This window comes from Paraflavitalea sp., from assembly GCF_059502485.1.
In genome coordinates this window covers 634,388-692,058 of the sequence record NZ_JCACET010000008.1, presented here as the reverse complement: position 1 = coordinate 692,058, position 57,671 = coordinate 634,388, and the positions used below count along the sequence as shown (strand labels likewise).

General features: G+C 47.6%; 48 protein-coding genes, 2 tRNA genes and 1 pseudogene (2 of these 51 running past the window's edge). 19 read left to right on the top strand and 32 right to left on the bottom strand.

What is annotated here, in order from left to right:
• The 10 genes and pseudogenes from AC5JBY_RS05605 to paaA all read right to left on the bottom strand — a co-directional run.
• Positions 1-1,961 carry the 5' portion of a hypothetical protein gene (locus tag AC5JBY_RS05605; protein ID WP_495903577.1) on the bottom strand. The gene continues 436 nt to the left of window position 1, outside the view, so 1,961 of the gene's 2,397 nt are visible here — the first part of the coding sequence; it begins with the start codon at positions 1,959-1,961; its stop codon lies beyond the left edge, outside the window.
• Between the two features lie 209 nt (positions 1,962-2,170).
• Positions 2,171-3,178, bottom strand: a complete 1,008-nt coding sequence (gene obgE / locus AC5JBY_RS05600) for a GTPase ObgE (protein WP_495903576.1) — start codon at positions 3,176-3,178, stop codon at positions 2,171-2,173.
• Positions 3,179-3,286: 108 nt separating this feature from the next.
• Complete coding sequence (locus tag AC5JBY_RS05595) at positions 3,287-3,889, bottom strand: acyltransferase (protein ID WP_495903575.1); 603 nt, start codon at positions 3,887-3,889, stop codon at positions 3,287-3,289.
• A 6-nt stretch (positions 3,890-3,895) separates the two neighbouring features.
• Entirely contained in the window at positions 3,896-4,333 is a 438-nt protein-coding gene (paaI, locus tag AC5JBY_RS05590; protein WP_495903574.1) for a hydroxyphenylacetyl-CoA thioesterase PaaI, read from the bottom strand.
• Between the two features lie 25 nt (positions 4,334-4,358).
• Positions 4,359-5,135, bottom strand: coding sequence for an enoyl-CoA hydratase-related protein (locus AC5JBY_RS05585; RefSeq protein WP_495903573.1), 777 nt, complete (start codon positions 5,133-5,135; stop codon positions 4,359-4,361).
• Between the two features lie 33 nt (positions 5,136-5,168).
• Positions 5,169-5,876 (bottom strand): 1,2-phenylacetyl-CoA epoxidase subunit PaaD, encoded by a 708-nt coding sequence (paaD, locus tag AC5JBY_RS05580; protein ID WP_495903572.1) that lies wholly within the window; start codon positions 5,874-5,876, stop codon positions 5,169-5,171.
• A gap of 93 nt (positions 5,877-5,969) precedes the next feature.
• Positions 5,970-6,725: a 1,2-phenylacetyl-CoA epoxidase subunit PaaC gene (gene paaC / locus AC5JBY_RS05575; RefSeq protein ID WP_495903571.1), complete on the bottom strand. Its 756-nt coding sequence runs from the start codon at positions 6,723-6,725 to the stop codon at positions 5,970-5,972.
• A 143-nt stretch (positions 6,726-6,868) separates the two neighbouring features.
• Entirely contained in the window at positions 6,869-7,231 is a 363-nt protein-coding gene (gene paaB / locus AC5JBY_RS05570) for a 1,2-phenylacetyl-CoA epoxidase subunit PaaB (protein ID WP_495903570.1), read from the bottom strand.
• An 11-nt stretch (positions 7,232-7,242) separates the two neighbouring features.
• A pseudogene (locus AC5JBY_RS05565) lies at positions 7,243-7,752 on the bottom strand (ORF6N domain-containing protein).
• A 160-nt stretch (positions 7,753-7,912) separates the two neighbouring features.
• Positions 7,913-8,860, bottom strand: coding sequence for a 1,2-phenylacetyl-CoA epoxidase subunit PaaA (gene paaA / locus AC5JBY_RS05560; RefSeq protein ID WP_495903569.1), 948 nt, complete (start codon positions 8,858-8,860; stop codon positions 7,913-7,915).
• Positions 8,861-9,135: 275 nt separating this feature from the next.
• Between paaA and AC5JBY_RS05555 the strand changes: the two genes are divergently transcribed.
• The 6 genes from AC5JBY_RS05555 (at position 9,136) to AC5JBY_RS05530 (ending at position 18,838) form a co-directional block, all read left to right on the top strand.
• On the top strand, positions 9,136-9,747 hold the full coding sequence (locus tag AC5JBY_RS05555) for an RNA polymerase sigma-70 factor (protein ID WP_495903568.1): 612 nt from the start codon (positions 9,136-9,138) through the stop codon (positions 9,745-9,747).
• A gap of 406 nt (positions 9,748-10,153) precedes the next feature.
• Complete coding sequence (locus AC5JBY_RS05550) at positions 10,154-11,272, top strand: FecR family protein (protein WP_495903567.1); 1,119 nt, start codon at positions 10,154-10,156, stop codon at positions 11,270-11,272.
• A 434-nt stretch (positions 11,273-11,706) separates the two neighbouring features.
• Positions 11,707-14,883 (top strand): TonB-dependent receptor, encoded by a 3,177-nt coding sequence (locus AC5JBY_RS05545; RefSeq protein ID WP_495903566.1) that lies wholly within the window; start codon positions 11,707-11,709, stop codon positions 14,881-14,883.
• Positions 14,884-14,905: 22 nt separating this feature from the next.
• A complete protein-coding gene (locus tag AC5JBY_RS05540) occupies positions 14,906-16,303 on the top strand; it encodes a RagB/SusD family nutrient uptake outer membrane protein (protein WP_495903565.1) in 1,398 nt (465 codons plus the stop codon).
• 128 nt (positions 16,304-16,431) lie between these two features.
• A complete protein-coding gene (locus AC5JBY_RS05535; RefSeq protein WP_495903564.1) occupies positions 16,432-17,871 on the top strand; it encodes a glycoside hydrolase family 30 protein in 1,440 nt (479 codons plus the stop codon).
• Between the two features lie 133 nt (positions 17,872-18,004).
• Positions 18,005-18,838, top strand: coding sequence for a hypothetical protein (locus AC5JBY_RS05530; protein WP_495903563.1), 834 nt, complete (start codon positions 18,005-18,007; stop codon positions 18,836-18,838).
• 48 nt (positions 18,839-18,886) lie between these two features.
• Here the strand turns inward: AC5JBY_RS05530 and AC5JBY_RS05525 are convergent, their stop codons facing one another.
• From AC5JBY_RS05525 to AC5JBY_RS05460, 14 genes are all read right to left on the bottom strand, one after another.
• Positions 18,887-19,102, bottom strand: coding sequence for a hypothetical protein (locus AC5JBY_RS05525; RefSeq protein ID WP_495903562.1), 216 nt, complete (start codon positions 19,100-19,102; stop codon positions 18,887-18,889).
• A gap of 107 nt (positions 19,103-19,209) precedes the next feature.
• Complete coding sequence (locus AC5JBY_RS05520; protein ID WP_495903561.1) at positions 19,210-20,112, bottom strand: EamA family transporter; 903 nt, start codon at positions 20,110-20,112, stop codon at positions 19,210-19,212.
• Between the two features lie 118 nt (positions 20,113-20,230).
• A complete protein-coding gene (locus tag AC5JBY_RS05515; protein WP_495903560.1) occupies positions 20,231-21,730 on the bottom strand; it encodes a sulfatase family protein in 1,500 nt (499 codons plus the stop codon).
• Between the two features lie 214 nt (positions 21,731-21,944).
• Positions 21,945-24,212: a beta-glucosidase BglX gene (gene bglX, locus AC5JBY_RS05510; RefSeq protein WP_495903559.1), complete on the bottom strand. Its 2,268-nt coding sequence runs from the start codon at positions 24,210-24,212 to the stop codon at positions 21,945-21,947.
• Positions 24,213-24,222: 10 nt separating this feature from the next.
• A complete protein-coding gene (locus AC5JBY_RS05505; protein WP_495903558.1) occupies positions 24,223-24,879 on the bottom strand; it encodes a GDSL-type esterase/lipase family protein in 657 nt (218 codons plus the stop codon).
• A 5-nt stretch (positions 24,880-24,884) separates the two neighbouring features.
• Complete coding sequence (locus tag AC5JBY_RS05500) at positions 24,885-26,672, bottom strand: family 43 glycosylhydrolase (protein WP_495903557.1); 1,788 nt, start codon at positions 26,670-26,672, stop codon at positions 24,885-24,887.
• A 4-nt stretch (positions 26,673-26,676) separates the two neighbouring features.
• Positions 26,677-27,504 carry a phytanoyl-CoA dioxygenase family protein gene (locus AC5JBY_RS05495; protein ID WP_495903556.1) on the bottom strand — a complete coding sequence of 276 codons (828 nt, stop codon included), beginning with the start codon at positions 27,502-27,504 and terminating at the stop codon, positions 26,677-26,679.
• 98 nt (positions 27,505-27,602) lie between these two features.
• Positions 27,603-29,012 (bottom strand): glucoamylase family protein, encoded by a 1,410-nt coding sequence (locus AC5JBY_RS05490; RefSeq protein ID WP_495903555.1) that lies wholly within the window; start codon positions 29,010-29,012, stop codon positions 27,603-27,605.
• 13 nt (positions 29,013-29,025) lie between these two features.
• Positions 29,026-30,699, bottom strand: coding sequence for a glucoamylase family protein (locus tag AC5JBY_RS05485; RefSeq protein ID WP_495903554.1), 1,674 nt, complete (start codon positions 30,697-30,699; stop codon positions 29,026-29,028).
• A 69-nt stretch (positions 30,700-30,768) separates the two neighbouring features.
• The gene (locus tag AC5JBY_RS05480) at positions 30,769-31,605 is read right to left on the bottom strand and encodes a LamG domain-containing protein (protein ID WP_495903553.1); all 837 of its coding nucleotides are present in this window, start codon (positions 31,603-31,605) and stop codon (positions 30,769-30,771) included.
• Positions 31,606-31,627: 22 nt separating this feature from the next.
• The gene (locus AC5JBY_RS05475; RefSeq protein WP_495903552.1) at positions 31,628-33,121 is read right to left on the bottom strand and encodes a RagB/SusD family nutrient uptake outer membrane protein; all 1,494 of its coding nucleotides are present in this window, start codon (positions 33,119-33,121) and stop codon (positions 31,628-31,630) included.
• Between the two features lie 17 nt (positions 33,122-33,138).
• Complete coding sequence (locus AC5JBY_RS05470; protein ID WP_495903551.1) at positions 33,139-36,387, bottom strand: TonB-dependent receptor; 3,249 nt, start codon at positions 36,385-36,387, stop codon at positions 33,139-33,141.
• 251 nt (positions 36,388-36,638) lie between these two features.
• Entirely contained in the window at positions 36,639-37,748 is a 1,110-nt protein-coding gene (locus tag AC5JBY_RS05465) for a FecR family protein (protein ID WP_495903550.1), read from the bottom strand.
• Positions 37,749-37,986: 238 nt separating this feature from the next.
• The gene (locus AC5JBY_RS05460; protein WP_495903549.1) at positions 37,987-38,559 is read right to left on the bottom strand and encodes an RNA polymerase sigma factor; all 573 of its coding nucleotides are present in this window, start codon (positions 38,557-38,559) and stop codon (positions 37,987-37,989) included.
• Between the two features lie 308 nt (positions 38,560-38,867).
• On the opposite strand from AC5JBY_RS05460, the gene AC5JBY_RS05455 reads away from it, so the two are divergent.
• The 7 genes from AC5JBY_RS05455 to AC5JBY_RS05425 all read left to right on the top strand — a co-directional run bounded on the left by AC5JBY_RS05455 (position 38,868) and on the right by AC5JBY_RS05425 (position 44,310).
• Positions 38,868-38,941, top strand: a tRNA-Ile gene (locus AC5JBY_RS05455).
• An 18-nt stretch (positions 38,942-38,959) separates the two neighbouring features.
• Positions 38,960-39,226, top strand: coding sequence for a GIY-YIG nuclease family protein (locus tag AC5JBY_RS05450; RefSeq protein WP_495903548.1), 267 nt, complete (start codon positions 38,960-38,962; stop codon positions 39,224-39,226).
• Between the two features lie 91 nt (positions 39,227-39,317).
• Positions 39,318-40,070 (top strand): porin family protein, encoded by a 753-nt coding sequence (locus AC5JBY_RS05445; RefSeq protein ID WP_495903547.1) that lies wholly within the window; start codon positions 39,318-39,320, stop codon positions 40,068-40,070.
• 167 nt (positions 40,071-40,237) lie between these two features.
• Complete coding sequence (gene hflX / locus AC5JBY_RS05440) at positions 40,238-41,425, top strand: GTPase HflX (RefSeq protein WP_495903546.1); 1,188 nt, start codon at positions 40,238-40,240, stop codon at positions 41,423-41,425.
• Entirely contained in the window at positions 41,425-41,790 is a 366-nt protein-coding gene (locus AC5JBY_RS05435) for a Rieske (2Fe-2S) protein (protein WP_495903545.1), read from the top strand. Before hflX ends, AC5JBY_RS05435 begins: the two co-directional genes overlap by 1 nt.
• 159 nt (positions 41,791-41,949) lie before the next feature.
• Positions 41,950-42,561, top strand: a complete 612-nt coding sequence (locus AC5JBY_RS05430; protein WP_495903544.1) for a phosphatase PAP2 family protein — start codon at positions 41,950-41,952, stop codon at positions 42,559-42,561.
• Between the two features lie 66 nt (positions 42,562-42,627).
• Positions 42,628-44,310, top strand: a complete 1,683-nt coding sequence (locus tag AC5JBY_RS05425; RefSeq protein ID WP_495903543.1) for an ArnT family glycosyltransferase — start codon at positions 42,628-42,630, stop codon at positions 44,308-44,310.
• On the opposite strand, the gene AC5JBY_RS05420 is transcribed toward AC5JBY_RS05425, so the two are convergent.
• Positions 44,304-45,527 carry a glycosyltransferase family 9 protein gene (locus tag AC5JBY_RS05420; protein WP_495903542.1) on the bottom strand — a complete coding sequence of 408 codons (1,224 nt, stop codon included), beginning with the start codon at positions 45,525-45,527 and terminating at the stop codon, positions 44,304-44,306. The genes AC5JBY_RS05425 and AC5JBY_RS05420 overlap by 7 nt on opposite strands.
• A 152-nt stretch (positions 45,528-45,679) precedes the next feature.
• Positions 45,680-48,664, bottom strand: a complete 2,985-nt coding sequence (locus tag AC5JBY_RS05415; RefSeq protein WP_495903541.1) for a PAS domain S-box protein — start codon at positions 48,662-48,664, stop codon at positions 45,680-45,682.
• A 279-nt stretch (positions 48,665-48,943) separates the two neighbouring features.
• Between AC5JBY_RS05415 and AC5JBY_RS05410 the strand changes: the two genes are divergently transcribed.
• Both AC5JBY_RS05410 and AC5JBY_RS05405 read left to right on the top strand, forming a co-directional pair.
• Positions 48,944-49,017: transfer RNA gene (locus AC5JBY_RS05410), tRNA-Asn, on the top strand.
• A 234-nt stretch (positions 49,018-49,251) separates the two neighbouring features.
• Positions 49,252-49,884, top strand: coding sequence for a DinB family protein (locus AC5JBY_RS05405; RefSeq protein WP_495903540.1), 633 nt, complete (start codon positions 49,252-49,254; stop codon positions 49,882-49,884).
• On the opposite strand, the gene AC5JBY_RS05400 is transcribed toward AC5JBY_RS05405, so the two are convergent.
• A complete protein-coding gene (locus AC5JBY_RS05400; RefSeq protein ID WP_495903539.1) occupies positions 49,840-50,778 on the bottom strand; it encodes an alpha/beta fold hydrolase in 939 nt (312 codons plus the stop codon). The genes AC5JBY_RS05405 and AC5JBY_RS05400 overlap by 45 nt on opposite strands.
• Positions 50,779-50,979: 201 nt before the next feature.
• On the opposite strand from AC5JBY_RS05400, the gene AC5JBY_RS05395 reads away from it, so the two are divergent.
• The 3 genes from AC5JBY_RS05395 to AC5JBY_RS05385 all read left to right on the top strand — a co-directional run bounded on the left by AC5JBY_RS05395 (position 50,980) and on the right by AC5JBY_RS05385 (position 52,288).
• A complete protein-coding gene (locus tag AC5JBY_RS05395) occupies positions 50,980-51,300 on the top strand; it encodes an ArsR/SmtB family transcription factor (protein WP_495903538.1) in 321 nt (106 codons plus the stop codon).
• The gene (locus AC5JBY_RS05390; protein ID WP_495903537.1) at positions 51,297-51,791 is read left to right on the top strand and encodes an SRPBCC family protein; all 495 of its coding nucleotides are present in this window, start codon (positions 51,297-51,299) and stop codon (positions 51,789-51,791) included. Before AC5JBY_RS05395 ends, AC5JBY_RS05390 begins: the two co-directional genes overlap by 4 nt.
• Positions 51,792-51,862: 71 nt before the next feature.
• Complete coding sequence (locus AC5JBY_RS05385; protein WP_495903536.1) at positions 51,863-52,288, top strand: VOC family protein; 426 nt, start codon at positions 51,863-51,865, stop codon at positions 52,286-52,288.
• Positions 52,289-52,344: 56 nt separating this feature from the next.
• Here the strand turns inward: AC5JBY_RS05385 and AC5JBY_RS05380 are convergent, their stop codons facing one another.
• The 3 genes from AC5JBY_RS05380 to AC5JBY_RS05370 all read right to left on the bottom strand — a co-directional run bounded on the left by AC5JBY_RS05380 (position 52,345) and on the right by AC5JBY_RS05370 (position 53,959).
• Positions 52,345-52,548, bottom strand: a complete 204-nt coding sequence (locus tag AC5JBY_RS05380) for a hypothetical protein (protein WP_495903535.1) — start codon at positions 52,546-52,548, stop codon at positions 52,345-52,347.
• A 2-nt stretch (positions 52,549-52,550) separates the two neighbouring features.
• Positions 52,551-53,219, bottom strand: coding sequence for a peroxiredoxin (locus AC5JBY_RS05375; RefSeq protein ID WP_495903534.1), 669 nt, complete (start codon positions 53,217-53,219; stop codon positions 52,551-52,553).
• A 95-nt stretch (positions 53,220-53,314) separates the two neighbouring features.
• Positions 53,315-53,959: a Crp/Fnr family transcriptional regulator gene (locus tag AC5JBY_RS05370; RefSeq protein WP_495903533.1), complete on the bottom strand. Its 645-nt coding sequence runs from the start codon at positions 53,957-53,959 to the stop codon at positions 53,315-53,317.
• Between the two features lie 192 nt (positions 53,960-54,151).
• On the opposite strand from AC5JBY_RS05370, the gene AC5JBY_RS05365 reads away from it, so the two are divergent.
• Complete coding sequence (locus tag AC5JBY_RS05365; RefSeq protein WP_495903532.1) at positions 54,152-55,267, top strand: class 1 isoprenoid biosynthesis enzyme; 1,116 nt, start codon at positions 54,152-54,154, stop codon at positions 55,265-55,267.
• Between the two features lie 11 nt (positions 55,268-55,278).
• On the opposite strand, the gene AC5JBY_RS05360 is transcribed toward AC5JBY_RS05365, so the two are convergent.
• A complete protein-coding gene (locus AC5JBY_RS05360) occupies positions 55,279-55,917 on the bottom strand; it encodes an NAD(P)H-dependent oxidoreductase (RefSeq protein WP_495903531.1) in 639 nt (212 codons plus the stop codon).
• Positions 55,918-55,962: 45 nt separating this feature from the next.
• Positions 55,963-57,671 carry the 3' portion of a family 78 glycoside hydrolase catalytic domain gene (locus AC5JBY_RS05355; protein WP_495903530.1) on the bottom strand. Its footprint extends 1,021 nt past the window's final position, so the window shows 1,709 of its 2,730 coding nt (coding positions 1,022-2,730); its start codon lies beyond the right edge, outside the window; it ends in the stop codon at positions 55,963-55,965.

Here is a 57,671-nt window from a genome sequence, read left to right as displayed (position 1 = left end):
CGCATCATTTCCTGTACTACGCCTGCGCCGGAGTTGTCGAAGTACCCGCCGTCGACGAAGTAGTGTATGAGCATGCTGTCGTTTTTCTGGTTGCGCATTCTCTCGGGCAGCCACTGGTCTACACGACCTGCGGGACTGATGTAGGGGAAGCGGGCGCCCAGTATGGAAACGGTGCTGAGGCGCATGTCCAACGTATCGTTGAGCACATCCATTACATCTACGCGGTTGTTGAATATCTCTTTGCTCAACCGGATGTTGGTGACAACGCCCGGGTTGCCATCCTGCATGCGGGTGGTATTGACGCAGAGGATAGGCAGGTTGTAAGGCTGGTTTTTCAGGGCCAGCATGTTTGAGAAGGGCTCATCCATCGCTACTTTCAGGGTATCTGTAACATTTCGGGCTCCGGCTTCTATCGTCTCTTCCAATGCGCCTGCTCTATCGGAGAGGTCGTCGTTGTTGATGTGGAAGATGTATTTAAAGTAATCGGGCCCGAGCATGTGGGCAAGTGTATAGGTGAGGAAATCTTTCCGGAGGAATGAACGGGCTGAATTGAGGTAAGACACATTAACGTCTTTCGACATCTTATTGCGTCCATGGAGCAGGGAAAAGAAGGTGGCCACTCCTACTCCGCCACCTGATGTGCCGGACAGGCAAAATATGTGGCGGGAGAATGGATCGGTGCTGGCGGCTGTAGCATCTTCCAACTGGCCCAATACTGAAGCGGTCCAGTATCCTGAACGGGAGGCGCCTCCATTGGCCAGTACATAGTATACCGGGTATCCACTTTTTGCACTGTCTATTTCTGCTCCTCTGTCGGTAACCCAATTTCTGCTATAGGTCTGTATATCCTGTCGCTGGTTGTAGATGCCATGTTGTGCGGTTGTATCGAATCGTTTGGTGCGCACGTAGTGTGTTTCTTTTGAACCGAGCAGGAAGGCTATGATAAAGATGATGAAGTGGAGGTTGATGTTGATCTTTACTGAGAGTGCAGTGAGGATATTGCCAAATCCCAGCAATACTGCAAACGCCAGTAGTACAAAGGGGAATGGCCCCAACTGCCAGGATATATTGATGGAGTTGATGGTGAGCAGGTATACTATTAAACCTCCCAGGGATACGATATTGAACCAGCGGAAGTATCCTGTTTCTATTCGTGGGATGCACAGGAAATCCATGAGGGCATATACCCACCTGAGCAGGATAAATGGTTTTGCGTTTGTGGTGGCAGGCATTGCTTTCTTGCGCAGGTTGATGTATAGCAGGAATACTGCATGGAGCAATAGCAATACCCACAGTAATGACATGATCGATCCTTTGGGGTTGCTGATGACCAGGGCGGCGGTTATCAGGAATATGCCCAGCACTACATAGAAGATAATGCGTGAGAGCTTCATATTCTTGCCTGCAAAGTTGCGTACAATGTCATCGAGCCCCCAGGAGATCACCATGCCTAAGATGAAGTAGGTGAAAGCTTTTCCTGCAGTGATGGCGTCGGCACCGAGCACCGGCGATTGCAATACTGCCAGCTCTATGACCAATAAGCAGGCGTATCCAAGTATATGTGGGAATATGCTCAACCAGGCCAGTGGCAGGTCGAAGTATTGTGTGTTGTTTAGTTTTTGCGCGGCCTCGTCGGGCGTGCAGGTGCCCATGATCTTTTTGATGCGATCCTGCTGTCTGCTTTTCTTAATGTAGGCTACAATGCGGGCTGAATACCAGGTTACGTATATCCAGAAGGCGATGGCGATGAAGAAGAAGGCTTTGGCTTTGTGGTTTTCTGTGAAGGCGACAATGATGTCTTTCCCCTGGTTCAATGTCCAGAAGCACCACATGGCGAGTACCAGGAACAGGATGCCCGGAAAGAACAACCATATAGATTTCAGGAGACGGGAAACGAATAGTAATATCAACGAACACAGGTAATAGATCGTGCGTACGATCTTTGAGTCAAAGATTAACATAAGACAGGCATTGGTTAGTAAGTTACCAAAGCTAAGGAAAAGTTCAGAGTCTGGAGTGTTGAGTTGAGAGTACTGAGTCGAGCGTTCAGAGTAGTGCGTGGATATAAGGGATTATTGAGTAGATAGCCGAAGAGGGTCAGTGGTTGTGTTGCTAAAGGGTAATAATCATGTAAGAGCAACACAACGTTGTTGTGTTGCTCTTACTGTATTTATATCTTGTTATTCTCTTCGTTGAGGACTTTCCAGAGGAGGTCTTTCAACTGCTGTATGCCTTGTTGTGCTACTGATGCAATGAAGAGGTGAGGGATGCCTTGTGGCAACTCTTTCTTAATGGCATCTTTGAGTTCATCATCCAGCATATCGCTTTTGCTAATAGCAATGATGAATTGTTTGTGTAACAGTTCGGGGTTGTATTGTTCCAGCTCGTTGACGAGTATCTCAAATTCTTTTTTATGGTCTGCACTGTCTGCCGGAATGAGGAACAGGAGTACGGGATTGCGTTCGATATGTCTCAGGAAGCGATGGCCAAGGCCTTTGCCTTCTGCGGCGCCTTCAATGATCCCGGGCAGGTCAGCTATACAAAAGCTTCTTCCCTCCCGGTATTCTACCATGCCCAGCTGGGGCGTGATCGTGGTGAAGGCATAGTCGGCAATCTTGGGCTTGGCGGCCGTCATGACCGACAGCAGGGTGGACTTGCCCGCATTGGGGAAGCCTACGAGTCCCACATCGGCCAGCACCTTCAGTTCCAACACTTTCCAGCCTTCTTCGCCGGGCTCTCCGGGCTGTGCGTGTTCGGGAGCCTGATTGGTAGCGGTCGCAAATTCGGCATTGCCTAATCCGCCCCGGCCTCCTTTGATCCAGACAATCTCTTGTCCGTCTTCGAGTATTTCAGCTTCTGTTTCTTCTGTCTCTTCATCGCGGGCTACCGTGCCGAGGGGTACTTCTATGATCACGTCTTTTCCAAAGCGGCCGGTGCAGTTGTTTCCACTGCCGCCTTCGCCGTTCTCGGCGAGTACGTTCTTATAGTATCGAAGGTGTAATAATGTCCAAAGGTTCTTATTTCCACGCAGGATAATGTGGCCGCCGCGACCGCCATTGCCGCCGTCGGGGCCGGCCTGGGCGTTGTACTTGGTGCGCATAAAGTGCTTACTACCAGCACCTCCGTGTCCGCTGCGGCAAAATATCCTTATCTGGTCGACAAAATTTGATCTTTCCATTGAGGCTGCAAAGATATGGCAATTTGTTCCGGGTTCCGGGTTTGGTGTTTCGCGCTGCTGCCGCGATCAACACAGTCTAAGGAATTCAACTGTGCGCTTTGCTCATGCTTATTTGTTTTCGCTTTTAATGTGGTTCCAGGTTTTGTAGAGGGCTTCCTGGGCGGGGCGGTTGGCGGGGATCTCGCGGAGGGGTTCGCAGGGTTGCCAGTGTTCGTGCATTTCGGCGGGGAGGGCCTGGTAGAGGCGGGTGCCGGCAGTTTTCCAGGATACCATTTCGTCGCTTACCTGTTTTACTACCCGGGCCGGGTTACCCATCAGCAGGCTGCGGGTGGCAATCTTTTCGTTGGCTTTGATGAAGGTGAGGGCTCCTACCACGCATTCATCGCCCAATTCTACGTTGTCCATGATCACGCTGTTCATACCGATGAGGCAATTCTTTCCGATCACCGCGCCGTGTACTACAGCGCCGTGTCCGATGTGCGCTCCTTCTTTCAGGATTACCGTAACACCGGGGAACATGTGAATGGTGCAGTTCTCCTGAATGTTGCAGCCATCTTCTATGATGATGCCTCCCCAGTCGCCACGAATGGCGGCACCGGGGCCGACGTATACATTTTTTCCAATGATCACGTTGCCTGTCACTGCTGCCTGTGGGTGTACAAAGGAGGTTTCGTGGACTACAGGAATGAATCCTTTGAATGCGTAGATCATGGATGTTTATTTATTAGATGGCGGAGTTATGAGTTCTTTACCTGTACGGAAGCAGGTGCCTTTGAAGGTGGCTACGGGTTGGTTGTGTTGATTGGTGACCTCAATGAGGTATAATCCTGTGCTGCGGCCATTGTGTATCTCCCGCGCTTCGGCAGTGAAGACATCTCCGGGCTTACCCGTTTTGGTGAAGGTGATCGACACGTCTAATGCTACTGAAAGATTGTTGCGGTTGTTGCAAGCAAAGGCGAGGGCGCTATCGGCCAATGAAAAGGTGACGCCACCGTGGATGACGCCAAAGCCGTTGAGCATCTCATCGCGCAAGGTCATTTGGAGTTTGCTGTAGCCTTCGCGTATTTCTATTACCTGTATGCCCAGCCACTGGCTGAAGGCATCGTGTTGCATCATTTTGTCAACTACCTGTTGTGCCAATTGATCTGCCTGCATATTTTGTCGTGCTTGTGTGTTTGGTTTATTTTCCTGTGAATTGCGGTGCTCTTTTTTCGAGGAAGGCATTTACACCTTCTTTGTAATCGTCTGTAAGGGCTGCCTGTTGTTGCAGCTGGTCTTCGAGGGCCAGTTGTTGCTGGTAGTTGTTGGCGAAGGATTGGTTGAGGGCCTGCTTGGTAAAAGCCAATCCCTGTGTGGGCATTTGGGCTACCTGCTTTGCCAGTTGTAATGTGGCTGCAGCAAAGTCATCGCCTGCCATTACTTTATAGATCATGCCCATGCGCTCGGCTTCTTCGGCGGAGATCTTATCGCCCAGCATGGCAAGGGCTGAAGCTTTTTGCCAACCAATGAGGCGGGGCAGGAAGTAGGTGCCGCCGCTATCGGGTATCAATCCCAGTTTGGAGAATGCCTGAATAAAGGATGCTGTTTGTGCAGCTACCACAATATCGCAACTCAGGGCAATGTTGGCGCCAGCACCGGCCGCTACTCCATTGACGGCAGCGATCACCGGCTTGGGCAATTTGCGTATGCGTTCTATGATCGGGTTATAGTGCTCGCTCAATATCTGTGTCATCGTAGGTCCATCGGTAGCTACAATCTCGGCAAGATCTTGTCCAGCGCTGAAGCCTTTTCCAGCGCCCGTGATGTACACGCAACGGACTTCCTGCAAGCTGGCGCATTCATCTAACTGCTGTTGTAAGAGCAATGCCATCTCCCGGTTGAAGGCGTTGAGCTTATCGGGACGGTTGAGTGTGATGATTGCGACGTTGCTGTCAATTTGAAAGAGTACTGTTGACATGGATATAGTTTGTAGAATAAATGTAGGTATGTTTTAATGGCATTTAAAATAATCGAATGGCTCGTGGCAGTCGTTGCACTGGTAGAGTGCTTTGCAGGCCGTTGAACCAAATTCGCTGATGCGGCGGGTATGGAAGGAGCCGCATTGGGGACAGGCTACTGCTTCGTCTTCTGCAAACAGCTGGGTGTTACAAACCTGCTGTACCGGATTGGGTGGTGCAATGCCATAGGCTGCCAGCTTTTGTTTGCCTGCTTCGCTCATCCAGTCGGTGGTCCAGGCTGGTGATAGTGTTTGCCGGATGGATATTTTCTTGTAGCCATTTTCCAGTAGCAGCATGCGGATATTCATGCTGATGACATCCATTGCCGGACAGCCGGTATAGGTGGGTGTGATCACGACTTCTACTTCCTCATTATTGACTTTTATGTCGCGTACGATGCCCAGGTCGATGATCGACAGGACGGGCACTTCCGGGTCGGCGACTTGCTCGAGGAGTGTCCAGAGGGATATGTCTTTTGTAGTGGTCAATATTAATTGGGCTAAAGCCCCCTCTAAGTTTTTTTCTTTTTCCCCGGCCCTAAAGGACCGGGCAATTGCGTTTGCTTCGACAGCCCTGTTCTTCGCATCTTTTGCTTCGATAGCCTTTACTTCGCATTCTTTACTTCGATGGCCTTTGCTTCGACACTCCTTTGCTTTGGCAGCCTTTGCTTCGATAGCAGATTTCTCACTTCGCCGTAACAACTCACTTCTTTATAGCCTCTAATGGCTCCGTTCGAAATGACAGCGTGGGTGGCGTGAGTTCCTTTGTTTGAATGACAACGCAACTCAGATCAATCACCACTCCACACCAGGATAGGCGCGTTGGAGGTGTTGCATTTCGGCCAGGATGTATCCGAGGTGTTCGGTATGAACGCCTGTCTTGCCGCCCGTTTGCATGTATACTTTTGCTTCGGGCATGGGAAGGGTGGCTTCCTGTAATATTTCCTGTACTTTATTGAGCCAGGGTTGTTGTAGTGCTGCGACCTCTACTCCTATTCCTTCACTCGCTGTCGCTGTTTCGTAATCGGCCGGTATAAAGAATTCACCGGTATAGCTCCATAATTCCTGTAATGCTTTTGCTATGCGTTGATGGCTTTCTTCTGTACCATCGCCTAAACGGATGACCCACTCGCTGCTCCAACGAACATGGTAGGTTACTTCTTTCAGTGACTTTTCTGCAATGGCTGCGAGGGTTTCATCTTTAGAGTGTAACAGTTGTTCATACAGCAAGTGTTGATATGTGCTGAAGAAGAATTGTCGCAGGATCGTTTGTCCCCAGTCGCCGTTGGGTAGTTCTGTGAGCAGGCAGTTTTTAAAGGCTCGCTCGTCGCGCAGGTAGGCGAGGGAGTCTTCGGTGGTGTTGCCACCTTGTAAGGTTGCAGCATATTGATAAAGGCTACGCGCCTGGCCGATGAGGTCCAAAGAGATATTGGTGATGGCGATGTCCTGTTCCAACACAGGGCCGTGGCCGCACCATTCGCTGTTGCGTTGGGAGAGGATCAGCGTGTTGTCGGCTAAATGTAATATGTAGTTAATTAATGTCTGGTTCAAATCAATGTCGTTTTTAAGAGTAGTGCATCCCGCTGAGTGGGACAAGCTCTACGGCGCACAAAACCTTTTGGATACATATTTCTACAAAGCTGTAGCCCCTAAAGGGGCTTAAGGCGACCCACCCTTCAACTGATGACGTTATATTACATATGCTTCAGTTCATCGGGCAGGTCATAGAATGTAGGGTGGCGATACACTTTGTCGTTGGCGGGTTCGTAGAAGGCGCCGGCATCGTCGGGGTTGGAAGCATGGATGTATTTGCTTTCCACTACCCAAATGCTGATGCCTTCTGAACGGCGGGTGTATACGTCTCTTGCATTTTCAATGGCCATCTTTGCGTCAGCGGCTTGCAGGCTGCCGACGTGTTTGTGGTCGAGACCTTGTTTGCTACGGATGAATACTTCCCAGAGTGGCCAATCGGCCGCAGTATCTGCTGATGCGCCGGCTCCGCCTCCTTTTTCTTCGGGGATATCTCCGTAGTAGTATTTTGTTAGTCGTATGTTCATGGTTAACTTATTTATTGGCTTTGTTTAAACCCAACTCTTCTCCTGTTTTTAAATTCTGCTTCATTCCGTTTGCCTTTTAATAATAACTCCAAAGCAGCAAAAACTTGTTGAAAATTCTTATCATACTTCTTTTCCAATTCTTTGATCTTACTTTCCAGGTCTTTATAGTCCAGTGCGTATTGTCGCAATAAGACAAAAGTTCTTATGATCGCAATATTTACGTCAATAGCTCTTTCGCTGTTAAGCACACTGGAGAGCATTGCAACGCCTTGTTCAGTAAAAGCATAGGGTGCATATCTTGAGCCTCCCCAACTTGAGGTCACAAATTGTGACCTCAAGTTCTTAAGTTCGTCCTACGTCAATTCAAACATAAAATCAGCAGGGAAACGTCCTATATTTCTTTTCACCTGCTGCTTGAGTTGCTTTGTTGTTACTTCGTACAGCTCAGCTAAGTGAAAGTCAATCATTACTTTATGGCCTCTTATTTCAAAGATTCTATTCTGAATCAAGGTGATTTTCATACAACAATCATATAGTTTTAGTTAAGGATATTGAATCAGTGATCTTAATCTTGAGGTCACAATTTGTGACCTCAAGTTGGGAGGTCTTGTTTTCTAAGGTCGCAAATTGCGTCCTTAGACATGGTTTATGATTTTTGAGGCTTCAGATGAAACCTCAAGTTTAGGCGGCTTTGTCTTGCTGGCGTGCTTTGCGTTTTTCGGCGTGGGCGGCGGCGGCATCGCGGACCCAGGCGCCATCGTTCCAGGCTTTGCGGCGGGCTTCGAGGCGTTGTTTGTTGCAGGGGCCGTTTCCTTTCACCACATTCCAAAATTCTACCCAATCTATTTCCCCGAAATCATAATGCCCTCTTTCGGCATTCCATTTCAGTTCGGGATCAGGGAGGGTGACGTTGAGTATTTTGGCCTGCTCCACAATCATATCTACAAACTGCTGCCGCAGTTCATCGTTGCTTTTGCGTTTGATCTTCCAGGTCATGCTTTGGTCGCTGTGGGTGGATTCGCCGTCTTTGGGGCCAAACATCATGAGGGAGGGCCACCACCAACGGTTGATGGCGTCCTGGCACATGGCGCGTTGTTCGGGTGATCCTTTTGAAAGGACGAGTAGTATTTCAAATCCCTGGCGCTGGTGAAAGCTTTCTTCTTTGCAAATGCGCACCATTGCCCGGGCGTATGGCCCGTAGGACGTGCGGCATAGCATTACCTGGTTGAGGATGGCGGCGCCATCTACCAACCAGCCAACGGCGCCTATATCAGCCCACGTGAGGGTGGGGTAATTAAAGATGGAGGAGTATTTGGCTTTTCCGCTGTGCAGGTCTTCGATGGTCTGGTTGCGGGTAGTGCCCAACGTTTCGACTGCTGAATATAAGTAAAGTCCATGGCCGGCCTCATCTTGTACTTTGGCCAGCAGGATGGCTTTTCGTTTGAGGCTGGGAGCACGGGAGATCCAGTTGCCCTCGGGCAGCATGCCTACGATCTCGCTGTGTGCGTGCTGGCTGATCTGGCGGACCAGCGTTTTACGATAGGCATCGGGCATCCAATCCTTTGGCTCTATCTTGGTTTCCTGGTCTACTTTGTGTTGAAATATCTTTTCGAGTTCCTGCACAGACATGGCTCGCTTTTTAGTTTATTCCCAAAGATAATTATTATTTGCAGTTGCGCTAACGGTTGTTAGCTTATAGTTTTGTTGTATTTTGCAGCTCTGAAGCAGCAGATTGCATCGCGGAATACTCTGATTTGATGAAGGGTTGCACTGCCCGATGGCCCGAAGTGCACAGATCAGGAGTGTTTCCGAATTGAACGGATTGGTACATTGCACTGATTAAATGGTTAGGACCAGCTATTAGTCAACGATTGAACTGTTCTGTTTGTTAACGATTGCCGACCATGGAGCATCTACAGGATCACGATTTTGCGTATAGGGAGCCTCTGCTACAACAAGTGGCATTGGGTGACCAGCTTGCGTTCCGCGAGTTGTATCACTTATTCCATAAAAGACTCCACTATTTTGCTTTTGCACTGGTAAAGACGAAAGAGGCTGCTGAAGAAATTGTAGAAGATGTTTTTATCCGCCTCTGGAACCAGCGTTCTTCCATCACAGAGATCAATAATCTAAGGATCTACCTGTACATTGCCACCAAGAATACTGCGCTGAATTATTTATCTAAGAAGGCACGTGAGAGTATCATAGAGCCTTTCGATAATATAGATATTGCTTTACAGGAAACGGGGGTGTCGCCAGAGCAGATCATGATCACTGCCGAGACTTACCAAAAAATAAAGCAGGCTGTCGAGGCGCTGCCTCCCCGCTGCAAGATGATCTTCAAGCTCATCCGGGAAGATGGTCTTCGTTATAAAGAGGTATCTGAAATCCTGAATATCTCCATCAATACGATCGATGCGCAAATGGCTATTGCGGTGCAGCGAATAGCTGATGCCGTGCGCCGGGATTTTGAAAAACTCCCCCGACAGAAGTCTTCCGCCCCCAAAAAAGGCTAATCATTTCTAGGAAAGCTGCCATTGTTGCAGTATATTTATTACATGTATAAAGGCCCGTTTTGCACACTTTCTTTTTCGCTTTTCTCTTTTTCCGGGGCTCCCGGACCTACCTCCAAATACGGCCTGAAAAAGTGGTCCGCTTAGCTTTGGTTTAGCTTAAGTCTGGCTTTGGTTTAGTTTTGGTTTAGTTTAAATCCACAGCATCCTGACAGCATCTATACTGTATCCCGCCATGATCTCCTCTGATCTTTTGGTCATTTTTGCTTTTCCCCATCTATTCGCACGGCTTTAATTATGCCATTCTGGCGCCTTCCTTCTTTTTATACCAACTGTTAAAAAAAGTTTAAGGGTGGCTTAGTAGATGGTTTCAAAATGCTTGTCTTATTTATACAAAGCTTGCCATTTAATGCCGCACCAGCGTATTTATGAATTGATTGCCCGTAAACTATCCGGCGAAGCCTCCGAGGCTGAATTGGAGGAGCTTCAGGCCTACCTGCAGGACAACGGCGGCGAGCAATACGTGTATGAAATTCTTTCTTCGTACTGGCAACAGCACCCTGATCAATTCCAGGAGGGCATCAATGACGAAGAGGAAAGTTTCCAGCGCATTCTTCATGCAACTTCTCCTTCCGACTCAATTTCTCCTTTACCGACTGACATTGAACCGCCCCGCAAAGTAGTGTCTTTGCGCCGCTGGCTTTCCATTGCCGCTATCTCTATCGGCGTGGCTGGCAGTGCTTTGGTCATTTACCAGTTTGCCAAGGGGAAGACCAACGATCATCCTGATATGATCGCAGAAAGTAAGCCGCTGAGCGAGGTAGTTGCCAAGGCTGGCAGCCGGTCGAAGCTGATGTTGCCTGACAGCTCTGTTGTTTGGCTGAATGCGGACAGCCGTATTTCTTACCACGACAACTTCAATACTAATAAGCGGGAAGTGAATCTTGAAGGGGAAGCTTTTTTTGATGTGCGGCACGACGCGCAGCGGCCTTTTATCGTACATACTTCGGGTATCGATATAAAAGTGTTGGGTACGGCTTTTAATGTGAAGTCGTATGCCTCTGATGAAACTATTGAAGCTACTTTATTAAGAGGTTCTATTGAAGTGGTGCGCAAAAATGACCCCAATGCGCCCAAGGTTATTCTCCGCCCCCATGAGAAGCTGGTCTTTACTAAGAAGGAATTGTCCAGCAGTGATATTGCTCCCAGCCGGCCAACTGGTTCGACAAGATTACAGGAGCCGACCATTTCTGTGACCATGCTCCCTAAAAACAAGCCAGACAGTATTATCAAGGAGACTTCCTGGCTTTATAACAAGCTGAATTTTTATGGCGACAGTTTTGAAGAGCTCGCCGCCAAGATGGAGCGCTGGTATGATGTGAAGATCACTATCAACAATGAGAAGCTGAAGCGTTATCGCCTCAAGGGGAGTTTCGAAACTGAAACGCTTCGTGAAGCGTTGGAGGCGCTGCGCATCATTACTCCTTTTGAGTATACGATGGAAGGGAGGGAGATTGTGATTAGGTAAGTTCAGAGTCGTGAGTCCAGCGTTCAGAGTGGCGTTTGATTCGGCAATCGGCAGTCGACAATCGGCAATGCGTTTGATTCGATAGCAGATTTCTCACCCTGCGAATTTTACTGACTGCATAGCAGCGTATGGCAGGGTTCGAAATGACAAAGAAACGTGAGCTACGTTTGAAATGAAAAAGTAAGAAATGATTGTATAGCTAAATCTCAAATGCCCTGTTGGAGCGGGGTTGTTTGGGATGGCTTTATAAGATATAAAAATGGGATCCCGTTGGAGCGGAATCCCGTTAAGGCAGTAACAGAATTCCGGAATAGATCTGGTAAATCGGCCGGGGTTCTGATTTGATCACCTTAAAGCGTAAATATATGAAAAAAAGTACGCCTCCCAGGAGGAGGTATGCACTCGCCCCATCGCTCTTTAAACTGCTACTGATTATGAAGTTAACCTTCTTCCTGGTTGTGCTAAGTGTTTGCCAGGTACACGCAAATGTGTACGGTCAAGGCAACATCACGCTGAATCTGCAACAGACTTCTATCGACAAGGTTTTGAATAAGATTGAGAAGACAGGCGGATTCCGGTTTCTGTATAATTATGACCTGAAAGCGCTGAAGCAGAAGGTGAGTGTGGATGTAAAGAATTCGGGTATCAAGGAAACGCTGGATAAGATCCTTTCCAACACGGACCTTACTTACAGGATGTTGGGTAACAACCTGATAGCTATTATTTCTGAAACGCAGGAGAAGCAGGCGATCCGTGTTACCGGTAAGGTGACCGGGCCTAACAATGAACCGCTTTTCGGCGTGTCGGTCACGGTGAAAGGGGCTTCTACCGGTACCTCTACCGACAATTCCGGAGAGTTCAGTATTACGGCTGAAGAAAACGCCACGCTGAAGTTCTCGTATATCGGCTACCTCGATAAGGAGGTACCAGTAAACGGTCAGAACGTGGTAAACGTGGAGCTGGCTCCTTCTGATAAGCAGCTGGACCAGGTGGTTGTGGTGGGTTATGGTAGTCAGCGTAAAAAAGATATCACCGGCGCTGTATCTGTTGTAAAGGCCAGTGATTTTGAAAGCAGGCCTATCGTGAGTGCCGCCGCCGGCTTACAGGGGCAAGCTGCCGGTGTGAATGTGTTTGCTTCTTCGGGCAAACCGGGCTGGGGACTGACGGTAAGTGTGCGGGGTAATACTTCGCTCACTGCCACCAATGACCCGCTCTATGTAGTAGATGGCGTGATCGTTGGCAGTATCGACTTTTTGAACCCGCAGGATATTGAAACTTTCTCGGTTTTGAAGGACGCTTCTTCTGCCGCTATCTATGGCGCCAGCGGCGCCAATGGTGTGGTGCTGATCACTACGAAGAAGGGCACTTCGGGTAAAGCGAAGATCACCGTGAATGCTTATACTGGTTTCTCCAATTTTGCCAATAAAGTGGATGTACTCGACAGGGATCAATACCTCGACCTGATCAAATCCATGGGTTATACTGATCCTAATAACAATAATACTGATTGGCAGGATGTAGCTTTTGGCACTGGTAAGGAACAAAATGTGCAGGTGGCTGTTTCCGGTGGCAATGCCGGTAACCGTTATTATGTATCGGCTGGTTATCAAAAGCAACAGGGTGTTGTTGCTCCAGCTGATTATGATCGTTATTCTGTTCGCGCCAATCTCGAAAACAAGGTGAAGGACTGGCTGACTGTTACTACCAATCTTTCTTACCTGCGTTCTACGTTTGTTGACATCACTGATAATGCCGGTGGCGCGCGTGGTGGTACTATTCTCTCTACGCTCAGCTCACCTCCTACTTTGGGTATTTATAAACCTGATGGCACTTATACTTCGAACGTGAACCAGGGTAGCTGGGAAAACCCCATCGCCATGGCGTTTGGCGCCGATCAGAAGAGTATCGACAACCGTGTGCTGGGTAATATCGCCGCTGACATCAGGCTGATGCCAGGTTTGAATTTCCGTTCGAACTTCGGTATCGAATCGCAAGGCAGCCGCTGGGATAAATTCCAGGACCCTTATATGACGGACTATGGCCGTAGTGTAAAGGGTGTGGCTTATACTTCTTCTACGCAACGTTTTGTGTGGTTGTTTGAAAATACGCTGAACTATACGAAGCAGTTTGGTGATCATAATTTCAGTGCTCTGGTGGGTCATACCATGCAGGAGTCTGATTACAAGTACAGCTATGCTGAGGGTCGTAACTTCCCCGATGCATCGGTTCGTACTTTGAATGCTGCTCAGCTGAGGATCAGCATGCCAACTACTGAATCACAATGGAGCAAACGTTCTTATCTCGCCCGGGTGAACTACTCGTATAAGGATAAGTACTTGCTGACTACCAACGTACGTTATGATGGTTCTTCACGCTTCCCAAGTTCTGAACGCTGGGGTGTGTTCCCATCTGTGGCTGTGGCCTGGCGTATCAGCAATGAGGAGTTCATGGAGAACAATAATCTTTTCTCTGACCTGAAGCTGCGTGTTGGCTGGGGTAAGACTGGTAATGATGCAATTGCTGATTACGCTTCCCGCGCGTTGTTTGTTCCTGATGGCGCTGGTGGTTATACTTTCGACAACCTGCCCAAGGATAAGCTGACATGGGAAAAGACCACGCAAACAAACGTAGGTGTTGATGCGAGCTTCCTGAATAATCGTTTGAATGTAACGATCGATGCTTACCTCAAGAAGACCAATGACCTGCTCGTAGCTGTTCAACCTCCTCCTTCTTCTGGTTTTGGCAGCCAAACTTATAATGTTGGCTCTATCGAGAACAAGGGTCTGGAGTTTACCTTGAATGCTGTTGCTGTAAACAGCCGTGCAGTGAAATGGAATATCAATGGTAATATTTCTTTCAACCGTAATAAGGTAACCAGCCTCGGTGATTTTACGCAGAGTATTCCTTATGGTGGTGTGTATGAGCGTGGCAATGCTATCCGTGTTGAAGCTGGCAAACCGCTGGGTTCTTTCTATGGTTATGTATCTGAAGGTGTAGAGCCTGCGAATGGTATGATCAGATATGCTGATCTCGATAAGAGTGGTGGTCTTTCTGATAGCGATCGAACTTTTATTGGTTATGCCCAGCCTGATTTCATTTATGGTCTTACGAATACTGTGAGCTATAAGAATTTTGAGCTGAATGTATTCATTCAGGGGATTCAGGGTAATGATATCTTCAACGCTTCCCGCATAGAGACTGAGGGTATGTATGATTCCAAAAATCAAAGTACCAGGGTGTTGAATCGTTGGAAAACTGCCGGCCAGGTTACTGATATTCCCCGTGCTACGGGTGGTACTGCAGGCGCTCCTGCCGGTTACTCTAATGATTATAACACGTTTGTTTCTTCACGCTTTGTGGAGGATGGTTCTTACATGCGGTTGAAAGCGGTGACGCTCAGTTACAAGTTTGGCGCTAACCTGTTGCAGAAGTTCGGCATCACGCGTATGAGTGTTTATGCTACTGCGCAGAACCTGTTTACCATCACCAATTACAAGGGCTTCGACCCTGAGGTGAGCCAGAATAGTCCCAACGGACCTGCCATGGGTATCGATTATGGTACTTATCCGCAATCGCGCTCTTTCATTTTTGGTGTAACTGCAGATTTTTAATTAACCTATTAATGTAAGTGTTATGAAACGCTTTTCAATTTATATAGCTGCGGGATTGTTTGGTGTTGCTTCTTTGCAATCCTGTACTAAAGATTTCCTCGAGAAGGAACCTATTTCGAATGCTTTGCCGTCTGAGATCACTGCTGAACCTTTGTTGTCGGGTGCTTATGCCGGTATTTATGATGAGTATTTCACGCTCGACTTCCTCGTAAACGGGGATGTGATGGCGGATAATGCTTATGCCGGTGGTGATAATGCTGCCAACTTCAGTATCGACCGGTATACGGTGAACTCTAATAATGGTAACGTAAAGCGTGACTGGAATTACCTGTTCACGAATATCAAGAATTGTAATATCGTATTGGCTTATGTGCCTGAGATGCAGGACCGCACTTTAACAGAGACGAGGCGGCAAGAAATTTTGGGTGAAGCTGCTTTTTTAAGGGCCTGGTATTATTTCAATGCGATACGGAGCTGGAAGGAACTGCCTATCATTCTCGATGTGCCGGGTACTGTGGATGAAATGTTCCCTTCTAAAAAGTCGACTCAGGAAGTGTATGACCAGATCATTAAGGACCTGGAGTATGCGCTGCCTAAAGTGCGTCAAACTGTTCCCAACAAAACTTTGATCGGTAAAGGCGCTGTTAATGCACTGCTGGCTAAGGTGTATGCTCAGAAACCAAGTCCCGACTGGGCCAAGGTGAATCAATATTGTGATGCAGTGACCGGGCTGGGTTATAACCTGCTTCCGAATTATGCAGACCTGTTCCTCACTGCCACTATCAATAGTGTGGAATCTATCTGGGAAACGCAGTATGATGGCAGTGTTCGTCAGAACTGGCTTACCGGTATGAATACGCCTTTCATGTGGGGTGACTGGAAGAAGTTCAACATTCCTTCTCACACTGTGGTGAAGGCCTGGGATGCCGAGGGTGACCTGGTGAGAAAGAATGCCAGTATTACTTATGTAACGCCTTCCTGGAATGATGATTACTGGCCCAAGCCTACTCCCGTGATCTACAAGTATCGTGACCCAGATGCCAAGAGTCATACTTTCCGTCTGCGTTATGCCGATATCGTGTTGCTGAAGGCTGAAGCGCTGACTGAATTGAATCAACTTGATAATGCTACCGGTGCCCAGTTTTTTGTGAATAAGATACGGGGGCGTGTAGGTTTAGGCAATACTCCTGCCACTACACAGCCGGCTTTGAGACTGGCTGTTGAAAAGGAGCGCCAACTGGAGCTGGCTTTCGAAGGTCATCGTATGTTTGACCTCATCCGTACCGGCCGCGCTGTAGCGGTGATGAATGCGCAGGTTGATGGCAATGGTACTCCGCTGAATTATAATGTAACGGATGCCAAGTTGTATTTCCCGATCTCGCAGGATGAGGTTGATAGGAATCCCAATATTAATAAGTAGAGCGTCGAGCTTTGGGGTTAATAGTCTGGCCGCTTTGAGCGGCCTGACTGGAGTGGATGCCTGATTGTTATTTTATTCATGAAAGGTGGGTTGTGGAAAGGCCCACCTTTCTTTTTAAACCTTGAAGTATGCAATTGCGTGTGTTTCCTTTTTTGGTTTTTCTGTGGCTGACGGGTTGTTCGGGTAAGGATGATGATTCCGGTGGTGGTAATCCTCCTCCCAATCCTCCGTCTGTAGGTAATCCGGATGTTGCTGCCTGGATGACTACCGGGGATCAATCGTCTTTGCTGCAAAAGCAAACGGTGGTGCTTTCCTTTGACACTACAGCCAATGCTTTCCAGAGTATCGACGTTGATAGTACGCAACAGTTCCAAAGTATGGATGGGTTTGGCTATACGCTTACCGGCGGCAGTGCTTATGTGATCAACCGCATGAGCGCTACCGACAAATCCAACCTGCTGAAGGAGTTTTTCAGCAATCAAGAGAATGCTATCGGCGTCAATTATCTGCGCCTGAGTATCGGAGCCTCTGATCTTAGTGCTTCTGTTTTTACTTATGATGATATGCCTGCCGGGCAAACTGATGTGAACCTCGATCAATTTAGTCTCAATCCTGATAAGGCTGATCTCATTCCTTTGCTAAAGGAAATTGTTGCTATCAATCCTGCTATTAAATTTCTTGCTACTCCCTGGAGTCCGCCCGTGTGGATGAAGGATAATGGCAGCTCTATCGGCGGCAGCCTGAAGCCTGAGTATTATAGTGTGTATGCCAAATATTTTGTGAAGTACATACAGCAAATGAAAGCGGAGGGTATTACCATCGATGCGATCACTCCTCAAAATGAGCCGCTGCATCCGGGTAATAATCCCAGCTTATCCATGTCTGCCGCGCAGCAGGCTGACTTCATCAAGAACCACCTGGGGCCCGCTTTTCAGGCTGCCAGCATCGCCACCAAGATCATCGTTTATGATCATAATTGCGACCGGCCTGACTATCCGCTGGCCATCCTTGATGATGCGGCCGCCAAACCGTTTGTCAATGGTTCTGCTTTTCATTTGTATGCAGGTAATATCACTGCTTTAACGCAGGTGCACAATGCGCATCCTGATAAGCATGTTTATTTTACCGAGCAGTATACTGCTTCGAATGGCAGTTTTGATGGTGACCTGAAATGGCATCTAAAGAATGTAATTGTCGGCGCTACGCGCAACTGGAGTAAGAATGCGTTGGAATGGAACCTGGCTAATGATGCTTCTTTTGGTCCGCATACGCAAGGGGGCTGCACCACCTGCAAGGGTGCGCTGACCATCAGTGGTTCTGTTGTGACGCGTAATGTGGCTTATTATATTATTGCTCATGCTTCGAAATTTGTTCCTGCTGGTTCTGTACGCATAGCCAGCGGTATCGCCGGCAATTTGCAGAATGTGGCTTTCCTAACGCCTGCCGGCAAGAAGGTGCTGATCGTGTCAAATGATGGTAATACTGCGGAAACTTTTAATATAAGGTTTAAAGGGAAGTGGGTGACGCATGGGTTGAATGGGGGTGCGGTGGCGACGTATGTGTGGTGAGGTTGATAGGTTAATATGTTGACAGGTTGAAAGGGTGTTTGCCTGGTTGGTTGAGATGTTGATGAGTTGAAATGTTAAAAAGGGGAAAAGACATTTAAGGCATATGGAGTTTGGGAGGGGTTGCATCTAAGGGATGATGCGATTCTTTTTACTTCTTTTGCTGTTAGTGGCCTGCGGAAACCGGCATGATCCGGCTGCTGCAGGCCATTCGGCTTTAGCCGTACAGGCTTCTTCCTCTTCTGCCGACACGCTTATTCACAATACTGCGCGGGTAATTCATGTGTTTGTGGCGCTTTGTGATAATAAGAATCAGGGTATCGTTCCTGTGCCTGCTGCCATCGGGAATGGTCAGGACCCAGCCAATAATTTATATTGGGGTTGTGCGGGTGGCGTGAAGGGATATTTTAAGAAGCATGCCAGCTGGCAATTGATCAGTACTACCAAAAATGTTTCTAACATCATACTGGAGCGATGTGTGTTCAAGCACAAGTCCAGCAATGCTTATATCGTTGCCGATGCTTATGATGGGGCTGCCATCAAATCGTGCACGATCGATTTCTTTCATGCTGCCGCAGGCAGGAATAACCGGCCTTTGCAGGTAAACAATGTAACGCTGGGTATTGGAGGTTCGGCTCAGCTGATCGCTTATACCGGTCATGATGGCCTGATGGATTTCTCGCTGCCGGAATATCCGGCCAAGCTGCACGACTCTAAAAGGGAAACCATTATTCTGGCCTGTATCAGTAAACGCTTTTTCCGTTCGGGTATCGAAAAGGCGGGCGCTTCTCCGCTGATCTGGAGCACCGGGTTGATGAGCCCGGAGGCTTACACACTGGAAGCCAGTATTGCCGGATGGCTGGTCAATGAATCGCCTGCTCAAATAAGGCAGCGAGCGGCCGTAGCTTACGACCGCTATCAACATTGTGGTGTGAAGGCTGCTTCGAGATTATTAGTAGCAGGGTGGTAGAGCCAGAGGCTCTGCAATAGCCTCACTCGCCAGAGGCGAGCGAGTGAATCAACTGCTTTTACGAGCCAGCATTACTGCTCCACCGACCAGCGCTATTACTCCGGCGCCCATCATAATGTAAGCTGATGTAGTATTGCCTTCGTCTTTGGCGCTCAATTCCAGGTCTCCGATCTTGACCTCGGCTTTATTTTTATCTAATTTCTGGTAGCCAAAGTAACCGAGGAGGATGCCTCCGATTAATAGTATAACACCGATTATGCGCATGTGATTGTTTTTCTCTTGCTATGCAAATCACGTACCTCGCGGAAGTAGACGAGCAAAGCCAGAGGCTTTGAAATACCCGTCACCAGCCAGAGGCTGGCGACTGATTTCTAAGCAGGTTCAGGTTTAGCAGTTAGGCGTTTGTAGTTGATCAGCAGGATGGCGCATAGGATGCAGCCTACTCCCAACCATTGCAGGGGGCTTACTTTTTCGGGCAGGAATGTTACGGCCATCAGTATGGATACCGGTATTTCAATGGAAATCAAGACGGAGCCCATGCCCAATCCTGTAACCGGCAATCCTTTGTTGAGGAAAAGGGGTGGTATGATCGTACCAAATACGCCGAGCAATAATCCCCAGGTCCAGAAGATGGAAAAGTTGAATGATGTATCAAAGGCCCGGACGTTGACCAATGCCAGGGCAGTTGTTGCACCGATGAGCATGCAAAGGCTTTTTCCCGTGTCGTCGATGCCTGGTGCTGTTACTTCGGATGTGTACAAGGCAATCGTGTACACTACGGCTGAGGCCAAACCCCATAAGACGCCTCGTATATCCAGTTGATCTAATTGAGTGATGGCATTAGTGGCCAACACTGTGCCTGCAATGGCTACTATCACAGCTGCGCCATGAAGCAGGGAAGGCATCTTTCGCTGGCGGATGGACTCTGCTATTACGCCCATCCAAACTGTTTGCATCAACAATACCACAGCAATGGATGCCGGAATATACTGTAGCGCAAGGTAATAAAAGTAACCGGTGAGGCCGAAGGTCGTGCCGCCTGCCATCAACCACAATGCCGGCCTGCCCAGGGAAACGGGATTTCTTTTGTTTTTCATTTTGCTGATCAGCGCGGCTACTATGAAGTACAATAACCCGATTGCGTATTGGGCCATTGTTACTTCTACTAACTTATATCCTCCATCATATGCCAGCTTGACAAAGGTGGCCAGCACGCCATAGCTCACTGCTCCTCCCAGTACATACAGGACAGCCTTTGTGGATTGGTTTTTCATGTCTTTTATTATATATAGATAAAGGAGCGGGCAAAAACGTGACAACTTTCACAGGAAATTTAAACGAGACCTGACAGTTTTTTGCTTTGCGCTGGCCAGGCGAAACCTTTCAGGTCTTTTAATAGGTGTTACGATACTGGTGGTCGATCCTGCCGGGTGGTTGTTTGAGGGGTATTTGTAATCCGTCGGTTTGCTCCAGCCACTGGAACAGTTCTTTTTTGAGTTGTTGTCCCGTTTTGCGCAGGCTTGTATCGCGGATCAGGTTGTTCATTTCATAAGGGTCTTTTTGCAGGTCGTATAGTTCGTTGATATCCCACACGCCGTGGTTGTAAATGTATTTGTACTGATTGGTACGGATGGCAAAGATGGTGGGTGTTTGCGGGAAGGATGCTTCGTAATAGTATTCGTAGAATACTCTATCACGCCAGGGTATGTTCTTTCCGCGTAGCAGGTCGCCAAATGAATTGCCTTGCATATTGGCAGGCTTGGCAATGCCCGCCATCTCCAGGAAGGTGGGTGCTATATCGATGTTCATGATGATCTGCTGCAGGGTCGTGCCTGCTTTTACCAGTCCCGGCGCCCAACATAATAAGGGTACACGCATGGACTCTTCATATGCATGGCGCTTGTCTATCAGGCCATGTTCTCCGAAGGAAAAGCCATTATCACCCATGTAAACGACCATCGTATTTTGTTCCAGTCCCTGTTCTTTTACCCAATTCAATACACGTTGTATGCTTTCATCAACACCCAGTAATGTTTCGAGGTAGTTGCGGTAGAAGTCGTTGAACTTTATATCGCCGTGGTACATGTAATCGACGCCATGCCAGCTATATCGCTGTCTGCGTACCCACTGGGGTATATCCTTGTAGTTGACCGTGGTGGCCGGTGCTGTTACTTCTCCGTATATTTTGCTGCTGTCAGTAGCAGTGAGGTACATGGAAGGCGGGCATACGATCGGGAGGTTGGCATATTTCCCTTCATGTCGTTTGGCCGGTTTGAACTCTGCATGTACACCTTTGTGGGAGAGGTATACAAAGAATGGTTTTTGTTTGTTGCGTTTGTTCAGCCAGTCGATGGCGTTGTCGGTAAGCAGGTCGGTGGTGTAACTGCCGGCGGGTTGTTTTATGCGTTGTCCATTGATGTTGAAGGTGGGGTCATAGTAAACGCCTTGTCCCTGAAAGCTGACCCAATGATCGAAACCCGGCTGCGGCCGGTCGTCGGTGTTGCCCATATGCCACTTGCCGAGGAAGGCTGTTTGGTAACCGTTCTTTTGCAGGTGTTGCGGAAAGAAGGTAAGGTTAGCTGGCAGGGGCGCATCGTTGTCGACGACGGTATGTGTATGTGCGTATTGGCCTGTTAATATAGATGCGCGGCTTGGAGAGCAAAGGGCGGTCGATACAAATGCATTGGCGAGGTGGGCTCCTTCTTTGGCCATGCGGTCCATGCCGGGCGTTTGGAGTCCTTTTATTTTATTCATGAAGCCCATGGCATCATAGCGGTGATCATCGGCGAGGATGAAGATGATGTTCATGGGTTTGGGGCGGGTTGTTTGGGCGTGGGTGGCTTGTAAGCCCAAATGCAAAATAAGAAATGCAGACAGCCATTTATATTTCATAGTACGCTGGTTTGAGTGATTGGGCTAAAGCCCAGATAAGATTTTGATCTTTAACCCCGGCCCTAAAGGACCGGGCAATTCCCATTGCTTCGATAACTGACTTCTCACAGTGCTGCATTTGAAATGACAGTATTGTATAAGACAAGTTAGCAAAAAAGGGTGAGCCGCCTTTGGAAGGCGACCCACCCTTTGTAGTGAACAATACCCTGCCCGTTTATTTCAGGGTAAATGTTGCTTGTTTTACTTCCTGTGAGCTGGTGCCGACAAACACGCGGAAGTCGCCGGGCTCTGACACCCATTTAAGGTCTTTATTAAAGAATTTCAGGTCTTCTACTGTGAGGGTAAAGCTCACTTCGCGGCTTTCTCCTTTTTTGAGTGTTACTTTCTCAAAGCGGCGCAGTTGTTTTACCGGACGTGTAATGCTGCCCACCATGTCGCGGATGTACAGTTGTACGGTTTCTTCTCCATCGTAGTTGCCTGTATTCGAAATGTTAACTGTCACTTGCAGTTTATCAGTAGCAGCGATGGATGTTTTGCTCAGTTTGATATCGCCATAGCTAAAGGTGGTATAGCTTAAGCCATGTCCGAATGGATACAGCGGCGTATTGGGTACGTCGAGGTATTTGGAGGTGTACTTCTGGTTTTCGTCGAAAGGACGGCCTGTATTTTTAGCATTGTAGTAGATAGGTACTTGTCCTACGTTGCGGGGGAAGGTCATCGTGATCTTCCCTGATGGGTTGGCTTCTCCAAACAAGACTTCTGTGATGGCGTTGCCGGCTTGTGTGCCTCCAAACCAGGTTTCGAGTATGGCGTCCATGTTCTGGTCTTCCCAGGAAAGGGTAAGGGGACGGCCATTCATCAATACCAGTACGATGGGCTTTCCGGTTTTCTTCAATGCTTTCAGCAGTTCTACCTGGTTATCGAGCAGGCCGATCATGCTGCGGCTGGCTGCTTCTCCGGTCATGCCGAATGCTTCTCCCAATACGGCTACTACTACATCTGATTGCTGTGCTGTTTGTACTGCTTCTGCGATCAGCTGCTCAGGTGTTTTTTCATCGGGTGTGATCTGTCCATCATGATCGTTCAATCTTTTGCGCAGGGTAGGATCATCTATGAGGTTACATCCTTTGGCGTATAAGAATTTACCAGCGCCGAACTTTTGTTCTACTGCCGCCCAGATGCTTACTGCTTTTTTCCAATCGCCCGCTCCGCTCCAGTTGCCGATCAGGTTGCGCTGATCTTTTACGAGGGGGCCAATGAATGCAATCTTCTTAGCAGCATTGAGGGGAAGTGCCTGGTTGGCATTTTTCAGCAGCACTATGCTTTTGATAGCGGCCTGCTTGCTGAGTAATATTTTTTCATCGTTCATGATCGCTGTCTTATTACGTGCTTCATTTACGTAACGGTAGGGGTCATCGAACAATCCCAATTTGTATTTTGCTTCCAGCACCCGGCGGCAGGCAGCATCTACTTGCGCTATTGTTACTTTTCCTGTTTTTACCAGTTCAACGCCGTGTTTCAGGAATATCTCTCCCACCATGTCCATATCTACTCCTGCATTCAAAGACAGTTCGCCTACTTTTTTTGCGTCGCCCATACCATGTGCCATCATTTCGTTGATGGCGGTATAGTCGGTAACGATCATGCCTTTAAAGCCCCACTGTTTGCGGAGCAGGTCGGTGAGCAGCCATTTATTGGCGGTGGCCGGTATGCCGTCAATTTCATTGAAAGAAGTCATCACCGTGGCTGCGCCCGCATCTAATGCTGCTTTGTAAGGAGGCAGGTATTCGTTGAACATCCTGATGCGGCTCATGTCGACTGTGTTGTAGTCTCTCCCCCCTTCTGCTGCTCCGTAGAGGGCAAAGTGTTTTAAGCAGGCGAGCACCGTGTTGTCGGTTCCCATATCGGTTTGCTGGTATCCTTTCACCATTGCTTTCGCCATTTGTGAACCCAGCCAGGGATCTTCACCAGCACCTTCACTTACGCGGCCCCAGCGTGGATCGCGGGCAATATCTACCATTGGGGAGAACACCCAGTTTAGCCCATCGGCTGAAGCTTCGTCGGCAGCAGCGCGGGCGGTGCGTTGTACCAGTGCCGTATCCCAGGTAGCTGCAAGGCCCAATGGGATGGGAAATATCGTGCGGTGGCCATGTATTACATCGTATCCAAAGAGCAGGGGTATTTTCAGGCGCGTTTCATTGACTGCTATGTCCTGCAGCTTACGTACAGCTACCGGTGTATAAGTATTGAACACTCCTCCTACCAATCCTTTCTTAATTTTTTCTTCCACTCCCTGGCTTAGTATAGGGCCTGTAACATCGAAGCCAACGGATGGCAGGTTGAGTTGTCCTATCTTTTCTTCGAGTGTCATTTTTTGCATGAGGATGGTGATGTATTGGTTCATCTTCACCTCTTTGGCCAACTGCGCGTTGGTGTACAAGCTTGCTACCAGCGCTGCAATGGTTAACATTTTCCTGATCATATAGCGTTTTTTATTTCTTTAGGTATGGCTGTATTGCTTTTTGCCAGATGGCGTATCCTTTGGCATTCATATGTAACCGGTCGTTGCCGTACAGGCTTTCATCTGATATTCCGTTCTGCATCATCAACGGGTATATATCTATATACTCTGCTTTTGATTGTTTGGCGAGGTAGTCCTTAATGAGCTGATTGGCTTGTATCAACTTTTCGCGGAATTTCTCGCGGCTCGGGCTGGGCTTCATGGCTACAAATGCTACCGGCACTTTCGGCATCTTTTTACGGATGAGGGTAAACAATTCTTCAAATCGTTCGAAGACAACCTGTGCGGTAGTAACATCGGAAGCGATGTCATTTTCGCCGCAATAGATCACGATCTGTTTTGGGTTATAGGGAAAGATGATGTCTTCGGCATATTTCGTTACGTCGGGCAATGTAGAGCCGCCGAATCCGCGGTTGAGGATCGTATATCCCGGGAAGTCGGCCTGTACATTGGGCCAGAGCCTGAAGGAGGAACTACCGACAAACAGGATAGGGTTCTTTGGCGGCGCCTGCACGCTATCTTTCTTTTTAAATGCTTTTATTTCGCCTGCGAGGCCATCCTGGGCTTGCAGCTGAAAGGCAACTACCAGGCATGCTAAGAGGGTAAAGAATCGTTTTACTGTTTGCATTTTTGTTATTCGACTTTTGTGATGTGTGTTTTTTCTGAAACGCCGTTTTCGTTGACGGTTTCTATGCAAAAATAATAGGGCCGGGTTTTATCCATGCCTTTAAAATAATATTCATTGGCATTGTGTACCATGATGCTGTTGTACCACTTACCTGGTTCGGTGCCGAAGTAAATGTTGTATGCATAGGCATTGTCTACCGGCGACCATTTTATCCAGGCGCTTCTTTTGTCTTTTTCGGTGCGCAACACAAAGAAGTTTTTCACCGTATCGGGCATATTGCCATTGCCGTTGCCAAATACTCTTAACCCGCTGATTGCAAACTTACCCGCCGGCACATGTATATTCTCCAGCTTAATATATCTTGTTTGCACAGCTTGCGGCAGCTCAATATAATCGTGGGGCACATCTTTTTTATTGTTGCTTTTATCGACCAGTACCTGCCATTTTTTTCCATCTACTGAATGGTAGATCTTGTATTGATGGTACAGGCCGATCGTTTTACCCAGGAACACTGTGTCTATTGCCGGGGGGAATGTAACGTCTTGATCAGCGTAATTAATTTGTATTGCTTTTACTGTGCTTACATTGCCCAAATCTGTTTGTATCCATTCGCCTTTGTTGGGTGTAGCTGCGCTCCAGTATGTTTTGATGTTTTCGTCTACCGCATAGTTAGCGTAATAGCTGCCCAACGTGGATGATACCGTGACTGGCTTGTTATAGTTGAGTAGCATCCAGTTGGGAAACATGCCAGCTACCCGGTTCTGGTAGTAAGGTAATGCAAAAACGCGCCCCTCGGGAAGGAATTGCGGGTAATCGCCGAAGGCGGTATTGCACCACATCACGCCGTCCTCGTCGAAGCCTGTCGGCCATATGCCGAGCCTTCTTTCAAAGTTGTTCTTGACAGATATGGCGATGGTCGATACATGCCACCAATTCATATATCCATCCTGGAAGGTACTGCCGTGGCCTGCGCCCCGGGCAAAGCCTCCGGGTTTGTAGCTAAATGGATCGGGCTGTGGGGTGAAGGGTCCCAATGGATGTTCGCCGACTACTACTCCATCGGCATAGCCGCTGAATTCCGTGCCCGGCGCTCCGTACTGTAGATAATATTTTCCGTTGTGTTTCGTCATCCAGGCTCCTTCTATGAAGGGGTCAAGGAAGGTGTTGTCGAGGTATTCTCCGAAGCGCTGCCAACCATAGCGCCAATCTTCGAGGAGGTACATTTCTTTGCGTGTGCCGATCGGCTGGAGGGTTTTCCTGTTGAGCTCTATGCCGTATAAGGGATATTTGTTGCTGCTGCCATTGTACATGTACAATTTTCCGTCGTCATCGAGGAAGATATCAGGATCCCAGCCGCCGATTGCAAAGGAGTCTACGGCTTCTTTCCATTGGTTGGCTTTGGGGTCGGTGCTCATCCAGATAGGGAAGTTGCTGGAATAGGTGGAACCGAATACGAGCATCGTATCGCCCACGACGCATACTGCCGGGGCGCACAGGTCGTCGTATACTTTATGCCAGGGCTTGAGGAATTTGCGGGATACAAAGTTCCAGTTGCTGAGGTCGCTGCTCCACCAGTAGCCCCACTGGTTGGTAGAGAAAAGATAATAGTCCCCTTTATAGGTTACGATCACGGGGTCGGCTGTGGCGCGGTGCCTGCCCCACTCGCTGAAGTTGGGTATGGGTGTGTAGCCGTAGTCGATGTTGATCGGGTTGCAGTAGGTGCGTGGTGTAGTTTGTGCGTGAGCTATACTACAGATCACAATCGCTATGCATAGAAACCAATATCTTTTCATCTGTCTATTTTAATGCTTCATCTTTTTCTTTTTCGAGGAAGTTGGAGGTTTCCTGCAAGCCTTCTGTTGTTGCTTCGAGTAATGCTTCATCGGGCACCATCGTCAATGGAACAGTGCTGGATTGTGATGGTTCGTTGTAGGGAATGTTCGAGCTCCTGTTGTAACAAGAGATCAATGACCAACGGGGTTTATCGGACAGGTTGGCTTCGGAACGGTGTAGCAGGTTACTGTGGAAGAACAGGGCATCGCCGGGTTGTATTTCTACGTATACCAGCTCCATTGTTTTCAGTGCCAGGTCTACATAATGTTGTGAAGCACCTACCTGTTCGCCCGCAAAACCATGTTCGATGCGTCCCATATGGTGTGAGCCTTTTATAACCTGCAAGCATCCGTTCTGCTTGTTGGCTTCTGTGATGGCGATCATTACCGACATCATCTGTCCGGGATACAGAAATTCGTTCTTGTACCAATAGCCGTAGTCCTGGTGCCATTCCCAGGCGCCGCCTACTTTCGGCTCTTTTTGCATGAGCTTGGAATGAAAATGGCAGACGGCTGCATCGCCCTCCATCAGTTTATCTACCGATTCTACCATTCGCCTGCTTTTGGTCAGCAATCCATATGCATCATTACCGGGTGTGTACCACAGGGTGAGTTTTGTTTTTTTACCTGTTTGATCGTTGAGGTCGAATGCGTGTTTTTTAACGGCTTCGTCTCCTGTCGCAATTCCGTAGAGTTTATCTACTTCTGCTGTTGTTAAAAAGTTTTGTACGATGACATACCCGTCTTTGTTGTAGGCGGCTATTTGTGCCGGTGTTAGTTCAAAGTGTGTCATGGCAATCGTTTTTATTGGTTGGTCATGATCTTGTTTTAACAACTTAGTCTGGCCGCTTTGAGCGGCCTGACTGTTGTGGCGCTTACGGTCTCGCAGAGCTACTGCAAGTGCGGGCTCTGGAAGCCTAATTTTTTCAGGCCGGCTTTTACTTCGGGGCAACTCATGAACAGGTTCCACAGCATACCGGTGCGGTGGTTTTCCATCATCACTACAATCGGTCCCTGGTCGATGGCCAGGTAATGGGGCAGGTACCAGTTGGCGGTTTCGCTGAACGCATCGTAAAAGCCATAGGGTCCCCACAGTTTATCTTTCAAATCGTTGTACCAATGTTTCATGGCTGCCATCGACTGATCAGGTGTATAGGGGAATGATGACAATGCTGCTGTGGGTGATATTACTCCCAGGTCATTTTTATCGTCCGGGGCATGGGCTGCATATCCTTTTACAGAATAGCTGGCAGTGAGGCCCCAATTGTCGGGGCCATAGCCTTTGTACTTTTTAGGATTCGCGACGCACCACTCGTAGTTGGTGAGTGCCTGGTTTTTTGTTTCTTCCCAGTAATCGGCATACTGGTCTTTCAGTCCGCGCGGGTCGAGGCCGAGGTAGGAATAGTGTGCCCAGAACAGCGGGCCTCCATTGGGAGGGTTGCCCTGATGGCGCAGACCCAGTGTGTATTTGAATTTAACGCTGTCGGTTCCTGTTGTGATGGGTGGGTTGGCTTTTATCTTTCCATTCTCTGCCCATCCCTGGTGATACACTTCTGCAGGTATGCCATGAGTGGGCGAAGAAGCAGCCAACACATACATGATGAGACACTCGTTATAACCACGTACTGCAAAGTTCATTTCCCAGGCATAGGTGGGGCTCCAGTGCCAGTATAATACGTTCTTGCCATTACGGTACCAGTTGAAATCAACTTCTTTCCACAGCTTATCGATCTTTGCCGCCAGTTGTTTTTCTGCTTCGTTGCCATTGGCGAAGTATTGACGTACACACAGCAGTCCCTGCAACATGAAGGAGCTTTCCACCAGATCGCCACCATTGTCTTTCGTACCAAAGGGTTTCACTTTGCCCGTCTCGCCATTAATCCAATGCGACCAGACGCCGTGGAAGCGATCGGCTGTTTCGAGAAAGTGTACAATCTTTTCCAGTCTTTCTCTTCCCTCATCGCGGGTGATGAATCCTCTTTCAATACCTACAAGAATCGCCATCACGCCAAAGCCACTACCGCCACTCGTTACGATATGCTTATCATTATCAGGATATACGTTATCTGCGTGGAATCGCTCTCTTCCCATACCGCTGGTGGGCTCGGCTCCCTCCCAGAAGTACTGGAAGGTGCGTTCCTGCACAAGCCGGAACAGGGCCGTGTCACTTAGGTTGGCGTCACTCTTTGCCGTTGTGGATGTATCTGTACCGGAAGTGCCTTTGTCTGCTCCGTTTTCTGCAGAGCCACAGGCTACCCACATGGCAGCGGGCACGATCATCAATGCAATCAATTGCTTCATACGAATCATTGTATTATAAATAGGGTGCTGTAAATCCAAGGTTCTTCATGCCTGTTTTTACTTCGGGACAACTGGTGAACAGGTCCCACAGTAACCCGCTGCGATGATTCTCGATCATCACGATGATGGGTCCCTGATCGATGGCCAGGAATGTTTCTGCAAACCAGGTGTCTTTCAATGAGAAGGCATCGACAAAGCCGTATTCTTTCCAGAGTTTATCGCCTAATACATAATAATAGAATTTCAACGCTTTCATTGATTCTACGGGTGTATAGGGAAAGGACGACAAGGCTGCTGTGGGTGCAATGACGCCTACGTCATTGGTTGGCGAGCTGGCCGTGTAACCGCCGGAAATATCGCTTGCGGTAAGTCCCCAACAAGAGTCGCTATACCCAAAGTATCCTTGCGGGTTGGCGACGCAATAGTTATAGTTGATGAGTGTATGGTTCTTGTTTTGTGTTGTATAATTGGCCCAGGCATCGGTGAGGTTGTTGGGGTTGATGCCAAGGAATGAATAGTGGGCAAAGAACAACGGGCCGCCATAGGCCGGGCCTAATGGCAGCTGCAGGTTGTAGTAGCTATTGTTGTTTCTGAATGCGCCGTTGTTTGTCCAACCATTATCGTACACAATCTTAGGTATGGAAAAGCTGGTGGATGATGCTGCCAGTACATAGGTGATGAGGCATTCGTTCCAGCCGCGTATCGGCATGTTCATGTCCCAGTTGTAGTTGGGGCTCCAATGCCAATATAATACGTTTTCATTGTTTTTGCGGAACCAGCTCCATTCTACTTTGTTGCAGATCGTATTGATGTCGCTGCGCAAGGTGGTTTCTGCAGCATCGGCTGTATTGAAATACTGGCGGGCGCAAAGTAGACCTTGTATCAGATAAGAGGTTTCTACCAGATCGGCGCCATTGTCTTTTGTGCTGAAGGGAACAGCTGCTCCTGTTGCGCCATTAAGCCAGTGGGGGAAGGCTCCGTGAAAGGTGGTTGCATTGTTTTTAAGGAAGCCCGTTATTTTTTGCAAGCGGGTCAATCCTTCGGCACGTGTAATGAAGTTGCGGTGAATGGCTGTGATAATAGCCATGATGCCAAAGCCAGACCCTCCGGATGTAACCACGTCGCCGGATGTATTTCTTTCTCTTGCAAGGCCCGAAACAGGATGTCCAAAGTCCCAGAAGTATTTAAAGGTTTGTTGCTGTACTTTATCGAGTAGCTGTGCATCGGTGATGGCAGGGAACTTACGGGATGAATCTATTTTGGTGAGAAGGTTTATATCGATGCCCGATTGCAGGCTTGTATTTTCTTTGGACTTCAGCAAGGTAGTGAGCGTTACCGTGTATTGGGTGATCGATGTCAATGCTGTGGAAGGCTGTATTACCAATGTGCTATCGTTGTTTTCCAGGGCAACTGTATAGGCGACGGTAGTACCCGATTTGGCCCTGATGGTCAGGGCGTTGCTTACAGTAGCCTGGTTGACCTTTGTGTTGAAGGTGTATTTCAACACCGGCTGGTAGTTTACGTTGGTGTAAGTAAATCCATTGAACCGGCCATCTACTCTCAATGCGGAAAAGCTGAAAGAAGTTGGCGGTGCAGGTGGTGGCGCAGGGTTATCTCCTCCGCTTTTGCCACAACCAGCGCCTATCAGTATTAGGCATAGCAAGATAAAGTGGTTCCATTTCATCATTCGACAGCAATAAAAAGGGCATGAAGCATGCAGTGTATATTGCTGCATATTTCATGCCCTGTTGTTATATTATTTACCTCTTCCTTCCAATAGAACAAGGGCACTGATGTCGGCATCAGTGAGCGCCTTATTATAGATTCTTACCTCATCCAATCTTCCCGTGAGGAAGCTGGCCCATGATTCTGCGCCATGGCCGCTTGTGAGGCTGGGCGTAGTCATGAACTGGGATGCGCCGAATACCATTTTTCCACTGTTCAGGAAATTCAAAGCGCCTAATCCTGCCACTGTTTTTGTAGTGGACACGGAGCCGTTCACATAGAATTTGAAAGTGGATGTTGCCTGATCGTAGGACAGCACCAGGTGGCTCCATTTGGTATAGAAGCTTGGTATGCCATCTTTATCGATACCAATTTCGCTGGTGCCGTTGTTGATCACCTTGGCCCTGAATTTCATGGCATCGAGTGTTCCACCGTTTTCGAGGAACAACTCAATGTTGCCCCAAAACTGGCTGTTGTTGGAGAGGGCCACAAGGCCGGCTATACCTGCAGGGTGTAGCGGGCTATTGACCCAAAATGCAAGGGTAAAGCTATGCATGCTTGTGATGCCTGTGCTGGGCGTTGCCAGCACATAGCTGTTCAATGCGCCTTGCATGGCCTGTCCCTTATAACCGGGGGCAAAGCTGGTGCCCACGTTGGTGCCAGCCTGTCCGGAAACACTGTCTACCAGGTTGCCATCGAAGGACCAGTAGGCTACGAGGTTAGAAGGAGCTATTTCTTTGGAGCTGGTATATCCACCGATCGAAAGGGCCGGGGCATAGCTATCGGTATCGAATTTTTTATAGCAGGAGGTAAATAGTAAACCTGCTGCCGCAATGGCGAGCATGGGTTTAAAATTTTTGCTGTTCATATTAATGTGTTTAAATGCTGAATTAATAGCCGTTGTTTTGTGTCAATACACCGGCGCTGATGTCGATCTCTGCCTGTGGTATGGGCCATACTTCGTTCTTGTTGGCTTTCCATCCTTTGCCAGCAAACAAGGTAGCGGCACGTCCCTGACGGATGACATCGAAATACCTGTCATTTTCCATGGCCAGCTCTGCTCTTCTTTCTCTCCAGATGGCAGTGCGTAGTGCAGCCTGGTCGGTAGTAGTAACCGGCGGTAACACGGTGAGCGGCAGGGCTCCTCTTGCTCTTGTTCTTACTCTGTTGAGCGAGGTGAGGGCCAGGGTGGTATTGGCGCCGCCGATTTCGTTGGCAGCTTCAGCATTCATTAATAGTACTTCGGCAAAGCGCATAACCCGGAAGTTCTGTTGGCTTCCTTCGGTAAATCCAGCTACCATAAGGCTTTGGGGCACGTATGATTTTTGGTTGTACCGGGGATTATCGCCAGCTACGGGAATCGCATCGCCCTGTGGTGTAATCTCTCCTCTGAAAACGATCGTGGCATCTCTGCGCGGATCATCTGTTTCATAAGAGTTGGCGAGATCGGCTGTAGGAACGTTGAAACCCCAGCCCATACTGGGCGACATGCCCCGGATACCTTGTACCTGGGAGTATTGTGAGTTGGAGGCTTCTTTGTTATCTGGTATCAATGCAGCCTGTACTTCGAAGATGGATTCGATGTTGTTCTCATTTTGTATGCGGAACTGTTTTTCGTAATCGGGGAACAGGTCATAGCCGAGTGCCATCACCTGGTTGGTAAGTGCCAGCACCTGATCCCACTTCTTCTGGTACATGGAAACTTTCGCATGCAGGGCTAATGCAGCTCCTTTGGTAGCGTGGCCAACATCAGCAGGTCCGTAGTTCTGTGGCAGTGTGGCTGCAGCTTCTGTAAGGTCTTTTTCCATGGCTGCATATACATCGGCCTTCGGTGTTCTTGGAACGTTGAACTCAGAGGCATCTTTTGGAATAGTGAGCCTTAAGGGCACATCTCCAAATGCTCTTACCAGCCTGAAGTAACTATATGCCCGCAAGAACTTGGCTTCTGCGAGGTAGCGGTTCTTCAGGTTAGCATCCATTTCTATTTTAGGCACATTGTCCAGCACCTGGTTGCAATAGTTGATCTCCAGGTATTGTCCTTTCCAGAAGTCATATACCTGCCCGGAAGAGTTGGCCGAAGATGGTCCTACTGTAAAGTTGTCGAAGTCGTCGAGGTAGGAAGCATCACCGGTAGAGCTTCCTTTTTCTGCATCATCGGAACCAAGGTTTTCTACTGCTATCGTAGCAAATGCAACTTGCGGCCATGCGCGTAAATAAGCATACATGGCGTTGACGGCTTTGGCGGCATCGTCTGCATTGCGCCAGAATTGTTCAGAAGGCTGAGCACCTTCCAGCGGTACATCTATAAAGCTTTTGCTGCATCCATTTGCAGCGATCACGAGCACAGCTGCCAGCAAAGATGTTTTTATATTAATTCGTTTCATTGTAATTCGATTTTGAATTAGAAGCTAAGGTTTACGCCAAAGTTGTAGATGGCTGACAATGGATATACATTGGCATCTATACCAGATCCTGTGGGTCCACCTCCGATGATCTCGGGGGAGAAGCCGTTGTACTTGAAGAACGTAAATGGATTCTGGGCATTGACGAATACGCGCAGTCTTGAAACGGACCACTTGTTCATCAGTGTTCCGGGAAGTGTATATCCCAGCTGGATATTCCTGATCCGGAAATAATCGCCATCTTCTACAAAGAAGGAACTGGGCTTGGCGTTGTAGGTGCTTCCAATCTTAGCTGAAGGATAGGTGTTGGAAGTGCCCTGTCCATGCCAGCGATTGTCGAAGAATTCTTTGGAGAAGTTTTCATTACCATAGCGCCAGCCAATGTTGGCATTGTAAACCTGTACATCTGCTACGCCCTGGAAGTCGAGCGCGAGGTCGAATTGTTTATAGGTAACGGTGGTATTGATACCGTAGCTGTAGCGCGGGTTAGGATTGCCCAGCACTGCTCTATCGTATTTACCATCGATCACGCCATCGGGTTTTCCTTCGGGTCCGCTGATGTCTTCAAATTTGAAGTCACCTGCTTTTGCACCCCAGGGTGCTGCTTCTGCATCGGTTTGAAATACGCCTACAACTCTATATCCATAGAAGTGGCCAATGGGCTGTCCCAGTACCGTGCGGGTAGCCAATGATCCGTTGGCAAGTCCCTGACCACCGCCGTAAATGGGGTTGCCTCCGGTAACAGTAGACAGCACTTTGTTGTCGTTGATACCAAGGTTGGCGCTGATGCTGTATGTCCAGTCTTTGGCAACATTGTCTTTCCAGGACACGAGAAATTCCCATCCTCTGTTTTGATAGGTAGCCTGGTTACCAACGATGCTGCTTCCTGATACACCCAGTGAGCCCAGGATATCGATAGCGAAGATGGCGTCTTCAGTCTTGCGGTTGTACCAACCAATCTCTGCACTCAACTTATTGTTCAACAAGGATGCTTCGATGGCGATATCTGTACCTACGCTTTTTTCCCAGAATGTAGTGGGGGGAACGATCTTATCGATGCTGGCACCGGTAAATATCTGGTTGCCGAACACTGCGATAAGAGCATTGGTTTGTGTTACTGATTGTACTGACAGGTTAGCTGGCACAGAGGCGTTACCTACTTTACCCCAGCTTGCCCGCAGTTTCAGGTTGTTGAAGAGGTCCTGATTCTCCATGAAGCTTTCGTTGCTGATCACCCAGCCGATACCTACTGCAGGGAAATATCCCCACTTGTCGGAGCCGGAGAATTTGGAAGAACCATCAGCACGGAAAGACGCTGTCAGCAAATATTTATTCTGGAATGAATAGTTCAACCGACCGAAATAAGATGAGATCGTACTAAATAATGGATAGTTGGGATAATCTGCATCTTGTATGTTGCGGTTGTTGCCGAGGCTCAGGTATTCAAAGTTGCGTCCGTTGGGTACGTTTTGCGCTGACCCTATTTGTTTGGTGAACCTGTATGATTGTGCTCCCTGACCGGCCAGTACTTTTATGGAGTGATCTCCAAACTTCCTGTCGTACGTGATCGTGTTTTCCAATATCCAGTTGCGGGTGTGTTCATCAGTCAGCGTGAGGCTGCTGATGTCATTACGCAGGCTGGGACCGAGGTTGTACACGGGGCGATAGTTGCGTACGTGCTGATCGGTGTACTCACCTCCGATGCTGGAGCGAAGGGTGAAATACCTGGCTACTTTCAACTCAGCAAACACGTTGCCGGTACCGCGGTATTGTCTTGTATCCTGATCGAAGTAATCGATAGTAACCTGTGGATTGTACTTAGCGCCATCTCCGAGGGGGAAGTCGCCTGGATCGCCATAGCTGCCATCCTGATAGAATACAGGCAATACAGGATAAGCTGAGTACAGCTGCCTGAAGATGCCTCCGTCAATATCGTCTGACTTGCTATAGGCTCCGGTAAGGGTGTACCCAACTTTAAGTGGTTTTGCTACCATGAACTCTTGTTGGAGACGCAGGGTATAGCGCTGGTAGTTGTTGGTTTCCACGATACCATCCTGGTTGAGGTAACCAAAAGACAAATTATAGTTCGACTTTTCAGCGCCGCCGGATACGGAGATCTGGTGGTTGGTGATGAGTGCATTCCGGAGTGCCTGGTGATACCAGTCGGTGCCTGCTCCAAATTTGGAAGGATCAAGTACCTGCGTGCCTTCTTTTTCATTGATAAGGGTAGCATATTGGTTGGCATTGGCCATTTCGATCTGGTTGGTCACTTTTTGGTATCCTACATAGCCATTGTAGTTGACCTGTGCTTTGCCTGATTTTCCTTTTTTAGTAGTGATGAGCACAACGCCGTTGGCTGCTCTGATACCGTAGATGGATTCGCTGGAAGCGTCTTTCAGGATGCTCAAGCTTTCGATATCGGCCGGGTTGAGGAAGCTGATGTTATCAAACCAAACTCCATCTACTACATACAGGGGGCTGGTGCTTCCGAATACTGTACCTACGCCCCTGATCCTGATCTCCGGTGAAGCACCGGGTGCTCCTGAGTTGGTGATCTGTACGCCAGCTACTTTACCTTGTAAAGCGCTGATTGGATTGACTGACGCCTGTTTGGATATTTCTTCTCCTTTGATATTTGTCACGGCTCCTGTAACATCTATTTTACGCTGTGAGCCATATCCTACTACTACTACCTGCTCCAAGGGTGTATCAGCAGCCTGCAGTGTAATATTGATGGAAGTTTGTCCTGCTACTGCCACCTCCTGGGTAGTGTAGCCTACAGAAGAGAAGATCAGCGTGGCATTGTCAGGGACTGTAATGGTAAATGAACCATTGGCATCTGTAGAGGTGCCGGCATTGCTGCCTTTCACCCGAACTGAAACGCCTGATATGGGTGCGCCGGTAGAGTCGGTGACCCGGCCGGTAACCTGCGCCGGCTGTATGATGGTATTCATCCGCTTCAACACTACGAGGTTGCTGTTGAGCACTTCATAGGTTAAAGAGGTGTTTTCCAATATCCTGTTTATCACAGACAATACTTCTTCATTATTGGCAGTGATATTTACTTTCTGGTCTGCAGGAATCAGGCTTTGATTGTACAAAAAACGATAGTTAGTCTTTTTCTCTATAGCCGAGAGGACTTTTTTGAAGTCGGCTGATTGCATGTTCAGGGAGATCCGGGATTGGGAGTAGACTCCGGCTGACACATGCAGGCAACTGACCAGAAGAATGACAACCGTTAATTTCATGATAAATGCAAGCTTTAAAAGGTTAGGCCTCCCGAAGAAATCGGGAAAAGTCCTTATTTTTTTCATACTTTAAGCATTGAAAAAGGTTATAAAATGGTACCTGCAACTTTCCGAGGGTTGTGAGCATACCGAGACTTTTTTCGATCACAAACGGGATCCTGCGTCAACGGGGTCCTGTTTGCTTTTTAGCAGTTTTCTTTTATGTACTATTGATCTGGAGCATTGGCAACATGAGTTTTCGTTAGTAATTGTTATCGGGAAATAGTAATCGTTTTGCCCTGGAATTTATAATTAAAGGAGCCGGTTATTTTTAGTGCCCGCATCGCATCTTCAATGGTCTCTTCTTCGAATACCCCGGTAAAGCGTAAGGCTCCAATACGCTCATCTGAAAAATGTATGACCACACCATACCAGCGTTCCATCTTCACCGCTAAATCTTTGAAGGACTCGTCTTCAAATACCAGTTTGTTTTCTACCCAGGAGGTTTCGATGATGGTACTGTCTTCTTTCTGATAGGTGAGGTGACGGATTGCGACCAGTGGCTCCACATTTTCTTTGTGTGCCTTCGGCGTATTGCTTACGGCTGTAAAGGTGTCCCTATTGGCCACCACTATTTTTTCATTGGGTTTGAGGATTATTTTCTGGGACGGACGGTCTTTCAACGACACTTCAATGCTGCCGTGAATGAGTGCAGCTTCGGTGGCTTCGTCATTTGGATATGACTTTACGTTGAATTGTGTACCTAATACTTTTACATCCATTTTTTCGGTGTGAATGATAAAAGGTTTTTTCTCATTTCTTACTACATCAAAGTATCCTTCACCAGTGAGTGTTACTTCGCGCAGGGCGTTGTTGAACTCTTTGTCATAAGTAAGCTTGCTACCAGCGTTGAGCCACACTTTTGTTCCGTCCGGCAATTGCACCCTGGTCCGGGACCCTTGCCGGGTGGTGATCTCACTAGCCGGGCTTTTGTCGATCAGGGAAGCTGTTTCGGGGGATGGTTGTTGCCCCCAATAAAAAAAACAGGCCACCGTGATCATTGCCGCTGCTGCTACCCACCATATATGCCGACGCCTGGAAGGTCTGCGTGATCCTTCCAGCAACAGGGCGTTGTCTTCCTGGCCCTGACCGATCGTTATGCCCATTTCCTGCATACGGGTTATGTGTTGCTGATAACTGGTATGCAGGGTGTCGTCCTCCGGGGGCTGTGGCTCATGGTGCCACAGGTCGGTAACGGCCTGGACCGGGAAGTGGAGCTCCGGATGGGTACGTAATAGTTGCTCCAGTTCTCCTAATTCATCATCAGAAGCCTCGTCTGCGAGTTTCCGCGCCATCAGTTCCCAAATGCGTTCAGTAGACATAAGGCGGTTGGTTGCTTGTCGATTGTTTGGTTGTTATCTTATTAAGGAGCCGGGTTTTAGGGCAATCCCCTAAAGGGGGAGGAAATATTTTTTGGGAAAAGTTGAAAGGTTGAGAAGTTGATAAGGCGAAAACCGGTTGGAGGGTTGAAAAGGGAATATAGCGTAGTAACTGACGTGGTTTGAAAGTTGACGAATCGGGAGATTCCTGGTAAAGAATGCAGAAACTCTTAAAAAGTGGTCAGAATCGGATGACCTTTTTGAGGTTGACGTTGATGGCTTTGCCAATTTTGCCGAGGGCTATGGCCAATTGGTTGTCAATGGTTTTGACGGAAATGCCGAGGATCTCGGCTGCTTCTTTGTAGCGGAGTCCATCTTCCTTGATGAGTTTGTATACCAGTTTGCAGCGGGGTGGCAGGTGCATGATGGCCTGGTCTACGCGGGCCAGCATTTCGGCCGTCATCATCAGCTGCTCGGGGTTGTTATACTGGCTTTCGAGCTCCACCTGCAGGTCGTCGAGTGTGATGGCCACTCTTTTTTGCTGCCTGAGCAGGTATTTGAGGGCTGCATTTTTGGTGCTTATATATAGGTATACTTTGAGGTTATGTATCTCTTCGAGGGTGGCGCGGCGTTGCCAGATACTGATAAAAACATCGGAAACGATCTCTTCGGACATCTCGTGGGAATGGCAGAGGGTGTGTGCAAACCGGAGCAGGGGCTTATAGAACAGGCAGAAGAGCTCTTTGTAAGCAGCTTCATCGTCGTATAATGCAATACGACGCTGGATTTCCTTCATGTAAGCAAGCTTTGACATAGCAACCGGCTATTTAAAGACCATCCTTCTTGCAGCAGTGCTGCCTGCACAAGTTAAATCAAAAAATAAAGCAGATTTCTTCCCCATAGTTACTGAATTTGTCTAATTTTGCTCCTCGCCGGAAATTCCGGCTTAATCTTCTAACTTACAGTTAGAAAGATCATTGGTTCGATAGTTCTTTTATTTCAAAATATTCCTCCTTACGGAGAGGGCCCTTAGCTCAGTCGGTTAGAGCATCCCGACCATAGGTCGGGAGGGTCGAAGGTTCGATAGTTCTTTTATTTAAAATATTTTCTCCTTACGGAGAGGGGCCCTTAGCTCAGTCGGTTAGAGCACCTGACTCATAATCAGGGGGTCGTTGGTTCGATACCAACAGGGCCCACACATTAAAAGTTGCCGGATGGCCTTTTTCGTGTACATCCTATATTCCGAAAAACTGGATAAGTATTACATCGGTGCTACAGAAAATGTGGAAGAAAGATTAGCCAAGCACTTGTGTAATCATCGCGGATTTACCGGAAAAGCTGCAGATTGGAGCATTCGTTTGACTGAATTCTACCCGGATAAAACAGCTGCCCTGAAAAGGGAGAAACAGCTTAAAAGCTGGAAAAGCAGACTACGAATTGAACAACTCATCGAAAAGAGTACACATAAGGTTACATCTTAAGTAAGTGCTCACAGCTTTCTGCTGTGAGTTTTTTTCTTTAACCTTTCATTAACCGTTCGTAGGATACTTTTGATCAACTTATTAATCTGGTATGAAAAAAATCCTGACGCTTTTTATTTCCCTGGCCTGTATGACTGCTGTTATGGCCCAGGACTCGACCTCAACTACCGTTACCCCCAAAAAGAAGAAGAAAGACTGGAGCAAGATCAGGCTTACCAACCGGCCCAATGACCACCTTATGCTTCAACTGGGTTACAATGGCTGGTCTCAAATACCAGATACTATTAATACCAAAGGTCTTTCCCGCAGCTTCAATCTTTATTTCATGTTTGACCTTCCCTTTAAAAGCGACCCGCGCTTCAGCGTAGGGATCGGTGCAGGGGTTGGTACCGACAATATGTTCTTTGATAAAATGGATATCGACATCACTGGTCGCCGGGCTAACACGCTTGGCTTCAAGAACGTAGCCGATACCAACCATTTCAAGAAATACAAGCTGGGTACTACTTTCCTGGAAGCTCCTATCGAGTTGCGTTTCGTGTCAAACCCCGAGAACACCAACAAGAGCTGGAAATTTGCTGTAGGCGGTAAGATCGGAACCCTGATGAGCGCTCATATCAAAGGAAAGACCTTCCAGAACAGGAGTGGCAATACCCTCAACGCTTATACACTGAAAGAAAAGTCTAAAAGATACTTCAATGGCACCCGCCTCAGTGTTACCGGCCGCGTAGGTTATGGCGCGCTGAGCCTGTATGGCAGCTACCAGATCAACGCCTTTATCAAGGAAGGATTCGGCCCCGATGTACGCCCCTTCCAGATCGGTTTGACACTGAGCGGCTTGTAACTGCAGACTTGAAGGATTAACTGGATTTCGTTGAGATATATTATTGAAAGGAGACAGTGAACGCTGTCTCCTTTTTTGTTTTAGGACATGAGCGACCGGGTAGCCAACAGGCTCATTACCGCCATTGGATTTATTATGGTTATTTTTGCACACAAAATTTTAGTCATTTGTTAGAGAACAAGAACATTATTCAAAAGGAAGAGAAAGCGGTGCTTGCCGGTCTTGTCTATAAGACCCAAACGGAGGAACAGGTAAAGGAATACCTCGAAGAGCTGGCCTTCCTGGCGGAAACAGCCGGCGCAACAGCCGTAAAACGTTACATCCAAAAGCTGCCGCACCCCGACAGCAAGACTTTTCTGGGAAAAGGAAAGCTGGAAGAGATCAAGAATTTTATCACGGGTAAGGATATCAACCTGATCATTTTTGACGATGAGCTTACGGGCTCTCAGATCACGAATATTGAAAAGGTGCTTGAAATAAAGGTTATCGATCGTTCGGACCTTATTCTGGACATCTTCGCCCGCCGGGCCAAAACCGCCCAGGCGAAAACGCAGGTGGAACTGGCGCAATATCAATACCTGCTGCCCCGCCTGAAGGGTATGTGGAAACACCTGGAAAGGTTAGGTGGCGGTATCGGTACCAGGGGACCTGGTGAAACGGAAATCGAGACTGACCGTCGTATCGTAAAGGACAAGATCGCTCTGCTGCGCAGGCGGCTGGGCGAGATCGACAAGCAGGCATTTATTCAACGAAAGGACCGGGGTGAATTTATCCGTGTGTCGCTGGTGGGCTATACCAACGTGGGCAAATCGACCATCATGAACCTGTTGAGCAAGAGTGATGTGTTTGCCGAGAATAAGCTGTTCGCTACGCTGGAAACTACCACTCGCAAGGTGGTGTTTGAACAAACGCCTTTCCTGTTGAGTGATACGGTTGGTTTTATCCGCAAGCTACCTCACCATCTTGTAGAGAGCTTTAAGAGTACGCTGGATGAGGTCCGGGAAGCCGATATCTTATTGCATGTAGTAGATATTTCTCATCCGCAATACGAGGACCAGATCGGCGTGGTGAATCAGACGCTGACGGAGATGAAAGCATATGACAAACCCGTCATTACCATCTTCAACAAGATGGATATGTACGAAAAGAACACTTTCGACCCCTGGCTGGAAGAGGAGGTGAAGGTAGAGATCGTGAAAGAGCTGAAGGAACGCTGGGAAAATACTTTACAGGGTAATTGTGTATTCATTTCTGCGCTGGAAAGGCGCAATGTTGAAGAACTGCGCAACACTATTCTCAATAAAGTGAAGGAGCTGTACCAGATACGTTATCCTTACAAGACTACTTACTTCTAATGGAGGGTACAGCGGACAAAAAATACAAATGGCACAAGATTGCTGAAAGTGAAGCCGAACTGTCTATGGGTGATAACCTTATTGCCGTGGTAGAGGTATCCGGCAAGAAGCTATGCATTGGCAAGCACCAACAGGAATGGTTTGGCTTCGCTTATAAATGCCCTCATGCCAGTGGCATTATGGCAGACGGGTATATCGATGCGATCGGCAATGTAGTATGCCCGCTGCACCGCTATAAATTCAGCATTAAAAATGGACGTAATGTCAGTGGGGAAGGTTATTATCTTAAAACTTATCCTGTAGAGCAGCGACCTGACGGCTTTTTTGTTGGCCTGCCGGATAGCGGCCTCTTCAACTTCTGGTAGTTTTTCCGTTGAAATAATTTCCCAATTTCGTCGTGTCACCAAGTCATGTTGTAGATAAACTATCGTGTTTGGTAGTCTTTAATCAAGGCTTAATCCGCAGGTGATGTTCCGATAACACTGGCGCCCGATTTTTGATGGTATTTTACTAAAATCGGGTCAATGAATTTCTGGCAGCTGCTTGAGGCGATCGATAAAGATGTTTTCACATTTATAAACGTTGACGCGTCAGCGCCATGGCTCGATGGATTCATGAAACTTCTTCGCAATGCGACCGTTTGGATACCTCTGTATGCTTTCATGGTTTACTGGATCATAAAATCGGGCAGGAAATATGCCTGGCAGTTTATCCTGTTGACCGTCGTTACTTTTGCCCTCAATGATTTTATCAGTGCCAAGATGCTGAAGCCCTGGTTTGAACGCTTAAGGCCTTGTTTTGATCCCGAATTACAAGGTGTTGTACGCAGCCTCGTAGGCTGTGGCGGTCAATATGGTTTTCCTTCTTCGCATGCAGCCAATCACTTCGGGCTGGCCATGTTCTGGTTCTACTCTATTCAGCTCATCAATGGCAAACGGTGGCATTGGCTGTGGTTGTGGGCTTTTATGATCGGGTATGCCCAGATCTATGTTGGCAAGCATTTCCCCTTAGATATTATCGGAGGCGCCATTATGGGCATCACCATAGGGTACTTATTGGCGCGGATATTCCAGCTGTGGTGTTTTCCTTCAAAATCCGGCTCTGAATCCGGCTTCTCCAAACTGGCCAAGGGATAGTTCTCATTTTAAAGCCACGATTGTTGTGTAGCTTTTATAACTTCCGTTTCCAATCGAATACGTATTATGACTGTATTACCGGTGCTCCCCGCGCCTGAAAAAAAATGGCTGCAGTTCTTTATTGGACTGGCTGTTTTCGTGAATTTCAGCGGTTTGTTTGTTACGCTTATGGCTCCTGATGCGGCAGTGTATGCGGCTATCTCGAAGAACATGCTGCTGCGCAATGATTATTTTGAGCTTTATCTCGAGGGGGGCGACTGGCTCGACAAGCCTCACTTCCCTTTCTGGGTAACGGCTTTCTTCTTCAAGGTATTTGGTGTTCATACCTGGTCGTACAAACTGCCGGGTATCTTGTTTGTGCTACTGGGTGCCTGGTATACGTATCGTTTTGCCCGGGAAAAGTTTAATGAAACGGTGGCGTTGTGGTCGGTGTTCATTTTTCTTACTGCAGAGCATATCATCTTATCAAGCAATGACGTACGCGCCGAACCTTTTCTTTCAGGGTTGATCATTGCCGGTATTTATCACTTTTATAAGGCGACCGAGGCGCGGTGGTTTGGCCACCTTGTAGCGGGTAGCTTGTTTGCCGCCTGCGCAGCCATGACAAAAGGTATTTTCACGCTCATCCCTATTGGCGGCGCGGTGGTAGTGCATCTGGCGCTATGCCGGCAATGGAAGCAGTTATTCAACCTGAAATGGGCTTTGGCCATTATCCTTACGCTGATATTCCTGTTCCCTGAACTGTATAGTCTTTGGTACCAGTTTGATGCGCATCCGGAAAAAGTTGTATTTGGGCAGACAGGTGTTTCAGGCATCCGTTTCTTTTTCTGGGACAGCCAGTTTGGTCGCTTTATGAACACCGGTCCTATTAAGGGTAACGGTGATCTGTTTTTCTTTGTGCACACGTTGTTGTGGGCTTTCCTCCCCTGGTCCTTGCTGATGTATTATGCTTTATTCAGGAAAATCAGGAGCACCTGGAAGAGAGATGCTGCCACACCAGTGGAGTTTTATACATTGGGAGGCAGCCTGCTGATCTTATTGGTGTTTTCGGTTTCCAAGTTCCAGTTGCCGCACTATGCCAATATCATCTTTCCCTTGCTGGCCATCATCACTGCCCAGTATCTGCCTTTATTATCCAACAAGCTAATAAAGTTTTTTACTGTAACGCAATACATTATCTTGGTGGTAGCGGTATTGCTGGTGATCCTCCTGCAAGTGCTTTATCAACCAGCCACTCCTTCCTGGGTGCTGATCGTTATTATCGTGGCGTTGTTTGGTTTAATGCTTTTCCTGCCTCGCTGGTTACAAACCACTAAGTTTAGTCTGTTGCTTTATCGTTGTGGGCTGGCTATTTTTATTGTCAACCTCTATCTCAATTGGGTATTCTATCCCGATCTGTTACATTATCAAACAGGTAGTGAAGCTGCTTTTTACCTGAATAAAAATATTCCCGACAGCAGTATCACTAATCTTGATCCTCATACCAATGCGTTGGAGTTTTATGTAAACAATCCTTATATCAAAAAGGATACAAATATTGTAAAGGCTTCAGACCCCCGTTTGCAATATGGCTTGTGGTATGTGTCGCAGGAAGAACTGGAGCTGATGAAGAATCACAACTACCATTATGAAGTGGTGAAGGAATGGGATTATTATCCTGTAACGCGTCTTACCTTGCCTTTCGTCAATAAAAGTACACGCGCTAAAGCGATGAAGAAACGATATATCATCCGGGTAATTCCTTATTGAATTCCTTGCTCTGTGAGGTATTGACGCAGACGCGTTTCTACCCAGACAGGAGAGATGCCTGTGATGCAAGGCCGCGTGACGCAAGTTGTTTTGCGGTGATTGGCAGCGCTTACGCAGGGTGAACAGGGCAGTCCAAGGTAGAATGGCTCTGAGTTGCCCAGGGAGCCGTACAGTGCCGGCGTTTCAGGTCCAAATAATACAAATACTTTCAGGGGTGTTACCGATGCAAAGTGTGCAGGTCCCGAATCATTGGTAAGCATAAAGGTGCTAAGGGTATATAGCGGCACCAGCTCTTCAAACAGGAAAGTTCCAGCCGAGTTGACACATCTTTTGTGATCAACCATACCCACCACCTTCTGCACATATTCTTTTTCGGAAGGGGCGCCGGTGGCTACGATCAACACATTATCAAAAGTATTCAGCACCCCTCGTGCCACTGCTGCAAAGTTTTCCTGCTGCCACCTGCGCTGGGGCAACAGGTCGGACGCGTTGGCATTAAACAACAGGATCGCTTCTCCTTTCCAATCGGGGTATAAGCCTTTTATTTTTTCCTGTACAGGCGTAAGGGTATGAGTGGGCACTTCAGCCTGTGCGAGCTTTATATCCTCCTTCGTTACAACTTGTGTAGCATAAGGATTTTCAAAATGCCCCAGGGCTTTATTGATGAGGGAAACAAAATTAACTGCTATGTGTACATGGGAGTTGTAACGAACAGGTTGGTTAATAACATTGAACCTGTGCAATCCCTCATCATGGAAGCTGGCAAAGCCAATCCGGTGACGGGCACCACTAAAAAAGCCCAACATCGCTGTAAAGCGGGAAAACAGTTCCAGGTCGATTACCGTGGTTATCTTTTTCGACCAGCACCAGGACATGAAACGGAGCACATCTTTGAAAAGGGTGAGCAGGTTGGTGGCATCCATCACAAAGATATTCTCAGCAGGAACGGTGTTGAGGATCTTAAGGCTCTTAACGTTGCTCTTAAAAATAACAAAGTAGATATCTGATGGGCCTTCCTGCTTCAATTTGCGCATCGCCGGGTCGGCGATTACGGCACTACCCATTTCCGATAGCTCGATAAACAACACACGGCGGGTATCTGGCTTTGCTCTCCGTCCTCCACGCAGTACATCAACTATATAAACAAAAGGACTGATCAAAAAACACAAGAGTACTCCTACTTTCGTGTCGATCATGCGCATTGTATCTACCTTCATAGCAACAGCCTATAAATCAGGCAGTCGATGCTGCCCACATTAATAAAAACGGCGAAGTTAGTGTACCCACTTACCGTGATATTGACAGGCAAGATTATGAGTTTATTATCATTTGAGCAGCTGTTGCTACATGATACAGCATTAAAAAACGATTAATGATCGGCGATCACTTCTTTTTCTATTTCCAGCTTGATCATAGGGGCAACATGATAATAAGCTGCAATGGATTCATTGATCATGGGAAGTATCTCTGACAATTGTTTCTGTGTGCGTGCATTCATTTCAATGGTGGTCATTTTACCGTGCAGGTCTTTCACCTGTATAATGCCGAGACTGCTTTTGAGCTTGTGGGCCAATTCAAATACCGCATCCCAATCTTCCTTGATGGCCAGTTGTTTCAACTCTTCGAGCCCCGATGGAACGGTGGTCTCGAATACTTTATAAATTTCCCTGATAACGTTGTTGTCGTTTAATTGTAGCAATATAGAGATGTCAAAGGCCGGATGGTCGACAATTGTTGCCATCGGCTGCGAACTCAGTTCTTCCTCTTTCCGGTCCAGGAGATATCTTTCGAGACAGCGGCGCAACTCTTCCGGCGCAAAGGGTTTGGCCACATAATCATTGGCTCCAATCTGCAGGCAGCGTTGTCTTTCGTTGCGCAACACACTGGCCGTTAATACAACGATGGGGACCGTGAGCCTTAACTGCCGGCGAATATAATCGGTAGCCTGGAAGCCATCCATCAACGGCATGTGGAGGTCCATCATAATAAGGTCGGTCTTGTTTTTCTCGAGCCAGCGAACGGCTTCTTTGCCATTTTCAGCTACCGTAACGGCCAGCTTGTATCGCTCCAGGTTGTATTGCAATACACGCTGGTTCACATCATTATCTTCTACAATGAGCACGTGCTTGCCGGAATAATCTTCCAGGTCTTCGGGCTGTACGATCGTTTTTATATTGCCGCGCACCACTTCTTCTTCTGTGCTAAGGCCGTATGGCAGCAACACCGTGAAGGTGGTGCCAGCGCCGGATTTACTGGCAACATGAATACTGCCTCGTTGTAATTCCACCAGTCGCCTGGTGATGGCCAGACCAAGACCTGTGCCTCCAAACCGGCGTGTTGTATCGGAAGACGCCTGGGAGAAGCTTTCGAAAATGAGGTTCACTTGTTTTTCATCGATACCAATGCCCGAATCGCTTACCTGCAGGCAAAGGATCACTTGTTCGTCTTCCTGCTCCTGTAGATTTATTTCGAGGGTCACATATCCTTTCTCGGTAAACTTGAGGGCATTACTCAACAGGTTCGTCAATATCTGGCCCAGGCGGTGCGGATCGCCCACGAGATGCAGCGGTACTGAAGGATGCAGCAAGGTAGAAAAGCTCAAGTCTTTTTGTTCGGCCTTCAACCTGAAAACAGCGCTAAGCGATTTTATAATATCTCCAAGGCTGAAAGGTATTTTCTCGATGCTGATCTTTCCTGCTTTGATCTTCGACAGATCAAGGATATCATTGATCAGCACCAGCAGGTTATCGCTCGACTGCTTGATCATTTGCACATATTCCTGCTGATGGGACTGGAGTGGCGTTTGCGCAAGGAGACCTGTCATACCAATGATGCCATTCATGGGCGTGCGTATCTCGTGGCTCATATTGGCCAGGAATTGCTCCTGCAGGGTTTCGGCAGTCTCTGCTTTCTGGCGGGCAGCTATCAGCTCCTGCCGCGACTTTACCATGTCGGTAATGTCTTTCATAAAACCGCTCACTCCGAGGAGCTGATTGTCTTTATCAAACAACGGGAATTTGATGGTGAGCAGGTGACGGGGGCCTCCGGGCAGGTATAATACATCTTCCAACTCTACCGGCTTGCGGGTTTCTATTACTTGTTTATCGGCAACGTTGTATCGCTCGGCAGCGTGTTTGTTGGCCTGCACATCGTGTACTGTTTTTCCGATGATCATATCGTCGGAGAGACCAAATACTTCTCTGCATTGCTTGTTGGTAAGGAGGTAGCGGCCTTCGAGGTCTTTTACGTAAATGATCAGCGGCGCATTGTCCAAAATGGCCTGGATGCGGTATTGATATTCCTTTTGTTCGTCTTCGATCTTTTGCAGCTTTTGCCGCACCAGCTCTTGTTGGGTTATATCTTTCACTACGCATTGAAAGCCCTGTACCCGGCCATCTTTTTCGAGCAGGATAACATCTTGTTCTACCCAGCGGATACCATTGTTCTTAAACCGGATGGGAAATACCATGGTGGTTTCGCGGGTACGATCCAGGAATTGCTGTTGGTATACGGCCGCGACCCTGGGTATCCATTCTTCGGGGATGAGGGCTGAAAAATGCTGGCCCAACATTTCCTCAGGGGTATATCCCGTCAATGCTTCTACCTGTTTGCTGATGAAGGTGAAGTTGCCATTGACATCAGCGGTATAAGTGATGACACCGGCATTTTCTACAAACTGGCGGTATTTGACCTCACTCTTTTGTAATTCGTCTTCTACATTGTGGCGCTTCACGATATCGTTGTTGAGGCGATACAACAGAAAAGCGATAAAGACCAAGACGGCGAGCGCGCCGATAATAGCTGTTTGTAAAGACTTGCGACTTACTTCCTGGCTTCTCAACGTTCTGGCGCTGAGCAGGTCGTTTTCGCTCGATCTCATATTGGCGAGGGAAATGGAAAAGCTATCCATCAATCTTTTACCCCGCAAGCTGCCAATAAGTTGTGCCCCTTCGGCAGGCGTTTGCCTGCTTGCCTGGACGACTTCCTGCTGGAAAGCCATCTTTGCTGCAACTTGTTTTTTGAGGTGCTGCAGCCGGGTGTATTGTGCCGGGTTATCAACTACAAGTTGGGTAAGACGATCGAGGTTTGTCTGCAGGGTTTTGTTGTGTTCGGGGAAGCCGATAATAAAAGTTGCATTGCCGGTGGCGGCATATCCACGAACTGCTGACTCTTCTTCGGTGACGAGAGCCTGCACCTGGTCGAGGGCTTTGATGACATCATTGGAGTGTGTGAGCCATAGTTGGGATTCCTGAGCACGGAAGCGATCTTTCCAGGACGACCAGATAAAGAAGGAGACTCCGGCCAGTACGATGAACAGCACAAATAATATAGGCATGTATGTCTTCATGGACATTGCGTATCAGAGTTATATAGGTTTTTACCGGCGGGGGTTCAAATAGTAAGTTACTATAATTTGTCTTGCAAGGGCTTGAAAATATCCAGGTAACCGGGCGGTTATGGGGCATAAATATTTCTTATAGAAAATTTGCCGTAGCGCATGGAGGAAAACTAAAAATCCCTATTTTTGCAACCCCTTAGGGGATATGATGTGGAAAGGCCGGTTAACGACCTGACAATCAGACCCGAAAAAGGGGCCGCCAGGAGCCTGAAAAGGTCATTTTGGCAAACATATTCCTCCTTAGCTCAGTTGGTTAGAGCATCTGACTGTTAATCAGAGGGTCTCAGGTTCAAGTCCTGAAGGGGGAGCGAAAACGAAGGGTTCAGATTATCTGAACCCTTTGTCGTTTATGCCATGTTACTTTAATCTTCTTTCCCTAACACTTCCGCTACCATTCCTTCCTGCATTTCAAACTTACTTTCCAACGTTGTACTATGAAATCCCCACGGTTCACTCAAAAAGCTGCGTAAATTAATGAGTTGGTAAGTAGCTTCGGAGTTATGCCGGAAAGCTGGCATGCACAAGATCAACAACTACACACCATGAAATACCTTATACTTATCCTTTCTCTTACCTGTTCTGTTGCGCTTACAGCACAGACTCAACAGCGACTTTATACTAACCTGGAGCATGAAAAGATGTTAAAGCTCCTGGATTCCACACATAATGAGTTGGTAAGGGTCGTGAATACGCTCACAGATTCTCAATTCTTCTATCATATCGATGCTGATACCTGGTCTGCCAATGACATTGTAGAACATCTGGGGCTTATCGATGAAGGCTATGTACGGGAGCTGTGGTTCTCACTTGCTCAGCCGAGCTTTCCTGCGAGTTATGTGGACTCTACTAAGGGGGGTGATGAAAAAGCAATGGCTTATGCTACACAACCGGAGAAAGGCAGAGCCAGGGGAACGAATTTGCCCAGTAACAGATACTGCAACAAGCAAACTTGTGTGCGCATTTTTACTGAAGCCAATGAGTTGGCCAAACAGTTTTTCACGGCTAATGCATCGAAGGACCTTAGAAGGTATTTTGTTTTCAGAATAGATAGCAAAGGCGTACGTACTATCAAAGACAATTATCAACTGGCTTTATTGCTTGTTGCCCATCGCATTCGGCATACTGATCAACTAAAAAGAATCATTGCGGACTCCAGGTTTTCGAATGCCCGCTGAAATATCCGTATCAACCAGGGCCTGCTTATAAATGCTACTTAAAAAATCATCGATCAACCTCAACACCTCGTCAAAGTTTGTTTCCAGTACCCAGTGGCTGCCATCGACAATATGAACCTGCGCGTTGGGTAAGTCCCTCTTGTAGCATACAGCCTCTTCCACATTGAAGAACGGATCATGTTTTCCCCATATAACGATAGCAGGAGGTTGATTAATACGGAAATACTCCTGAAAGACGGGGAACATTTTCATGTGATTCTTATAGTCACAATTCAGCTCGTATTGCATATCGATATTACCGGGCCTTTTCATAGAGTCCCAATCCAGTACCGGTAATTCAGGGCTTATTGTTGGTAATAATTCTTCAGGTACTCCTGCTGTATATTGCCACTTCACGCCTTCCTCGCTTAGGAATGTATACAGTTTTTTCTTTTTTTCAAGGGTAGGATTTTCCCAGTATTCTCTCATTTCGTCCCATATCTTTTCAACTCCTTCTTCGTATGCATTGCCGTTTTGGACAATTAGCCCTTCGATCTTTTCGGAATGACTCACGCATAATCGAAGACCGACAGGAGCGCCATAGTCATGCAAATAGATGGTGAATGACCGAAGGTTTATCTCATCCGTAAACTTGTTGATGTAAGCCGATATATTGCTGAACGTATATTCAAATTGATCTTTGGGCGGAAAAGCGCTGAATCCGAATCCGGGGAAATCCGGCGCCACCAGGTGGAACCTGTCTGCTAAAGCTGTCATCAGGTTTTTAAACATGACGGACGAGGTTGGGAAGCCAGGTAACAATAACACGGATGGATTTTTCTTATCGCCAGCCTCCCGGTAGAAAATGTCGATACCGTCAACTTTAATCGTTCTGTTGAAAATTTGTCTGCTCATAATGGTATGCCATCAAAGACTATGCCCCTGGTCGTTAGTATATTACTTCAGATAATCAATCATTTAGCAGGTGGCCCGTCGACCCTTTTTAGCTTTCCGCCAGCGGAGCACCTACTCAGGTATCTACCTTTGTAAAATAAATTTGCGCAACCGATCGGCTGCATGTATATTTGCAACCGAACGGCTTCTTATTTATTACTTATGAGACGAGACATTTTTCAAGCTATTGCAGACCCCACCCGCCGAGCGATCCTCGTTTTGATCGCCGTGCAGGCCATGACCCCGAACGCTATTGCGGAGCATTTCGACATCACCCGCCAGTCTATATCCAAGCACTTGCGCATTTTGTCGGAATGTGATCTCGTGGCCCCCAAGCAGGATGGCCGGGAGATCTTCTATGAACTAAAGATCGATAAACTGAAAGAGGTCGATGTATGGCTCGACCAGTTCCGGAAGATCATGGAAGAGCAGTTCCATCAATTGGATCAAGTATTGAATAACCTAAAAAATAAGAACAAATGAGCTTGTTATTTGATTTCACCGTTGACAAAGCAGCGCAAACCGTACACATAACGAGGGAATTTGATGCTGACCTGTCGCTGGTATGGGATGCATTTACCACAGCAGAAATCCTTGACCAATGGGTAGCTCCTAAACCCTATATGTCAAAAACAAAAGTTATGGACTTCAGGGTGGGTGGACGAAGGTTTTATGCGATGGTAAGTCCCGACGGACAAGAGCGTTGGGCAATTCAGAAATATACTTCCATCAGCCCCAAGACCCATTTTAAAATGTTTAACGCATTTGCGGACAAAGATGAAAACCCTGAATTGCCAGGTTCTGAATGGGATTACACTTTTAGCGAAGAGAACGGAAAGACAATAGTGCGTATTACTATTTATAACGAATCGCTTGCCCGGATGGAGAAGCTGATTGAAATGGGCTTTACAGAAGGATTTAAGATGTCAATGGTTAATCTGGAAAACGTGTTGAAGACTTTATCGCAAAAATGACTCTCACTTTCAAAACGACAATCAAAACAAATAAGTAGTAACGAATTTAATAACATAGAAAAATAACAACTATGGCACAGATCAATCCCCATGTTAATTTCAATGGAAATGCCGAAGAAGCATTTACCTTTTACAAATCAGTATTTGGCGGAGAGTTTACAAAGATCATCCGTTTCAAAGACCTTGCAAGCGCAGAATTCCCGGTAGCAAAAAAAGAAGAAAATAAGATAATGCATATTGCTTTGTCTATCGGTAAAGACAGCATGTTGATGGCTAATGATGTTCCGGAAATTATGGGAAGAACGAACGAAAATGAGAACAGGAGTAAAATTGTAGTAAGTGCGGAAAGTAAAGCAGAGGCAGACAAAATATTTAATGGGCTTTCCGTGGGAGGAGAAATAGAAGGACCTATTGGCGATAGTCCCTGGGGTTCCTATTTTGGTTGTTTCAGAGACAAATACGGTATTGAATGGATCGTGGAATTTGACCAAAAATAAAAAGGCCACCGATAGCGACCTTTTTATTTATTCCTTCTTGTGTTATTCTCTACTATTTACGAACGTTTCGAACTGCCGCCAAACAATTTCAGCGCGGCTATCACGGTGGGGCAAACCCCAATTATACTGGCCACCGTCAACCCCACAGCCGGCAAATAGAACATCCAGCTTACGGTGGAGAAACCGGTAAAGTAAATGCCAGTCCACAGGATGGCAGCCATGATGGCATACCATATACGCGTTGATACAGGTGCTTTCATGATTAAGACAGTTTAGCGGGTTGAGGAATGATACGGAGATAAGGCTTGACTGTTTTCCAGCCTTCCGGGTATTTTTCTTTTGCTTCTGCATCCGATACAGCCGGAACAATGATCACATCATCGCCGTTCTGCCAGTTGGCAGGTGTAGCCACTTTATGGGCGGCGGTCAGCTGCATGGAATCCAGTATACGCAATATCTCATTGAAGTTGCGGCCTGTGGTCATTGGATAGGTGAGCTGGAGCTTTATCTTCTTGTCGGGCCCAATAACAAACACAGAACGCACTGTCTGGTTGGTGGCGGCAGTTCTTCCGTCTGAAGTGCCCGGCTCTTCGGCTGGTAGCATTTCATACAATTTGACAATGGCCAGGGTAGGATCGCCAATCATGGGGTAGTTGACTGCCGCTCCCTGTGTTTCTTCAATGTCTTTCTCCCACCTCACATGGCTTTCTACCGGGTCTACACTCAAACCAATAATCTTGCAGTTGCGTTTGGTGAACTCCGGTTCTATCCGCGCCATGTAACCCAGCTCTGTAGTGCACACAGGCGTAAAGTCTTTGGGGTGTGAAAAAAGCATAGCCCAACCTTCTCCGATCCAGTCATGGAATTGGATAGTGCCTTTGGTTGTTTCTGCCGTAAAATCCGGTGCGGTGCTGTTTAATCGTAAGCTCATATTTGTTGTTTTTTAATTGATTGGTTGACAACACAAATATGAGCCAGTCGGTAAGCTATTTCTGTAACAGTTGTTACAAGCTGCTGTAACAAATGTTACAAATCCTTCAACAGCTTGATCTGCTTATTGTAGATGAGGAGTTTCTTATCGTTTTCCAGTTTTTTCAATAAGCGGGAGATCACCACTCGGTTGGTGCCCAACTCATCACCGATCTGCTGGTGGGTAAGATTGAGTACTGCAGAGCCTGTAACGCGTGATTTTTCTTTCAGATAGCCGATCAATCTTTCGTCCAGCTTTTTAAAGGCTACCTCGTCGATACATTTGATCATCTCTGTAAAGCGTCCCAATATGGTCGTCATTACATATTTTTTCCACGATGGATATTTCGCCATCCATTCTTCCATCAATGCTACCGGCACGCAAAGTAATGTGCTGTCTTCTTCTGCTGTTCCTTTGATCACGCTGGTTTGAGAAAGCATGCAGCAGTTGAATGTCATGGCGCAGCTCTCGCCTTCTTTTACGTAGTATAGTAATAGTTCCTGGCCTTCATCGTTGATCCGGCTCACTTTCACTACTCCATTTACCAGGAGTGGGACAGCCCTGATCGTTTGCCCAATGTTGAGCATGGTATCTCCGCTTTTTACCTCCATCAGCATTGACTTTGCTTCCAATTCTGCGAGTAGGGATGGTTCAAAGAATGGTGAAAACTTATCGATATAATTCAAGGGCTGATTGATCATATTAATGATTGTTGTCAATCTCCCGGAGAAAGTGTACAGCTTTCCCTTCGAAATTTGACTGTTTGGTTTGGTAACACCAAGGTACACCAGCGCGTTGGAATTACCATGTATTCAGGTGTTATCCAGTGGCTTGTATTTTTAAAAGCCCTGTCAGAATATGCTTACCTTAGTCTCCTTAAATCAATTACCTCCGTGACGCCAAAAGGGCCAAACATAACTGACAAGACTGGTTTATCCAATGGCCAGCCCCCTGCTGTCAGTATGTACCGCGTTATTCGCCGGTTGTTTGCTTTGCACAGGCGGTTAAAGCAACAGGAGCAGTATTGTAAAGCGCAAATTCCTGTACTGCTGGCCGAGGTGATGCGTGATGCACAGCATAGTTTTTCCCCGAAAGAAATACAACGGATCGCCAAGTATTATCAGCTTTCGCTGAACGTGCTATGCGACAATCTGTACCAGCTCACCGGGAATGAATTAAAAGAAGAAGAGCATAAAAGGATTATCCTGTTAAGTGTTTTCATGCCGCTGGTCGATGACTTGTATGACGATCAACTATTGCACCACGAACAAATTATCTCGCTGGTTACAGCACCGGAAGTGTACACTCCGGTAAACACCGCAGATCATGTGGTGAAGTCGTTGTACCTGGAATTGTTGCGCCTTACGCCCAGGCGGCAATTGTTCATCGAGTACTTGCAGGAGGGCTGTAAATGGGAGAATGAGTCGTTGAAGCAACTGAGTGAAAACATAACAGAAGAGGAACTTTACCAGATCACTTATAACAAGAGTTATTACAGCCTGCTGCTGTTTTATGCCATCCTGGACCATTATCCTTCGCCGGAGATGCACCAGCTGCTTTATCCAGCGGCTGGCCTGATGCAGCTTACCAATGATGCTTTCGACGTATGGAAAGATGTACATAATGGCCTGTACACGCTTCCCAATCTGTTCCGGAATTTTGAACAGTTGCAGCAACTGTTCCTATCGGAGATCGCTTCCATCAATCGCCAGTTATCTCAATTGCCTTACCCGGTACAAGCCAGGCAAAATTATGCTATCACTATTCATGCGCTCAATGCAATGGGGTGGATGTCGCTGGAGCAGTTGAAAAGGGTTACAGCTGATGTTTCAACGATTGAGGAATTAAAGACATTAAGCCGGCAGGAGCTGGTTTGTGATATGGACAACCTGCGACAATACATAAAGTGGATAAAACTTACCAGACGATTTACCAATCACTATGACGCTGCTTCTTCCGATACTGTTCACCGGTATCAACCAACGAAGGAACATGTGCTCTCTTCCTAATGGGTCTCGTATTATAAAAACTTAGGTGAGTCCATGTCGAGATCGCCTGCATCCGGCCACTTTCCCTCGGGAATACTCAGCTTGCCATGTGGCCAGCATTTCCAATCAGGTTTTATCTGCGTAGCTGTAACCAGGTTGTCCAACACTATCTCCATATCGCTCAGGCGCCACACGTCTTCATTGGGATCGTCTTCTTTTCCGGCAGAGGCAGCTATTGCCTCCTGACCGGTGCGGGATAATACCAATGTTGAACAAGGCGGGCTCCAACAACCCAGGCCCGCAAAAGCGAAATGAAGACGCGCCGCTACATCTGTACCACCTACGGAATCCATGGTCACGGCACAGCTTATAGGCTTTCCGAAAAAAGCAGGTGCATTCTCAAAGGCCGTCATCACTTCTAAAAAACGCTGGAGCGGTGAGCCCCAGTTGTTCCAATAAGTGCCTGTGGTTACAAAAAATCCACTGGAGCTGTTCAGTAAATCATGCACTTCGGCAATGCTACCCTTTACTTGCGATAGCGTAAGTATGTCAGCAGAAACGTTGTGTTTTTGTTTTAAATATGCTGCCGCCTGTTGCGTGATTACACCAGCATTTCCCAATTCTCCTCTTACAGAGCCATTGATAAGCAGGATGCTTGTATTGTTTTCCATTTTGATGCGCCTTGCCGCTTTTCAGGCAAATGTAGTTTATCCACCCTATTGGGCTTTCCATGGCGCATTGAAACGGTAACTGCCTGATCCTACCTTCAGCACAACGTATTCTTTCTCCTGGCCAGCCACCTGAATATCTTTGGATGCTGTTAGTGCATTGCCGCTTTCCGTTACATCACTGGCTGCGGCTGCAGGCACATAGACGGTTGCTGTTGTATTGGCCGGCACTTCTACTTCCAACGTCAGTTGGCCATTTTCGACCTTCCAGCCTGAAGATAGTTTTCCGTAGCGCGTAATGTAGCTGGCTGCCGCCTGTGTAAACGCTTTACCGATATGGGGCTTGATGGTAATCTTCTTATAACCTACGGCTCCTTCTTCGGTGTCGAGGCCCACCATTACGCGGTACATCCAGTCGCCGATGGCACCGTATGCGTAGTGGTTGAAAGAGTTCATGCCAGGGGTTTGAAAGGAACCGTCTGTCTTCTGGCCATCCCAACGCTCCCAGATGGTGGTAGCGCCCATCTTCACCGGATACAGCCAGGAAGGATAAGTTTCCTGCAGCAACAGGGTGTATGCCATATCTGAGTGACCGAAACGGCTGAGCACATGACAGAGATAAGGTGTGCCCAGGAAGCCGGTGGTCAAGTGATTGCCGTATTGTTTGATATTGTTCACCAGCCTGTCTGCCGCCTGTTGCCGCAAGGCTTCCGGCAGCATATCAAATTGCAGGGCCAGTACGTAAGAGGTTTGCGTGTTGCTTACTGTTGTGCCATTCGGCGTCGTGTATTCTTTTACAAATGCATCTTTGATCTTTGCCAGCAGGGCTGTGTAAGTGGCCACGTCTTCTGTTTTACCCAACACAGTAGCAGCCTTGAGCAACAGTTGCGTGGAATAAGCATAAAAGCATTGGGCGATCAGGTATTTGTTGGTGATAGCTGAGCGGCCATCCGGGTCATCGCCGAGGCTGTAAAACAACCAATCGCCGAAATGAAATCCCTTATTCCACAGGTTGTTGGTGCTTTGGCTCGTCATGTAGCCCACCCAGGCTTTCATGGAGGGGTATTGGTTTTCCAGTATTCTTTTATCACCGTAGGCCAGGTACATGTTCCAGGGTATGATGGTAGATACATCTGCCCAGCCGGCGCTACCGCCGTCATTGCCATTGAGTACATTCGGCACCACATGGGGCACAGCTCCATTGGCAAACTGATCGGCTGCTACATCTTTCATCCACTTGCTGAAGAAATTATCTACGTCGCGCAGAAAGGATGCCGTGCGGAAAAACACTTGTGCGTCTCCTGTCCAGCCAAGGCGTTCATCTCTTTGCGGACAATCTGTGGGCACGTCGAGGAAGTTGCCTTTCAATCCCCACTCGATATTGTGTTGCAGCTGGTTGATCATTTTATTGGATGAGGTAAAACTGCCTATCGGTTTTATATCGGAGTAAAGGGCAACGGCTGTAAAGTTTTCAGGTTTCAGTTCGCCGGGATAGCCTTCTACTTTCAGGAAACGGAAGCCATGCCAGGTAAAGTTTGGTTCAAAGGTTTCTTCTCCGCCGCCTTTCAAAATGTAGTTGTCTTCGGCTTTTGCTTTGCGAAGGTTGGTGATGTAAAAATTTCCGGCTTTGTCCAACACTTCAGCATGTGACAGCCTGATCGTGTCGCCCGCTTTTCCATTTACTTTGAGCACCACCCAGCCTACCAGGTTTTGACCGAAGTCGATGACCTGCTCGCCGGCAGGCGTTTTAAAAATAC

What these genes read in the sequence shown, in the direction of transcription:
- AC5JBY_RS05450 (WP_495903548.1), top strand. Translation starts at nt 38,960, where the DNA reads ATGGCCTTTTTCGTGTACATCCTATATTCCGAAAAACTGGATAAGTAT.
- AC5JBY_RS05595 (WP_495903575.1), bottom strand. Translation starts at nt 3,889, where the DNA reads ATGATCTACGCATTCAAAGGATTCATTCCTGTAGTCCACGAAACCTCC.
- AC5JBY_RS05420 (WP_495903542.1), bottom strand. Translation starts at nt 45,527, where the DNA reads ATGAAGGTAGATACAATGCGCATGATCGACACGAAAGTAGGAGTACTC.
- AC5JBY_RS05515 (WP_495903560.1), bottom strand. Translation starts at nt 21,730, where the DNA reads ATGAAATATAAATGGCTGTCTGCATTTCTTATTTTGCATTTGGGCTTA.
- AC5JBY_RS05435 (WP_495903545.1), top strand. Translation starts at nt 41,425, where the DNA reads ATGGAGGGTACAGCGGACAAAAAATACAAATGGCACAAGATTGCTGAA.
- AC5JBY_RS05550 (WP_495903567.1), top strand. Translation starts at nt 10,154, where the DNA reads ATGCCGCACCAGCGTATTTATGAATTGATTGCCCGTAAACTATCCGGC.
- AC5JBY_RS05540 (WP_495903565.1), top strand. Translation starts at nt 14,906, where the DNA reads ATGAAACGCTTTTCAATTTATATAGCTGCGGGATTGTTTGGTGTTGCT.
- AC5JBY_RS05480 (WP_495903553.1), bottom strand. Translation starts at nt 31,605, where the DNA reads ATGAACAGCAAAAATTTTAAACCCATGCTCGCCATTGCGGCAGCAGGT.
- AC5JBY_RS05415 (WP_495903541.1), bottom strand. Translation starts at nt 48,664, where the DNA reads ATGTCCATGAAGACATACATGCCTATATTATTTGTGCTGTTCATCGTA.
- AC5JBY_RS05370 (WP_495903533.1), bottom strand. Translation starts at nt 53,959, where the DNA reads ATGATCAATCAGCCCTTGAATTATATCGATAAGTTTTCACCATTCTTT.
- AC5JBY_RS05380 (WP_495903535.1), bottom strand. Translation starts at nt 52,548, where the DNA reads ATGAAAGCACCTGTATCAACGCGTATATGGTATGCCATCATGGCTGCC.
- AC5JBY_RS05555 (WP_495903568.1), top strand. Translation starts at nt 9,136, where the DNA reads ATGGAGCATCTACAGGATCACGATTTTGCGTATAGGGAGCCTCTGCTA.
- obgE (WP_495903576.1), bottom strand. Translation starts at nt 3,178, where the DNA reads ATGGAAAGATCAAATTTTGTCGACCAGATAAGGATATTTTGCCGCAGC.
- AC5JBY_RS05545 (WP_495903566.1), top strand. Translation starts at nt 11,707, where the DNA reads ATGAAGTTAACCTTCTTCCTGGTTGTGCTAAGTGTTTGCCAGGTACAC.
- AC5JBY_RS05465 (WP_495903550.1), bottom strand. Translation starts at nt 37,748, where the DNA reads ATGTCTACTGAACGCATTTGGGAACTGATGGCGCGGAAACTCGCAGAC.
- AC5JBY_RS05500 (WP_495903557.1), bottom strand. Translation starts at nt 26,672, where the DNA reads ATGAAAAGATATTGGTTTCTATGCATAGCGATTGTGATCTGTAGTATA.
- AC5JBY_RS05360 (WP_495903531.1), bottom strand. Translation starts at nt 55,917, where the DNA reads ATGGAAAACAATACAAGCATCCTGCTTATCAATGGCTCTGTAAGAGGA.
- AC5JBY_RS05395 (WP_495903538.1), top strand. Translation starts at nt 50,980, where the DNA reads ATGAGACGAGACATTTTTCAAGCTATTGCAGACCCCACCCGCCGAGCG.
- paaB (WP_495903570.1), bottom strand. Translation starts at nt 7,231, where the DNA reads ATGAACATACGACTAACAAAATACTACTACGGAGATATCCCCGAAGAA.
- AC5JBY_RS05520 (WP_495903561.1), bottom strand. Translation starts at nt 20,112, where the DNA reads ATGAAAAACCAATCCACAAAGGCTGTCCTGTATGTACTGGGAGGAGCA.
- bglX (WP_495903559.1), bottom strand. Translation starts at nt 24,212, where the DNA reads ATGATCAGGAAAATGTTAACCATTGCAGCGCTGGTAGCAAGCTTGTAC.
- AC5JBY_RS05535 (WP_495903564.1), top strand. Translation starts at nt 16,432, where the DNA reads ATGCAATTGCGTGTGTTTCCTTTTTTGGTTTTTCTGTGGCTGACGGGT.
- AC5JBY_RS05425 (WP_495903543.1), top strand. Translation starts at nt 42,628, where the DNA reads ATGACTGTATTACCGGTGCTCCCCGCGCCTGAAAAAAAATGGCTGCAG.
- AC5JBY_RS05375 (WP_495903534.1), bottom strand. Translation starts at nt 53,219, where the DNA reads ATGAGCTTACGATTAAACAGCACCGCACCGGATTTTACGGCAGAAACA.
- AC5JBY_RS05585 (WP_495903573.1), bottom strand. Translation starts at nt 5,135, where the DNA reads ATGTCAACAGTACTCTTTCAAATTGACAGCAACGTCGCAATCATCACA.
- AC5JBY_RS05390 (WP_495903537.1), top strand. Translation starts at nt 51,297, where the DNA reads ATGAGCTTGTTATTTGATTTCACCGTTGACAAAGCAGCGCAAACCGTA.
- AC5JBY_RS05490 (WP_495903555.1), bottom strand. Translation starts at nt 29,012, where the DNA reads ATGAAGCAATTGATTGCATTGATGATCGTGCCCGCTGCCATGTGGGTA.
- AC5JBY_RS05495 (WP_495903556.1), bottom strand. Translation starts at nt 27,504, where the DNA reads ATGACACACTTTGAACTAACACCGGCACAAATAGCCGCCTACAACAAA.
- AC5JBY_RS05485 (WP_495903554.1), bottom strand. Translation starts at nt 30,699, where the DNA reads ATGATGAAATGGAACCACTTTATCTTGCTATGCCTAATACTGATAGGC.
- AC5JBY_RS05430 (WP_495903544.1), top strand. Translation starts at nt 41,950, where the DNA reads ATGAATTTCTGGCAGCTGCTTGAGGCGATCGATAAAGATGTTTTCACA.
- paaA (WP_495903569.1), bottom strand. Translation starts at nt 8,860, where the DNA reads ATGTCTGTGCAGGAACTCGAAAAGATATTTCAACACAAAGTAGACCAG.
- AC5JBY_RS05385 (WP_495903536.1), top strand. Translation starts at nt 51,863, where the DNA reads ATGGCACAGATCAATCCCCATGTTAATTTCAATGGAAATGCCGAAGAA.
- AC5JBY_RS05475 (WP_495903552.1), bottom strand. Translation starts at nt 33,121, where the DNA reads ATGAAACGAATTAATATAAAAACATCTTTGCTGGCAGCTGTGCTCGTG.
- AC5JBY_RS05400 (WP_495903539.1), bottom strand. Translation starts at nt 50,778, where the DNA reads ATGAGCAGACAAATTTTCAACAGAACGATTAAAGTTGACGGTATCGAC.
- AC5JBY_RS05405 (WP_495903540.1), top strand. Translation starts at nt 49,252, where the DNA reads ATGAAATACCTTATACTTATCCTTTCTCTTACCTGTTCTGTTGCGCTT.
- AC5JBY_RS05445 (WP_495903547.1), top strand. Translation starts at nt 39,318, where the DNA reads ATGAAAAAAATCCTGACGCTTTTTATTTCCCTGGCCTGTATGACTGCT.
- AC5JBY_RS05460 (WP_495903549.1), bottom strand. Translation starts at nt 38,559, where the DNA reads ATGTCAAAGCTTGCTTACATGAAGGAAATCCAGCGTCGTATTGCATTA.
- paaI (WP_495903574.1), bottom strand. Translation starts at nt 4,333, where the DNA reads ATGCAGGCAGATCAATTGGCACAACAGGTAGTTGACAAAATGATGCAA.
- AC5JBY_RS05525 (WP_495903562.1), bottom strand. Translation starts at nt 19,102, where the DNA reads ATGCGCATAATCGGTGTTATACTATTAATCGGAGGCATCCTCCTCGGT.
- AC5JBY_RS05505 (WP_495903558.1), bottom strand. Translation starts at nt 24,879, where the DNA reads ATGCAAACAGTAAAACGATTCTTTACCCTCTTAGCATGCCTGGTAGTT.
- AC5JBY_RS05530 (WP_495903563.1), top strand. Translation starts at nt 18,005, where the DNA reads ATGATGCGATTCTTTTTACTTCTTTTGCTGTTAGTGGCCTGCGGAAAC.
- AC5JBY_RS05470 (WP_495903551.1), bottom strand. Translation starts at nt 36,387, where the DNA reads ATGAAATTAACGGTTGTCATTCTTCTGGTCAGTTGCCTGCATGTGTCA.